The sequence below is a fragment of the Sphaerisporangium dianthi genome (assembly GCF_042654065.1).
In the GTDB taxonomy this organism is placed as follows: Bacteria; Actinomycetota; Actinomycetes; order Streptosporangiales; family Streptosporangiaceae; genus Sphaerisporangium; species Sphaerisporangium dianthi.
The window spans coordinates 115,225-172,182 of record NZ_JBHSFP010000012.1; the positions used below are offsets into that span (position 1 = coordinate 115,225).

50 protein-coding genes (2 of these 50 cut by a window edge) are annotated in these 56,958 nt (G+C 71.3%); 26 read left to right on the top strand and 24 right to left on the bottom strand.

Annotated elements, in window-relative coordinates:
- Together ACFO60_RS19305 and aroH are read left to right on the top strand one after the other, a co-directional pair.
- Positions 1-115: the end of a pseudouridine synthase gene (locus tag ACFO60_RS19305; RefSeq protein ID WP_380841864.1), read on the top strand. 1,832 nt of this gene lie to the left of the window's left edge; 115 of the gene's 1,947 nt are visible here — the last part of the coding sequence; its start codon lies off the left edge, out of view; it ends in the stop codon at positions 113-115.
- A 50-nt stretch (positions 116-165) separates the two neighbouring features.
- Complete coding sequence (aroH, locus tag ACFO60_RS19310; protein WP_380841865.1) at positions 166-525, top strand: chorismate mutase; 360 nt, start codon at positions 166-168, stop codon at positions 523-525.
- Positions 526-552: 27 nt separating this feature from the next.
- Here aroH and ACFO60_RS19315 read toward each other — a convergent pair whose 3' ends face one another.
- Complete coding sequence (locus ACFO60_RS19315; RefSeq protein ID WP_380841866.1) at positions 553-1,659, bottom strand: prephenate dehydrogenase; 1,107 nt, start codon at positions 1,657-1,659, stop codon at positions 553-555.
- A gap of 268 nt (positions 1,660-1,927) precedes the next feature.
- On the opposite strand from ACFO60_RS19315, the gene ACFO60_RS19320 reads away from it, so the two are divergent.
- From ACFO60_RS19320 to ACFO60_RS19330, 3 genes are all read left to right on the top strand, one after another.
- Positions 1,928-2,878 (top strand): DMT family transporter, encoded by a 951-nt coding sequence (locus tag ACFO60_RS19320; protein ID WP_380841868.1) that lies wholly within the window; start codon positions 1,928-1,930, stop codon positions 2,876-2,878.
- A 67-nt stretch (positions 2,879-2,945) separates the two neighbouring features.
- On the top strand, positions 2,946-3,968 hold the full coding sequence (locus ACFO60_RS19325; RefSeq protein ID WP_380841869.1) for a glycoside hydrolase family 10 protein: 1,023 nt from the start codon (positions 2,946-2,948) through the stop codon (positions 3,966-3,968).
- Between the two features lie 245 nt (positions 3,969-4,213).
- The gene (locus ACFO60_RS19330; protein ID WP_380841870.1) at positions 4,214-4,822 is read left to right on the top strand and encodes a flavin reductase family protein; all 609 of its coding nucleotides are present in this window, start codon (positions 4,214-4,216) and stop codon (positions 4,820-4,822) included.
- 18 nt (positions 4,823-4,840) lie between these two features.
- Here ACFO60_RS19330 and ACFO60_RS19335 read toward each other — a convergent pair whose 3' ends face one another.
- Positions 4,841-5,680, bottom strand: a complete 840-nt coding sequence (locus tag ACFO60_RS19335) for a class I SAM-dependent methyltransferase (protein ID WP_380841872.1) — start codon at positions 5,678-5,680, stop codon at positions 4,841-4,843.
- Between the two features lie 147 nt (positions 5,681-5,827).
- Between ACFO60_RS19335 and ACFO60_RS19340 the strand changes: the two genes are divergently transcribed.
- The 3 genes from ACFO60_RS19340 to der all read left to right on the top strand — a co-directional run bounded on the left by ACFO60_RS19340 (position 5,828) and on the right by der (position 8,789).
- Positions 5,828-6,505, top strand: a complete 678-nt coding sequence (locus ACFO60_RS19340) for a winged helix-turn-helix transcriptional regulator (RefSeq protein WP_380841873.1) — start codon at positions 5,828-5,830, stop codon at positions 6,503-6,505.
- Between the two features lie 135 nt (positions 6,506-6,640).
- A complete protein-coding gene (cmk, locus tag ACFO60_RS19345; RefSeq protein WP_380841996.1) occupies positions 6,641-7,276 on the top strand; it encodes a (d)CMP kinase in 636 nt (211 codons plus the stop codon).
- Positions 7,277-7,337: 61 nt separating this feature from the next.
- Positions 7,338-8,789: a ribosome biogenesis GTPase Der gene (gene der, locus ACFO60_RS19350; RefSeq protein ID WP_380841874.1), complete on the top strand. Its 1,452-nt coding sequence runs from the start codon at positions 7,338-7,340 to the stop codon at positions 8,787-8,789.
- 20 nt (positions 8,790-8,809) lie between these two features.
- Here der and ACFO60_RS19355 read toward each other — a convergent pair whose 3' ends face one another.
- From ACFO60_RS19355 to ACFO60_RS19375, 5 genes are all read right to left on the bottom strand, one after another.
- A complete protein-coding gene (locus ACFO60_RS19355; protein WP_380841876.1) occupies positions 8,810-10,555 on the bottom strand; it encodes an MFS transporter in 1,746 nt (581 codons plus the stop codon).
- 278 nt (positions 10,556-10,833) lie between these two features.
- On the bottom strand, positions 10,834-13,578 hold the full coding sequence (locus ACFO60_RS19360) for a helix-turn-helix transcriptional regulator (protein ID WP_380841877.1): 2,745 nt from the start codon (positions 13,576-13,578) through the stop codon (positions 10,834-10,836).
- Positions 13,579-13,742: 164 nt separating this feature from the next.
- The gene (locus ACFO60_RS19365) at positions 13,743-17,021 is read right to left on the bottom strand and encodes a carboxypeptidase-like regulatory domain-containing protein (RefSeq protein WP_380841878.1); all 3,279 of its coding nucleotides are present in this window, start codon (positions 17,019-17,021) and stop codon (positions 13,743-13,745) included.
- 297 nt (positions 17,022-17,318) lie between these two features.
- Positions 17,319-18,125: an LppX_LprAFG lipoprotein gene (locus ACFO60_RS19370; RefSeq protein WP_380841880.1), complete on the bottom strand. Its 807-nt coding sequence runs from the start codon at positions 18,123-18,125 to the stop codon at positions 17,319-17,321.
- A 70-nt stretch (positions 18,126-18,195) separates the two neighbouring features.
- A complete protein-coding gene (locus ACFO60_RS19375; protein WP_380841881.1) occupies positions 18,196-18,690 on the bottom strand; it encodes a MarR family winged helix-turn-helix transcriptional regulator in 495 nt (164 codons plus the stop codon).
- A gap of 135 nt (positions 18,691-18,825) precedes the next feature.
- On the opposite strand from ACFO60_RS19375, the gene ACFO60_RS19380 reads away from it, so the two are divergent.
- Positions 18,826-19,878, top strand: a complete 1,053-nt coding sequence (locus tag ACFO60_RS19380) for a cation diffusion facilitator family transporter (protein ID WP_380841883.1) — start codon at positions 18,826-18,828, stop codon at positions 19,876-19,878.
- Here ACFO60_RS19380 and ACFO60_RS19385 read toward each other — a convergent pair.
- Together ACFO60_RS19385 and ACFO60_RS19390 are read right to left on the bottom strand one after the other, a co-directional pair.
- Entirely contained in the window at positions 19,798-20,445 is a 648-nt protein-coding gene (locus ACFO60_RS19385; protein ID WP_380841884.1) for a 4'-phosphopantetheinyl transferase family protein, read from the bottom strand. The two genes, ACFO60_RS19380 and ACFO60_RS19385, sit on opposite strands and share 81 nt — an antisense overlap.
- A 34-nt stretch (positions 20,446-20,479) precedes the next feature.
- The gene (locus ACFO60_RS19390; protein ID WP_380841885.1) at positions 20,480-21,877 is read right to left on the bottom strand and encodes an aminopeptidase P family protein; all 1,398 of its coding nucleotides are present in this window, start codon (positions 21,875-21,877) and stop codon (positions 20,480-20,482) included.
- Positions 21,878-22,034: 157 nt separating this feature from the next.
- On the opposite strand from ACFO60_RS19390, the gene ACFO60_RS19395 reads away from it, so the two are divergent.
- Positions 22,035-22,463, top strand: coding sequence for a CBS domain-containing protein (locus ACFO60_RS19395; RefSeq protein ID WP_380841998.1), 429 nt, complete (start codon positions 22,035-22,037; stop codon positions 22,461-22,463).
- Between the two features lie 132 nt (positions 22,464-22,595).
- Here the strand turns inward: ACFO60_RS19395 and ACFO60_RS19400 are convergent, their stop codons facing one another.
- The gene (locus ACFO60_RS19400; RefSeq protein WP_380841886.1) at positions 22,596-23,333 is read right to left on the bottom strand and encodes a MerR family transcriptional regulator; all 738 of its coding nucleotides are present in this window, start codon (positions 23,331-23,333) and stop codon (positions 22,596-22,598) included.
- 240 nt (positions 23,334-23,573) lie between these two features.
- Here ACFO60_RS19400 and ACFO60_RS19405 point away from each other — a divergent pair, with 240 nt between their 5' ends.
- Complete coding sequence (locus ACFO60_RS19405; RefSeq protein ID WP_380841888.1) at positions 23,574-24,626, top strand: Vgb family protein; 1,053 nt, start codon at positions 23,574-23,576, stop codon at positions 24,624-24,626.
- Here the strand turns inward: ACFO60_RS19405 and ACFO60_RS19410 are convergent.
- The 3 genes from ACFO60_RS19410 to ACFO60_RS19420 all read right to left on the bottom strand — a co-directional run bounded on the left by ACFO60_RS19410 (position 24,598) and on the right by ACFO60_RS19420 (position 28,148).
- Positions 24,598-25,752, bottom strand: coding sequence for an SGNH/GDSL hydrolase family protein (locus ACFO60_RS19410; RefSeq protein ID WP_380841889.1), 1,155 nt, complete (start codon positions 25,750-25,752; stop codon positions 24,598-24,600). The two genes, ACFO60_RS19405 and ACFO60_RS19410, sit on opposite strands and share 29 nt — an antisense overlap.
- Positions 25,753-26,081: 329 nt before the next feature.
- Positions 26,082-26,432 (bottom strand): hypothetical protein, encoded by a 351-nt coding sequence (locus tag ACFO60_RS19415; protein WP_380841890.1) that lies wholly within the window; start codon positions 26,430-26,432, stop codon positions 26,082-26,084.
- 210 nt (positions 26,433-26,642) lie between these two features.
- Entirely contained in the window at positions 26,643-28,148 is a 1,506-nt protein-coding gene (locus ACFO60_RS19420) for an MFS transporter (RefSeq protein ID WP_380841891.1), read from the bottom strand.
- A gap of 124 nt (positions 28,149-28,272) precedes the next feature.
- Between ACFO60_RS19420 and ACFO60_RS19425 the strand changes: the two genes are divergently transcribed.
- From ACFO60_RS19425 to ACFO60_RS19440, 4 genes are all read left to right on the top strand, one after another.
- Positions 28,273-28,926: a TetR/AcrR family transcriptional regulator gene (locus ACFO60_RS19425; protein ID WP_380841892.1), complete on the top strand. Its 654-nt coding sequence runs from the start codon at positions 28,273-28,275 to the stop codon at positions 28,924-28,926.
- Positions 28,927-29,157: 231 nt separating this feature from the next.
- Positions 29,158-29,913: a DinB family protein gene (locus ACFO60_RS19430; protein WP_380841894.1), complete on the top strand. Its 756-nt coding sequence runs from the start codon at positions 29,158-29,160 to the stop codon at positions 29,911-29,913.
- A gap of 260 nt (positions 29,914-30,173) precedes the next feature.
- Positions 30,174-31,160 carry a zinc-binding dehydrogenase gene (locus tag ACFO60_RS19435; RefSeq protein WP_380841895.1) on the top strand — a complete coding sequence of 329 codons (987 nt, stop codon included), beginning with the start codon at positions 30,174-30,176 and terminating at the stop codon, positions 31,158-31,160.
- Positions 31,161-31,263: 103 nt separating this feature from the next.
- Positions 31,264-32,259: an RNA polymerase subunit sigma-70 gene (locus ACFO60_RS19440; protein ID WP_380841897.1), complete on the top strand. Its 996-nt coding sequence runs from the start codon at positions 31,264-31,266 to the stop codon at positions 32,257-32,259.
- A gap of 169 nt (positions 32,260-32,428) precedes the next feature.
- On the opposite strand, the gene ACFO60_RS19445 is transcribed toward ACFO60_RS19440, so the two are convergent.
- Together ACFO60_RS19445 and ACFO60_RS19450 are read right to left on the bottom strand one after the other, a co-directional pair.
- On the bottom strand, positions 32,429-32,635 hold the full coding sequence (locus ACFO60_RS19445) for a DUF397 domain-containing protein (RefSeq protein ID WP_380841898.1): 207 nt from the start codon (positions 32,633-32,635) through the stop codon (positions 32,429-32,431).
- Positions 32,626-33,480 carry a helix-turn-helix domain-containing protein gene (locus ACFO60_RS19450; protein WP_380842000.1) on the bottom strand — a complete coding sequence of 285 codons (855 nt, stop codon included), beginning with the start codon at positions 33,478-33,480 and terminating at the stop codon, positions 32,626-32,628. Before ACFO60_RS19450 ends, ACFO60_RS19445 begins: the two co-directional genes overlap by 10 nt.
- Positions 33,481-33,796: 316 nt before the next feature.
- Between ACFO60_RS19450 and ACFO60_RS19455 the strand changes: the two genes are divergently transcribed.
- Both ACFO60_RS19455 and ACFO60_RS19460 read left to right on the top strand, forming a co-directional pair.
- Positions 33,797-34,240, top strand: coding sequence for an ATP-binding protein (locus ACFO60_RS19455; RefSeq protein ID WP_380841899.1), 444 nt, complete (start codon positions 33,797-33,799; stop codon positions 34,238-34,240).
- Between the two features lie 551 nt (positions 34,241-34,791).
- The gene (locus tag ACFO60_RS19460; RefSeq protein WP_380841900.1) at positions 34,792-37,683 is read left to right on the top strand and encodes a glycosyl hydrolase family 95 catalytic domain-containing protein; all 2,892 of its coding nucleotides are present in this window, start codon (positions 34,792-34,794) and stop codon (positions 37,681-37,683) included.
- A gap of 92 nt (positions 37,684-37,775) precedes the next feature.
- Here ACFO60_RS19460 and ACFO60_RS19465 read toward each other — a convergent pair whose 3' ends face one another.
- Entirely contained in the window at positions 37,776-38,942 is a 1,167-nt protein-coding gene (locus tag ACFO60_RS19465; RefSeq protein ID WP_380841901.1) for an MFS transporter, read from the bottom strand.
- 47 nt (positions 38,943-38,989) lie between these two features.
- Between ACFO60_RS19465 and pdxR the strand changes: the two genes are divergently transcribed.
- The 3 genes from pdxR to ACFO60_RS19480 are packed head-to-tail and all read left to right on the top strand — an operon-like array spanning position 38,990 to position 42,358.
- Positions 38,990-40,423: a MocR-like pyridoxine biosynthesis transcription factor PdxR gene (gene pdxR / locus ACFO60_RS19470; RefSeq protein ID WP_380841902.1), complete on the top strand. Its 1,434-nt coding sequence runs from the start codon at positions 38,990-38,992 to the stop codon at positions 40,421-40,423.
- 36 nt (positions 40,424-40,459) lie between these two features.
- A complete protein-coding gene (locus tag ACFO60_RS19475; RefSeq protein WP_380841903.1) occupies positions 40,460-41,164 on the top strand; it encodes a GDSL-type esterase/lipase family protein in 705 nt (234 codons plus the stop codon).
- Positions 41,165-41,200: 36 nt separating this feature from the next.
- Positions 41,201-42,358 carry an AI-2E family transporter gene (locus tag ACFO60_RS19480; RefSeq protein ID WP_380841904.1) on the top strand — a complete coding sequence of 386 codons (1,158 nt, stop codon included), beginning with the start codon at positions 41,201-41,203 and terminating at the stop codon, positions 42,356-42,358.
- A 16-nt stretch (positions 42,359-42,374) separates the two neighbouring features.
- Here the strand turns inward: ACFO60_RS19480 and ACFO60_RS19485 are convergent, their stop codons facing one another.
- A complete protein-coding gene (locus ACFO60_RS19485; RefSeq protein ID WP_380841905.1) occupies positions 42,375-43,559 on the bottom strand; it encodes a serine/threonine-protein kinase in 1,185 nt (394 codons plus the stop codon).
- Between the two features lie 271 nt (positions 43,560-43,830).
- On the opposite strand from ACFO60_RS19485, the gene ACFO60_RS19490 reads away from it, so the two are divergent.
- On the top strand, positions 43,831-44,508 hold the full coding sequence (locus tag ACFO60_RS19490; protein ID WP_380841906.1) for a TetR/AcrR family transcriptional regulator: 678 nt from the start codon (positions 43,831-43,833) through the stop codon (positions 44,506-44,508).
- 46 nt (positions 44,509-44,554) lie between these two features.
- Here ACFO60_RS19490 and ACFO60_RS19495 read toward each other — a convergent pair whose 3' ends face one another.
- Both ACFO60_RS19495 and ACFO60_RS19500 read right to left on the bottom strand, forming a co-directional pair.
- Positions 44,555-45,631 carry a hypothetical protein gene (locus tag ACFO60_RS19495; protein WP_380841907.1) on the bottom strand — a complete coding sequence of 359 codons (1,077 nt, stop codon included), beginning with the start codon at positions 45,629-45,631 and terminating at the stop codon, positions 44,555-44,557.
- Positions 45,628-46,755 carry a transporter substrate-binding domain-containing protein gene (locus tag ACFO60_RS19500; protein WP_380841908.1) on the bottom strand — a complete coding sequence of 376 codons (1,128 nt, stop codon included), beginning with the start codon at positions 46,753-46,755 and terminating at the stop codon, positions 45,628-45,630. The genes ACFO60_RS19495 and ACFO60_RS19500 overlap by 4 nt, the downstream gene beginning before the upstream one ends.
- A gap of 343 nt (positions 46,756-47,098) precedes the next feature.
- On the opposite strand from ACFO60_RS19500, the gene ACFO60_RS19505 reads away from it, so the two are divergent.
- Positions 47,099-47,767 carry a hypothetical protein gene (locus ACFO60_RS19505; protein ID WP_380841909.1) on the top strand — a complete coding sequence of 223 codons (669 nt, stop codon included), beginning with the start codon at positions 47,099-47,101 and terminating at the stop codon, positions 47,765-47,767.
- 747 nt (positions 47,768-48,514) lie between these two features.
- On the opposite strand, the gene ACFO60_RS19510 is transcribed toward ACFO60_RS19505, so the two are convergent.
- The 3 genes from ACFO60_RS19510 to ACFO60_RS19520 form a co-directional block, all read right to left on the bottom strand.
- On the bottom strand, positions 48,515-49,042 hold the full coding sequence (locus ACFO60_RS19510; RefSeq protein ID WP_380841910.1) for a hypothetical protein: 528 nt from the start codon (positions 49,040-49,042) through the stop codon (positions 48,515-48,517).
- 519 nt (positions 49,043-49,561) lie between these two features.
- Complete coding sequence (locus ACFO60_RS19515) at positions 49,562-49,687, bottom strand: hypothetical protein (RefSeq protein ID WP_380841911.1); 126 nt, start codon at positions 49,685-49,687, stop codon at positions 49,562-49,564.
- A 289-nt stretch (positions 49,688-49,976) separates the two neighbouring features.
- The gene (locus ACFO60_RS19520; protein WP_380841913.1) at positions 49,977-52,346 is read right to left on the bottom strand and encodes an extracellular catalytic domain type 1 short-chain-length polyhydroxyalkanoate depolymerase; all 2,370 of its coding nucleotides are present in this window, start codon (positions 52,344-52,346) and stop codon (positions 49,977-49,979) included.
- Between the two features lie 452 nt (positions 52,347-52,798).
- On the opposite strand from ACFO60_RS19520, the gene ACFO60_RS19525 reads away from it, so the two are divergent.
- Positions 52,799-53,281: a GNAT family N-acetyltransferase gene (locus ACFO60_RS19525; RefSeq protein WP_380841914.1), complete on the top strand. Its 483-nt coding sequence runs from the start codon at positions 52,799-52,801 to the stop codon at positions 53,279-53,281.
- 72 nt (positions 53,282-53,353) lie between these two features.
- Here the strand turns inward: ACFO60_RS19525 and ACFO60_RS19530 are convergent, their stop codons facing one another.
- The gene (locus ACFO60_RS19530) at positions 53,354-54,016 is read right to left on the bottom strand and encodes a response regulator (protein WP_380841915.1); all 663 of its coding nucleotides are present in this window, start codon (positions 54,014-54,016) and stop codon (positions 53,354-53,356) included.
- A complete protein-coding gene (locus tag ACFO60_RS19535; RefSeq protein WP_380841916.1) occupies positions 54,013-55,305 on the bottom strand; it encodes a sensor histidine kinase in 1,293 nt (430 codons plus the stop codon). The genes ACFO60_RS19530 and ACFO60_RS19535 overlap by 4 nt, the downstream gene beginning before the upstream one ends.
- Before the next feature lie 256 nt (positions 55,306-55,561).
- Between ACFO60_RS19535 and ACFO60_RS19540 the strand changes: the two genes are divergently transcribed.
- The 3 genes from ACFO60_RS19540 to ACFO60_RS19550 all read left to right on the top strand — a co-directional run.
- Entirely contained in the window at positions 55,562-56,062 is a 501-nt protein-coding gene (locus ACFO60_RS19540; RefSeq protein ID WP_380841917.1) for an anthrone oxygenase family protein, read from the top strand.
- A 142-nt stretch (positions 56,063-56,204) separates the two neighbouring features.
- A complete protein-coding gene (locus ACFO60_RS19545) occupies positions 56,205-56,717 on the top strand; it encodes an RNA polymerase sigma factor (RefSeq protein ID WP_380841918.1) in 513 nt (170 codons plus the stop codon).
- A protein-coding gene (locus ACFO60_RS19550) for a hypothetical protein (RefSeq protein WP_380841919.1) crosses the window boundary here: on the top strand, positions 56,714-56,958 show its beginning. Its footprint extends 715 nt past the window's final position; 245 of the gene's 960 nt are visible here — the first part of the coding sequence; it begins with the start codon at positions 56,714-56,716; its stop codon lies beyond the right edge, outside the window. Before ACFO60_RS19545 ends, ACFO60_RS19550 begins: the two co-directional genes overlap by 4 nt.

Consider the following 56,958-nt stretch of genomic DNA (forward strand, 5'->3'; position numbering starts at 1 on the left):
CGACCTGGCCCGCATCGAGTTCGGGCCGGTCAAGCTCGGCCGGCTCAAGCCGGGCACGATGCGCGCGCTCTCCCTCGTGGAGGTCGGCGAGCTTTACGCCACGGTGGGAATGTAACCTGGCGGGAAGTGAAGCACGACCGGGCGGCTGTGCGAGAAGGGGATGTCATGGTGCGGGCCATCCGGGGCGCCGTTCAGATCGATTCCAACGATCGGGAGGCGATCCTCGCCGGCGTGACCGAGCTGGTCAGCGAGGTCATGGAGCGCAACAGGCTGACCACCGACGAGGTGATCAGCGTGATCTTCACGGCGACCCCCGACCTCACCGCCGAGTTCCCCGCGCTCGCCGCCCGCAAGCTCGGCTTCCATGACGTGCCGCTCATCTGTGCCAGCGAGATCGACGTACCCGGGGCGCTGCCCCGGGTCGTCCGGCTGATGGCCCATGTGGCCACCGACCGGCCCCGCCAGGAGATCCAGCACGTCTACCTGCGCGGCGCGGCCGCGCTGAGGGTCGACATCGCCCAATAGGGGCCGGCGGCGGGCCGGCCCCGGGTCTCAGCGGTCGGACGGCGGCGTGTGGACCATCCAGCCGCGTTTGGCGAGCCCTTCCGAGAGCGACGCCAGCGAGTCGGGGTGGACCGACAGGTGCGCGACGGCCACGGGAAGCCCAGGCGAGTGGTCGAGTGAGACGTCCTCGATGTTGACGTTGCTCTCTTGCGCGGCGGAGAACAGCCGGGCGAGCGCGCCGGGCTCGTCGGGGATCACCACGGGGAGGACGACGTAGTCGGTGGCCGGGCCGCCGTGCTTGCCGGGGATGAGCTCGCGGCCCGCGCGCCCGCGTTCGAGCAGGTCGCGGACGACGTCCGCGGAGGGGTCGTCCCCGGCGCTGACCTTGCGAAGCGCCTGGGCGAGGGTGTGGAGGTCGTCGATGACGGCGTCGAACACGCTCGCGAGCGGCTCGGCGTTCTGGACGAGGATCTCGGTCCACATCGCCGGGCTGCCGCCCGCCAGGCGGCTGACGTCGCGGACGCCTTGGCCGGAGAGATCGAGCGAGTGGGACCCCGCGCCCAGCAGGCGCGCCGACATGGCCGCCGAGATGGCGTGCGGAAGATGGGAGACCAGGGCCACCGCCTGGTCGTGATCGTGCGCGTCCATGACGATCGGGCGACCGCCGCAGCGGCGTGCCAGTTCATCGACCACCGCGAGGCTGTGCGGCGTGGAGTCGGGCGTCGGGCACAACGCCCACGGGCGTCCGAGGAACAGGTCGGCCTGGGCCGCGGCCGGCCCGGTGCGTTCTCTGCCGCCCATCGGGTGGCCGGGCACGAAGGTCGTCATGTCACAGCCGAGGGCGGCGGCCCGCCTGACCAGGTGCGTCTTGACGCTCGCGGTGTCGGTGTAGACCTCGGCGACCCCTTCGTCCTGCGCCGACTTCAGGGTCGCGGGCGCCACCGCCGGAGGAACCGCGATGATCGCGACGTCGGCGGGACCCGTGTGCTCACTGCTCGCCAGGGGGATTCCCGCTCCCAGGGCGACGGCGAGACGTAGTGAGGCGTCGTCGCGATCGTGGAGGCACACCTCGACGCCCTCGTGTCGCAACGCCAGCGCGATCGAGGTGCCGATGAGTCCGGTGCCGATCACGACGACCCGGTCCAGCCTGGTCACCGCGCCCCTCCCCAAGATAGGAAATGCTTACTTCAGCGTAGTGCCGCACGGCCTCACGATGGGATGGACCCACGCTTTTGTGCGCCCGCCGCGCGTTCTCTTCTTGAGCGGCCCGGGGAGGAGATCAGGGGGAGGCGTACGCCGGGAGGCGCCGTGCCGGCCGATCGGCGGGTCACCTGCGAGTTCCGCCCGATCGGCGGGTCATTTGCGAGTTCCGCTCGCGACGATTCGACGAGCGCGGAAGCGTCCCGGTCATAGGGTCGCCCTCATGTCAACCGATACGACCGTCAGCGGCGGTGAAGGCACCGGTCGCGGAGCGCTTGTGGCCGCGGCCGTCACCGTGCTGCTGTGGGCCTCGGCCTTCGTGGCCATCCGCAGCGCCGTGCACGACTACTCTCCCGGCGCGCTCGCCCTCGGCCGCCTGCTGGCCGGGTCGCTGACGCTCGGCGTCATCATGCTGGCACGCCGCGAGGGCCTGCCGCCGCGCGCGGCGTGGCCCGGCATCGTGATCTCCGGCGTGCTGTGGTTCGGCGTCTACATGGTCGCCCTCAACTGGGGGGAGCAGGAGGTCGACGCGGGCACGGCGGCGATGGTCATCAACCTCGGCCCGCTGCTGATCGCCCTGCTCGCCGGCTGGATACTCAAAGAGGGCTTCCCGGGGCGCCTGCTCCTCGGCATGGCCGTGTCGTTCACCGGGGCGGCCATCGTGGGCGTCTCCACCTCGGAGAGCGCCGGGTCCTCGGTCCTCGGCGTCGTGCTGTGCGTCGTCGCGGCCGCGTCGTGGGCCGCCGCGACGCTCGCGCAGAAACCCGCCCTGCGGCACGCCTCGGCGTTGCAGGTGACGACGTTCGGCTGCGCGATCGGCGCGGTGGCGTGCCTGCCGTTCGCGGGTCAGCTGGTGTCGCAGGCCGCCGTGGCACCCCTGCCCGCCACCCTGAACCTGCTGTACCTCGGCGTCTTCCCCACCGCGCTGGCCTTCACCACCTGGGCGTACGCGCTGGCCCGCACCACCGCGGGGGCGATGGGCGCCACCACCTACATCGTGCCCGCCCTGGTGGTGCTGATGGCCTGGGCCGCGCTCGGCGAGGTCCCCGGCCCGCTCACCTTCGCCGGCGGGGCGCTGTGCCTCCTCGGCGTCGCCGTCTCCCGCCTGCGGGGCGGCGCCCGCCGGAAACTTTCAGAGACGACTTCGCCACTTTCTGATCGTCAGGCGTCGTGATTGACGGAGACGGAGGCGAAAACCTAGCGTCACGGCACCGGGGACAATCGGCGACCGAGGAGCACCCATGCGAGGGAGAACGGTTGCGCTGATCACTGCGGCGGCCATGACGGCGGGGCTCTTCGCCGCCGGGCCGGCCGGGGCGGGCACATCGCTCGCCGCCCTCGCCGCGCAGGGGGGAAGGCACTTCGGGGCGGGCGTCGACGTGGGGCAGCTGAACGACGTGCCCTACACCACGATCCTGAACCGCGAGTTCAACGCCGTCACGCCGACCGACGCGATGAAGTGGGACGCGACCGAGCCGAACCGCAACCAGTTCTACTTCGTCCGCGGCGACCGGATCGTGGCGCACGCGCGACAGCAGAACATGATCGTCCGAGGGCACGCCCTTGTCTGGCACAGCCAGGCTCCCGCCTGGGTCCAGAGCCTCAACCCGGCGATGTTGCGAGACGCCCTGAACAACCATGTCACCGGCGTCGCCGCCCACTACCGGGGCGCGGTCTACGCCTGGAACGTGGTCAACGAGCCGCTCGACGCCGGCGGCGGGTACCGCAACTCGTTCTTCTACCAGCGGCTCGGCGCCTCCTACATCTCCGACTCCTTCCGGGCGGCGCGCGCCGCCGACCCGGGCGCGAAGCTGTACCTCAGTGAATACGGCGCCGAGGGCGTCAACGCCAAGAGCGACGGCCTGTACGGCCTGGTGCGCGGCCTGCTGGCGGACGGCGTGCCGATCGACGGCGTGGCGTTCCAGGGGCACATGGTCATCGGCCAGGTGCCGCCCGACGTCCGGCAGAACCTCCAGCGCTTCGCCGACCTCGGCCTCGACGTCGCGATCACCGAGTTGGACGTCCGGATGCCGCTGCCGAGGACGGCGGCTCAGGACGCCCAGCAGGCGGCCGATTACGCGACCATGACCCGCGCCTGCCTTGCCGTGGTCCGCTGCGAGAGCCTGACCCTGTGGACCTTCTCCGACAAGTACTCGATCATCCCCTGGACCTTCCCCGGGCAGGGGGCAGCGACCCCCTGGGACGCCACCATGCGCCCCAAACCGGCCTACACCGCCCTCTACACCACGTTGGCCTCCGGCTAAGGGAAGCCACCGGGCCGGCTGACCGGGCAGGCTCGGTGTCTGACGCGCCGCGGACGGGGCCCTGGTGCGTGACCCGGGGTGACCCGGTCCGCGAGCCGGGTGCCGGGAATCGTCGGTCGCGTGCGCAACGGCCCGCCGGAGCCCGCGGCCCCGGCTGCGGGCTCCGCTCACCGGCCGCGGAGCAGAACTCGCTCGCCCCGTGCGGCGGTTGGTGCGCAGCGTGCATGTTATGAATACTGAGCGTCATGCGCGTCGACTTCGATCCCGAGGCCATGGGCGGGCCCGCCTTCTACAGGTTCCTGACCTCCGTCGTGGTCCCTCGCCCGATCGCGTGGATCTCCACGGTCACGCCGGACGGATCCATCGAGAACCTCGCCCCGCACTCCTTCTTCAGCATCGCCAGCACCGATCCGCCGATCGTGCAGTTCACCTCGATCGGCCGCAAGGACACCCTGCGCAACGTCGAGGACACCGGGGAGTTCGTCGTCAACTTCTCCGCGGAACCACTGCTGGACCTGATCAACGCGACCGCCACCGACTTCCCCCGGACCGTCAGCGAATTCGACTTCGCGGGAATCGAGCGCGAGGCCAGCCTGCGCGTGAGGCCGCCCAGAGTGGCCGCCTCGCCCGTCGTCCTGGAGTGCCGCTCGCACACCACTCTGCGCATGGGCAATTCCACCCTCGTCTTCGGGCGGGTGTTCCTCGCCGCGGTGGAGGAGGTCTACCTCGTCGACGACCGGCCCAGCCCCGAGCGCCTGCGCCCGCTCACCAAACTCGGCGGCGACCAGTGGGGCACCCTGGGCGAGATCCTGCACCTCAGCCGCATCCCCTACGAGGAGCCGCAGCCCGCATAGCCCGGAACGATCTTGCCGTCAGTCGCGCTTGCGTGCCGTGAGCAGGAGGTACTCCCACTCCATCACCGCCTTCTCCTCACCTTGGAGATGGCCGCGGGCCAGTTCGGTGAGAGCGTGGTCGAGCTCGGCGACCCGGCCGGGGTCCCCGGCCAGCGCCCGGTAGACGGCGACGGTCGGGCCGTAGTTGGCCTTGAAGTAGTCGACGAACGCGCCCGGGTGGGCGAACCGGTCGATCGTGACCGTCCGCCGGCGCGCGACGACATCGGTGACCGCGTCCCCGAGCAGCGCGCGGACGTGACCCTCGCTGCCCCACAGGGGAGGAGGTTGCGCGCCGGGCGGAGGCGGGGGCGCGAACGGCTTCATCGTCGCGAACATCTGACCGATGAACCCCTCCGGCGTCCAGTTGAGCAGGCCGATCGTGCCGCCCGGGCGGCAGACCCGGACGATCTCGCCGGCGCCGGCCTGATGGTGGGGGGCGAACATGACCCCGACGCACGACATGACCGTGTCGAACTCGCCGTCGGCGTACGGCAGCGCCTCGGCGTCGGCCTCCCGCCACTCGATCACCGCGCCGCGCCGCGCCGCCGCCGCCCGTCCGACCTCCAGCAGCTCCGGGGTCAGGTCGCCGGCCACCACGCTCGCCCCGGCCAGCGCCGCGGGGATGGCGGCGTTCCCCGACCCGGCGGCCACGTCCAGCACCCGGTCCCCGCGTCCCACCCCGCAGGCCTCGACCAGGATGGCGCCCAGATCGGGGATGATCTCGGCGGCGACCGCGGGATAGTCGCCCAGCGCCCACATGGCGCGATGCCTGGCCTTCAAGGCGCGATCGGCCTCTAGCGGGTCGCTCTGTGCGGTCATGGACTGCCCCCTCCTCGTGATCTGCGAACTGGGATCGACGCTAAGGAAGGACGGATTCGCTATCTAGTACACGATCTGTACCGGCGTCCGGCCGAGATCGGGTCGGCCGTCACCGGCGTTCCTGGCGGCTGAATCTAGACTGCGGGCATGGGCTCCTCGTATCACCAGTTCTGCCCGGTCGCCAAGGCCGTCGAACTGCTCGACGAACGCTGGACGCTGCTCGTCATCCGGGAACTGGTGTGCGGCACCGAGCGCTTCAACGAGCTGCGCCGCGGTCTGCCGCGCATGTCCCCCACGCTGCTGTCCCGGCGGCTGCACCGGCTCACGCAGGCCGGCATCGTCGAGAGGCACGTCAACGACAACGACGTGCGATACGTCCTGACCCAGGCCGGCCACGAGCTGCGACCGGTGGTGGAGGCGCTCGCCGCGTGGGGCGTCCGCTGGATCGGAGAGTTGGGCGACGAAGACCTGGACCCGAAGCTGCTGATGTGGGACATGCACCGCAACGTCGACCAGAGCGCCGTTCCGGACGGGCGGACGGTCATCGAGTTCCGGTTCCCGGATGTGCCGCCCGGCAGCCGCCGCTGGTGGCTCGTGGTCACGCGTGAGGAGGTCGACGTCTGCGACACAGACCCCGGCCACGCCGTGACCGTGACGGTGACCGCCGGTGTGCGCAGCATGGTCGAGGTCTGGCGCGGCAACCTGAGCTGGGCGGAGGCGCTGCGCGCCCACGCGGTCGAGGTGCAGGGTCCCGAAGCGCTGCGCCGTTCGGTGCCCCGGTGGTTCACCCTCCCCGAATGGGCCTCGGTGCCCCGGCCCGCCTAGCACGCGGGTCTGCCCTGTCGCGGGGCGGGTGATATGTCTCCGTCGGGTCCATGGAGACCGCGGGACCCGGTAGTCTCGTCAAGTTGGGTGGGGTGAAATGTGAAAGGCGTGGGCGTGAGCGGTCTGGTCGTCGCCATGGACGGCCCTTCGGGGTCGGGCAAGTCGAGTGCGTCGCGCGGAGTGGCGCGCGCGCTCGGGCTGCGCTATCTCGACACCGGGGCGATGTACCGCGCGATCACCTGGTGGATGCTCGAGCACGGCGTCGACGTGGCCGACCCGGCCGCGGTCGCCGGGCGTGCCGCCGAGCCACGGCTCGCCATCGCCTCCGACCCCGACGCCCCCGGCATCACGGTCGACGGCCGTGACGTCTCCGCCGAGATCCGCACCCACGAGGTCACCTCGGCGGTCTCCGCGGTCAGCGCCGTCCCCGGCGTGCGCGCCCGGCTGGTCGACGAGCAGCGAGCCGTCATCGGCGAGGGCGACATCGTGGTCGAGGGCCGCGACATCGGCACGGTGGTGGCCCCGGGAGCACCGGTCAAGATCTACCTCACCGCGAGCCCGGAGGCCCGCGCCCGGCGCCGCAACGCCGAGCTGACCGGCACCACGGTGGAGGCCCAGCGGGCCGAGATGGCCCGGCGTGACACCCTTGACTCGACGCGTAAGGCCGACCCGCTGGTGATGGCGGCCGACGCGGTCGAGGTGGACACCACGGAGCTCAACCTCGACGAGGTCATCTCCGAGGTCCTCAGACTTGTGAAAGAGCGCACCTGACCCGGTGACGCCATGGGACGGGGCGCTGACGCGCCGGTCCCGCAGGGCCGCCGAGGGAAAGATGGGCCACGATGGAAACGGACGTGACGTGACGGGGGAGTACGACGACGAGGGCGGCTGGATCGATGCCCACCTCGCGGAATTCGAGGAGGACGGCGCAGCCGCCGAGGCCGAGCCGGACACCGGCCCGCTGCCGGTGGTCGCCGTCGTCGGTCGCCCGAACGTGGGCAAGTCCACGCTGGTCAACCGCATCATCGGCCGCCGCGAGGCGGTCGTGGAGGACGTGCCCGGCGTGACCCGCGACCGGGTGACCTACGAGGGCACCTGGCGTGGCCGCCGCTTCACCCTGGTCGACACCGGCGGGTGGGATCCCGACGCCACCGGCATGGCGCTGCGCATCGCCGAGCAGGCGCAGGTCGCGGTCGAGCTGGCCGACGTGATCCTGTTCGTGGTGGACGCCACGGTCGGGGTGACCGACGCCGACGAGGCCGTCGCCTCGGTGCTGCGGCGCTCGGGCAAGCCGATCGTGCTGGCCGCCAACAAGGCGGACGACCAGCGCATGGAGCTGGAGGCCACCACGCTGTGGTCGCTCGGCCTCGGCGAGCCGCAACCGGTGTCGGCCCTGCACGGCCGTTCCAGCGGCGACCTGCTCGACATCCTGCTGGAGGTCATGCCCGAGGCCCCGCCGCAGCGGTTCGGCATCGAGCGCGGCCCTCGCAGGGTGGCGCTGGTCGGCAAGCCCAACGTCGGCAAGTCCTCGCTGCTCAACAAGCTGGCCGGGGAAGAGCGGGTGCTCGTCGACCCGATGGCCGGCACCACCCGCGACCCGGTCGACGAGCTGGTCGAGCTGGGCGGCAAGACGTGGCGTTTCGTCGACACCGCCGGCATCCGGCGTCGCGAGCGTGAGCTGCAGGGCGCCGACTTCTACGCCGGCATGCGCACGAAAGCCGCGCTCGAGCGGTCCGAGATCGCCGTGGTGCTCATCGACGCCTCCGAAATCCTCACCGAGCAGGATCTGCGCATCATCAGCATGGTGACCGAGTCGGGCCGCTGCATGGTGGTCGCGTTCAACAAGTGGGACCTGGTCGACGAAGATCGCCGCTACTACCTCGAAAGAGAGATCGACCGCCAGCTCGTCCGCGTTCCGTGGGCGCTGAGGGTCAACATCTCCGCCAAGACCGGGCGGCACGTCGAGCGGCTCGTCCCGGCGATCGAGCGGGCCCTTGAGTCCTGGAGCACCCGCGTGCCGACGGCCCGGCTCAACACCTTCCTGTCGGAGCTGGTGGCGGCGACCCCGCCGCCGGTGCGCAGCGGCAAGCAGCCCAAGATCCTGTTCGCCACGCAGGCGTCGATCGAACCGCCGAAGTTCGTGCTGTTCACCTCGGGCTTCCTGGAGGAGACCTACCGCCGCTTCATCGAGCGCCGCCTCCGCGAGGAGTTCGGCTTCGCGGGCTCGCCGGTGGAGGTCAACATGCGCATCCGCGAGAAGCGCGGCGCCGCCAAGAAGAAGTGACCACCTTCCCCCGGCAGGGCTCACGCGCCCCCGCCGGGGGGCGGCTCCCCTGGGGCGGGGGACGGCTCTTCCGGCGTGAGTGAGGCCCGGCCGGGGAGGGCCAGGGCCACCAGGGCCGCGGTGGCGCACAGGACGGCGGTCAGCAGGAAGATCTCGGTGTACTCGGTGTGCAGCGCCTGGCCGACCTTGGCGGTGTACTCGGCCAGCCGCCGGGCGTACTCCGTGCGCTCGACGCCGAACGGCAGCGGCGTGTCCAGGTCGGCGGTCAGCGACTGGAAGCGGTGGAACCCCCAGGCCGACAGGGCGGCGACGCCGAGCAGCATGCCCATCATGCGGGTCACCACGACCGCCGCCGAGGCGACCCCGTGGCGGCCCGCCGGGGTGGCGCGCAGCACGGCGGAGGAGACCGGCGCGATCACCGCCCCGAGTCCCAGGCCCGCCACGGCGAGGTCGACGTCCACGCGCGGCAGGCCGAACGGGTAGTGCGCGGACGCAAGCGCGAGCGGCCAGCGGGAGATCAGGAAGTAACCGGCGGCGGCGACCACGAGCCCGGCCACGGCGACCGGCCGGTCGCCGAATCGCCGGGCCAGCACGCCTCCGGCGAGCGCGGCGAGCGCGAGCGCGCCGAGGAACCGCGACAGCACCAGAGCGCCGCCGACGGCGTCCTCGCCGAGCAGCGTCTGGGCGGCCAGCTGCACGTCCACCAGGGTGACCAGCAGCGCGGCGCCGGTGAGGAAGCTCACCGCGAGCGTGGCCCAGAACGGGGCCCGGCGCACGCCGGTCATGTCGAGCATGCGCACCGGCGAGCGCAGTTCCCAGACGACGAAGGCGACGACGGCGACCGCCCCGGCCCCGATGAGCGGCGGGCCCCACGGCGGCAGCACCGCCCTGTCGGGCTCGGGGTTGTACAACCCGGTCACGAGCAGGCCCAGAGCCAGGGCCAGCAGCAGCCCGCCCACCACGTCGACGCGCGGCCGGGGGCCGTCCCCGGGCGCGAGGGGCCGTCCGGCCGTCCGCCGCGGGGCGCCGGCCCGGTGCGCGGGGGGCGGCACGGTGCGGTGGACGGCCACGGCCGCGATCAGGGCGAGCGGGATGTTCACCCAGAAGATGCCGCGCCACCCCACCAGCGCGGCCATCCCGGCGCCGTACAGCGGGCCGAGGACGCTGCCCAGCTCTTGGGCGGCCCCCACGGCGCCGAGGGCGAGCGGGCGCGAGTGCTCGTCCCACAGGTCGCCGATGAGCGCCATCGTGATCGGCAGCAGCGCGCCGCCCGCGATGCCCTGGAGCGTGCGGCCGGCCGTGAGCAGAGGGACCGACGCGGCGAGCGCCGTGACCGCGGAGCCCGCCGCGAACCCGGCCAGGCAGGTGTGGATCAGCGGGCGGCGCCCGTACCGGTCGGACAGCTGCCCGAGCAGCGGCATGGCGGCGACGTAGCCGAGCAGGAAGCCGGTGACGATCGGCGTGGCCCGTTCGAGGTGGTTGACGGGCACGGCGACGTCGCGGGCGATGTCGATCAGGACGGTCACCACGACGTAGGCGTCGAGCGCGGCCAGCAGGACGACCGTCCCGCCGACCCCCAACGCCACCCGCCGGGCGGCCCGGCCCGAAGCGGGGGCATGGTCGCGGGGCGGGTCGCCCCCCGGAGGAGGAGGCATCGTCGTGGTCGTCGAGCCTTCAGCGGGTTTCGGACGTGAGCGGGTGTGGTCGCGCATTCCGCGGATGCCCCGGGAGCGCCTCATCGCCCGCGGCGGATCGTCATCAGCCATGTCCGGACCGTATGTCCCCTCCTGGCGTCACGGATGTGGAGCGGCGGAGCCGCATCGCCGTCCCGCGGACGCAGGCAAGCCGACGCCGACGCCGAAGACGCGAGCGCCCCCGCGCCGAAGATCATCGGCGTGCCGGCGACATGTTCCGGTGCGCGGGGCGGCAGGCCCGATCACCCTACACGACATGGTCCGTGCCAAGTGGATCATGTGGATCTCGGCCGTGGACGGCTTCCCGGACGACGGCCGGGCGAGCGCGGCCCTCGCTCGCCGGGGTGCCGTCATTCGGCCAGACTGGGAAAGCGCCCGGCCAGTTCGGTACGGCTGTGCACCCCGAGCTTGCGGAAGACGTTGCCGAGGTGGAACTCCACGGTCTTGGTGGAGATGAACAGCGACGACGCCACCTGCTGGTTGGTCACGCCGGTGCTCACCGCACGCGCCACCTGATACTCCTGGGGAGTGAGGACCTCCAGGCGAGACAGGGGTGTCTCCTCCCTGAGAGATTCCCCGGTGGCCGCGAGCTCGGCACGCGCTCGCCGTGACCACGGCCTGCACCCGTACTCGTCGAATATCCGCAGGGCGGCGTGCAAGCAGTGCCGGGCACGTTTGCGTTGTCCTGTGCGACGGAGCCGCTCGCCGAAATACAGGTTCGTCCTCGCTGTCTCGAACGCGCACCTCACCTGGTCGTGCAGGCGCAGTGCCGTCTCGAAGCATGTCTCCATCTCGGCGTCCCCGGCCATGAGACCCCGCAGCCGCCAGGCGATGGCCGCGGTGAGCGGTAGCCCGGTGAGCGCGCACCGCTCGTCGTTCTCCGCCAGCGTGTCGGGGGGCAGCACGCGTCCGGCCCTGACCAGCGCCTCCAACTGGTCGGGATGACTTTCGGCGATCCGGCCCGTGTCCCCCCGAGGCTGGGCGTACGGCGAGGCGAAGGCGTTGACTGCCGCGTCCAGGTGACCAAGGCCGAGCTCCAGCAGGCCGAGCGCCTCGACGGCGTCCCGCGGGAAGTCCGCGTCGGCGGGTATCAGCGCCAGCGCCTCGGCGACGTGACGGCGGCAGGACGCCTCCTCACCCAGAACGGCCTCGGTGTACGCCAGCGCGCTGAGCGCCAGGTACAGCGAGAAGTCCGCCATCGTGAGACGTGCCAGCTCGACGGCCTCGGTGGCCATCGCGTGCGCGTCGCGTAACCGGCCGCACCGGGCCTCGATGTAGGTCATCACGTAGAGCGCGAAGGGAAGCCAGCTCACCGTGCCCTCCCGCCGCATGCGCTCGATGAGGGCTCCGATGATCGGGCGGGCCTGCTCGTGCTCTCCGATCCACATCATGCCGAGGCCGGTCAGGACGACGTACTCGTCGGCGGGCCGCTCGGATGTGCGACCGAGGGCGATGGCCGAGGCTTCTGCGAGTTTCAGCGCTCCCTCGGACAGCTGCCCGATGTGCAGCATGCCCAGTCCGGTGATCACCTTGGTGACCAGGCCGACCGAGCCGCCGGAGTCCCCCAGCACCTCGGCTTCGTGGGCGGTCTCGAAAGCGGTCACGACGTCTCCGGCGAGCAGGGCGCTCATGGCGGCGTCCACGTACAGCGCCGCGGCCCTGGACCGGTCGATCTCCCGTACCTGCCCCGCGGTCCTCTGCAGCAGCAGATACGCCCTGGTCGCGTGGCCGCTGAAGAACTCGATGCGGCTGCGCACCGCGACGATGTCGGCGTCGAGGATCGGGTCGGTGCTCAACGCCGCCGACCTGTCGAGCAGTTCTCGCGCTTTGGCGTACTGCCCGGCGAAGTGCGCCGCCGCTCCCGCCGAGTGCAGCCTGCGGGCTCGGTCGCGGTCGATCCGGCTCAGCCGCGCGGCGCGTTCGAAGGCCGTGGCCGCTATGGCGTGCCCCCCTCGGGCCACCGCCCGGCCACCGAGTTGGTCAAGCGCCTCGGCGACCCGCTCGTCGGTGCCGACCGTCGCTTCCGCCAGATGCCAGGTGCGGCGGTCGGCGTACTGAGGATCGGTGAGAGCGGCGGCCAGCAGTCGGTGGACGGCGCGGTGCCTGCCGGGCGCGAAGGAGGCCATGGTCGCCGAGCGGACCAGCGGATGGCTGAGTACGAACCGGTCACCGTCGATCCGTACCAGACCGCTCGCCTCCAGCCCGTCGAGTGCCTCCGTCGGCACGCCGAGGATCTCGGCCGCGTTGAGCACCGGGTCGATGTCGCCGCCCGTGGCCAGGGACATCAGCAGCAGCAAGGTCCGTTCCTGCTCGTCGAGGTTGGCGACCCGCGTCGCGAACAGCGCGGTGGCGGTGTTCCTGGCCGGAGTGAAGTCCGGAGAGGTCTGGTGACCGCGGAGCTGGCCGGCCGTCATGCCGTCCAGGACCTCGCGGATCGCCATGGGGTTTCCTCCGGTGCTCGCCACCAGTCGCTCGACCAGGCGGGGGTCGGGCGCGATCCGCGTCAGGCCCGTGATGAGCTGGGCCGCGGCCCGCTCGTCGAATGGAGCGAGACTCATGACCGGCAGCCGGGCGGTGCCCAGCATGCCTCCGTTGCTCTCGCGCGTGGCCGCCAGAAGCGCGATGCCTTCGGACACCAGCCGCCGCGCGGCGAAGACGATCGCTTCGGCCGAGGAGTCGTCCAGCCAGTGGAGATCGTCGATCGTCACCAGGAGCGGCCCCTCCTCGGCCATGACGCTGAACAGGTTCAGCATGGCCACGCAGATGGCGAAGCGGTCGGGGGAGACGGCCGGGCCGAGTGCCAGGGCCGCCCGCATGGCGGTCGCCTGGCTCGTGGGCAGGCGGTCCAGCAGATCCGTCGCGGGCAGGACAAGCTGGGAGATACCTGCGAAGGGAATGTGACGTTCCGTCTCGACTCCCGCGATGGAGACCACGCGCAGGCCGTCGGCGTGCGCACGAGCGAAGTCCAGCAGGACCGTCTTGCCCATGCCCGCTTCACCGCACAACACCAGGACGCCGCTCCGGCCGCCTTTCGCCGTGTCGAGCAGGCGGCCGAGCGCGTCGATCTCCGAAGTCCGGCCGCAGATCGTGCTCATCACGGTGGCCTCCATCACCCGGCTCGCGGCCCGCCGGGATCGGGTCGCGTGACCAGAGTAGGAACTCGCGCTGTCCGGGGAAATCCCTTGCACAGAGAGCGCGATGGGTGAGGGACGCCACCTGACGGGGTGGCCCTTCCCCCGCGGTAAGGGCCACCCCGTCATCAGTTCGTCGCCCGGTCGTTGGCCACGGTGAGGGCGAGTTCGGCCCAGTCGCCGCCCTCGTCGGTGTTGTGCACGCGCAGGGACGTCCCGTGGGAGGCGCCCGGCGCCACCAGCAGTGACGTGGTGGCCGTCCCGTCCAGGTCGGTGGTGTTCCCGGCCTGACCCCAGCCGCCCTCGTACAACAGGCACCTGACCTCGACGTCGACGGCGTTGGTCACGAGCAGTCGGCAGGTGATGTCGTACTCGATCCGCACCTCGTCCGCGACCAGGTAGACGGGGGGCGGCGCCAGCCGCCGGACGGGCTGGTCCGGGGTCAGCACGAGGATCTCCGACCGCGGGCCGGGGTCGGAGATCTGCGCCGGGAACGGCCAGGGCTCGTCGTCGACGCCGTAGAAGTCGAAGAAGAGCGTGACGCGGCGGAAGCGCTCTGGAGGCTCTTCCAGGTCCAGATCCACCACGCGGGTCTCGGCGGGCTCATCGGGGGTGATCCGCCGGGCGGCGGTCATCAGCACCCCGCCGATGGACTTGGCCGCCGTGAGCTGGTAGGCGCCGAAGGGGACGTCGGGCAGGGTGTAGCGGCCGTCGGGACCAGTGATGGCCGACTTGCCGTCGAAGATCTGGACGACCGCGCCCGCCACCGGAGCGTTACGGAAGCGGACCTGACCGCTGACCGTTCCCGACACCATGACGCGTCGCCAGCGGGAGATGGTGACGCGCTCGGTCCGAGGCTCACGGAACTGCAGCGGTTCGGCGTAGCCGTACAGCCCGCCCTGGGCGGGGCCGTCCCAGAACAGCAGGTTGTCAGGGGATATGGCCGACGCGTCGGTGACGCCGCGCCAGGCGTCGGAGTTGCCGCCCTGGTCGTCGTCGGCGGCGAAGGCGTTCACCAGCTGCCCGGCGATGTTGTCGGCGTAGTCGGTGAGGAGATCGGCCAGCCCGCCCAGCCAGCCCATCTGGTCCAGAGCCTGCCGGCGGGTGTAGTCGTACAGCCAGGTCGCCGCCGCCAGGCGTTCGGCGGCGGTGTACCGGTAGAGACCATCGGGCGAGTTGGGGGAGACCTCGGCGCCCGAGGCGACGTCCTCAGCCTCCAGGTCCTCGGGCAGGACCGCGGCCCGGCGCGCCTCCAGGACGTGCCCGAGCCGACGGTGGACGTCCCAGATGAACGAGGAGCAGACCGTGCCGACCGTGCCCTGCGCCCACCCGGCCTCCGGGCCGGCCGGCGTCAGCGTCGAACGCGGATCGGTGTAGGCGTACAGGCGGTAGTGGCTCTTGGAGGTGACGCCGGGACGCCCGGCCCCCGCACGGGCGCTGTCGGCGGCGGCGTGCAACATCGCCCGGACGGTGGCGGTCTCCTGCGACGGGTCGGGCTTGAGCACCAAGGGCTGGACGACCTCGAACCGGTCGTCGTAGGTGCTCCCGATGCCGTACGGCGTGAACGCGGAGATCACGTACGAGTCGCCGTCCGGGTCGATGAACTCCTCTCCGTGGACCGCGCCGTCCACGCTCTGCGCCACCACGCCGGGCCACATGTACTTCAGTGCGCCGGGGTCGATGAGGTTGGCCGAGTTCACCGCGCCGCCGAGGCTGGCGTCGATGCGGTCGAACAACCGCTCGGATGACGCCGTGGAGTGGGTGATCTCGTCGTGGTTGCGGGTCATGATCCCGGAGTGGCTGTAGGGCATCGGTGGGTCGACCCGGCGGAGCAGTTGCCCGATGACGTCGGGCCCGCCCGGTGACAGCACCACGTCCCCCTTGCGGGCGTTCAAGAACCGGGCCGGCAGGGTGACCTCGATCTCCTCGGTCGTGAGCTGGCAGGCCAGGTTGCCGTCGCGGGCCTGCTGCCTCTCCTGCTCGCCGAGGTTGGCGGGGTCGCACACCGCGCCTTCCACCACGGGGCCGGGTGCGGGCAACGCCATCAGTGCCATGGACCCGGGCAGCAGCGCCGCCGTCCCCGCGCTTCCGGGGACCCCCACCAGGCCGGCGATGGCGGCCGGCGCGCTGAGCACCGTAGCGATCGCGTCGCGTGCCTGCGCGCCGATCTTCGGGCCCGAGCGGACGTCGATGGCCACCGTTCCCGACACCTGGTCGATGACGAGGTCCTGCGGCGACAGCACATCGTGGCTCACGTCCTGGAGGATCTCGTCGAGCCCCAGGACGACCTCGTCCCATGGCCAGGTCTGCTGCTGTTGCGTGTCGACCTTGGCCTCGGCCATGCGGATCGGCGCCGGAATCTCGAACGTCGCCGACAAGCGCACCGGCGTACCGCCCGCGGAGCCGGCGTAGTACACGGTGAATCCGTCGGCGTCGGGTGCGAGCGAGTCCCCGTAGGGGGCGCAGACGGCGATCGCCTTGACGGACTCCGGCGCGATCGTCACCGGCGTTCCCAGAGCCGTGAAGGCGGGCGGCAGATCTCCGGACAGCGGCACGACGGCCATGCGATCGAGGATGAGGGGAACCTCCTCGACATTGCGCACCTGCAACTGCCCGACGAAGCCGGCGTGCGACTTGGCGGCGAACAGCTCCGATGTCGTCGGGGGCACGATGGTGCCGAGATCCCGGCAGGTGGCGTAGGCCGAGTACACGGTGAGATTCCTGGACACCTCCACCTCGTCCTCCACCGAGCGGCAGCGGATCACGAATCCGGTGCTGCGGCGCCGGTGGTCGATGGAGCCGCTGTAGTCGTGCTCGGCGAACGGCGCCATGGTGACGGCGGTGGTCCCGTCGCCGAAGTCCCACTCGTACCGGGCCTTGGTCCTGTCGATCCCCGTCTGGACGATCTGCCGCGCCCGGGTGGGGTCCAGCGGGCCGGAGGTCACCTCCATTCGCCACGGGCCGCGCGTGCCCCGCCGCCCGATCATCGGCTGGTCGGTGACCCGCACCGGTTCCCGCGCGAGAGTACGCAGCGCCTTCGCGAATCCCCCGGGGATGGTGGGGGCGGACAAGGAGGATCGGGGTCCTGCTTGTGGCGCGCGCACCCGGCTGCGCTGGGACGGCGCCGAGAGGTCGCCCAGGGTGAACGCGACCCGGTACCCGGCGGCCGAGGGACGGGCCACCCGCAGCATGGCGGGCACCGGAGCCGCCGAGGCGGGACTTCGCACCGTGACAGGCTCGCCCTCCACCGGGATGACGACGTCGTGTGACTCCTCCCCATGGCGGATCGTCAGACTCCGCGGCCCTGGGGCCGCGAACTGAAGGTGGTGGACGGCGCCGTTGCGGCCGTCCACCACCACGGCGTCCTCCGCCAGCGGCACGCCGTTGTCGTCCAGAACCTCGACCAAGACCGTTTCGGCTGGTCGGGGGCGCGCCGGTGTGACGCGTACGGATCCGATCGATGGCATCTCGCCCTCCTTGAGCGACGCGGCTTTCGCTGACGAACGTAGGATCGCCGGCTGTAGTCCCGCTTCAGGGGAGAGCACCGGGAAATCCCTAGGTGTACTGCACCTGGGTGGTCAGGAGGGCAGGCCAGGGGCCTTACTCAGGAGCGCGGGAGGCCGCGGGCCAGGGCACCGGAATGGGAACGGCGGCACGCGCGGGCACGGCGTCCGGGGTGGCCTGGCCGCGAACAGGGCCGCGTGTCAGCCCGACGGGGTGGCGATCGTGACGGGGGCGTCGTAGTCGTCGAGGGTGACCAGCACCGTGCCGCTGTTGGCGCCCGTGCCGATGGGCAGGCTGGCCTTCAGCAGGCGGCCGGTGTCCTTGGCGATCCACACCTTCCCGTTGACGCCCTGGTTCACCGCGGGCACCAGCGTGACGATGACCTGTTGTGACAGGGTCACGGCCACGCGGTAGGCGTCCACGCCGTCGATCTTCTCGGCGGCCTCGGTCTTGGGATCGGAGGCGGTGGACAGCAGGCGTGCCACCCCGGTCTCGGGGTTCAGGATGGCCGAGGGGTCGTAGATGCTCGCCAGCTCTTTGCGGGTCATCGTCTGGTAGCCCCCGGTGGGGCCCTTGAAGTACACGGTGTCGCCCGTCAGGACGAAGTTCAGCTCTTGCAGGTTGCCCAGGACGTCGATCTGCAGGGTGCCCTTGGCGTCGCCCTCACGCGTCAGGGAGCCGTCGGCGTTCTTGACGGGAACCGGCGGCTTGCCCTCGCTCGTGATCGCGAACGCGACGCTCTTGACGTCGCGCATCGCCGCCGCGGCCTTGTCGAGCAGCTCGCGGCCCGCGGGCAGATCGGCGCCGCCCGGCGAGGACGTGCAGGCGACGGCCAGCCCCAGCGCGAGGACGAGCCACACCATCAGCAGCGACGCGCGCCCGGGCGGCGAGCCCGCCCTGGAGGCGGCGTCCGGTGAGGGACCCGTCCGGGCCGGGGCGAGCCTGGAGGAGGCGGCGCCGATGGGGACGGCACGGTGAGACCGGGAAGCGAGCGACCTTTTCGACACAGCCGGGATGCTAGCCACCACGGCGCGCTCATCCGCGCGTTTCCGAGTATCGGTTTGAGGTCGGACGGCGCTAGGAGCGTTCCTCCGCCCGCAGGCGCAGGAGGTGCTTGACGACCGGGCTGTAGGCGACCTCGAGCGCCTCGATGAGCTCGGGCGTCAGGCGGTCGATGAAGTGGTAGCGGACGTTGGCGACGTGCATGGGCGCGACGCGCTGCATCGTCTCCCAGCCCTGCTCGGTGAGCACGGCGAACGTCCCCCGCCGGTCGTCGGGGCAGCTCTCTCTGCTGACGAGGGAGGCGGCCTCCATGCGGGCGATCTGGTGGGACAGGCGGCTGCGAGACTGGATCGTCGCCTCGGCCAGGTCGCTCATGCGCATACGATGGCCCGGGCTCTCGGAGAGGTTCACCAGGATCTCGTAGTCGTTCAGCGACAGTCCGAACCCCTGAAGCTCACGGTCGAGCCGATGCTCGAGAAGCTTGTGCGCCGCGAGGTGGGCGCGCCACGCTCGCTGCTCGCCGCCGCTCAGCCAATTGGTGTCGAGGTCGTCCGATTCCGCCGTGCTCATGGTTGTGAATCTATCTCCCCCGGGGCCCTCATGAGGCGGTTGACCTCGGTCGAATGCAAGGATCGTTCCTGATTTGCACGACTTTGCGGCCGGAACGATGTATCTGCGCCCGGACAAAGGAGAAGGAGCGGCGAGATGAGCGACGACGGGACGCGGCCCGCTTCCGGTCAGGAGAGCCTCCTCACGGTCGCGGTGGCCGCGGGGATCAACCTCGCGATCGCGGTGGCCAAGGTCGCGGCGGGCCTGATCAGTGGTTCGGCGGCCATGCTGTCGGAGGCCGCGCACTCGGCCGCCGACACGGTGACCGAGGTGCTGCTGCTGGTGGCGGTCAGGCGCAGCGGGCATCCGGCCGACCCGCGGCATCCGTTCGGGTACGGCAAGGCCGGGTTCTTCTGGGCGCTCATGGCGGCCGGCGCGACGCTGCTGATCGGCGCCGGTTTCTCGATCACCCACGGCGTGCAGACGATCATGGACGGGGAGGACCTGGGCGACCTCAGGGTCTCCTACATCGTGCTGGTGATCGCCTTCATACTGGAGGGCGTCTCGTTCCTGCGGGCCTTCCACCAGGTGCGCACGGAGGCCCGCCGGCTGAACGTGAGCCCCGGGCGGTACGTCGTGAAGACCACGGACACGGCGCTCAAGGCGGTCGTCTTCGAGGACGCGGCCGCCCTGCTGGGCATCGGCGTGGCGTCGCTCGGCCTGCTGGGCTTCCAGCTCACCGGGTCGGCGCTGTGGGACGGCCTGGCGTCGATCGTGATCGGCCTGCTGCTGCTCGGCGTCGCGCTGTACCTGATCAGGGCGAACGCCTCGCTGCTGATCGGGCAGGCGGCGCCGCCCCGCGTCCAGCGGGCGATCCTCGCGGAGATCGACGACCGTCCGGAGGTGCAGGAGGTCGTCGAGCTGCTGACCATGATGCTGGGGCCGGACGACGTGCTCGTCGCCGCGAAGATCGACTTCGTGGACGAGTGCACGGGGCACCGGCTGGAACAGGTGTCCGACGAGATCGAGCGGCGCCTGAAGGAGCGCTTCCCCGGCATCGGGCACGTCTTCCTCGACCCGACTCCGGGAGCGGACGTGCGCCTCCGGGCGACGCCCGCGCCGGTGCGGTCAGGCGTCGATCCGGCGCAGCTCGGCCGGGTGGTCGGTGACGGCGGCTCCGACGACGGGGCCGGAGGTCCACTCGAGTAGGCGGCGCCCCTTCCATCCCGGCGTCCCTTCGGGCGCGCCGTGACCGTCCATGTCAGACAGGTCGGTCAGCGGGAAGTCGTCGATCTTCAGCTCGCCTCGCTTGACCAGGGCCTCCTTGCGCACCCACTGGCGGATCACCCGCCGCTTGTCGTAGCCGAACAGGGCCAGCTCGCGGGGCGTCAGGGTGAACTCGACCAGGCCGCGATCGACCTCGCCGTCCGGCACGTGCTCGGCGTCGACCCCCACCCGGCCCGTCCCCGCCACGGCGCACACGTACCCGGACGTGTGGGACAGGCTCACGCCGAGATCGGGCGCCTCGGCGATGGACGGGCGGCCGTGGCCGGGGCCGTGCTCGTCGCAGTACTGGATCAAGGTCAGCTCGTCGGCGGGCAGCCCCAGGCAGGCGGCGGCGCACTGCCGGACGAGCAGGTGGGCGGCCACGAAGTCGTCCCGGTCGCGATCGCGGACGAAGCGCGCCGCCCGCTCGCGCTCGGTGTCGGTCAGCGTGCCACCCACCGCGGCCAGCACGGCGTCCGTGCGGCCGGCCATCACGATCGAATCGCGCACGCGCCCACCCTAGCGGCACCGCGACCGGCCGGGATCAAGGGACGAGATCTCCCATCCAGGCCTCGATCTCGTCGGGGTGGCGGGGGAGGGCCGCGGACATGAGACGGGCGCCGTCCTCGGTGATCAGCAGGTCGTCCTCGATGCGCACGCCGATGCCGCGGAACTCCGGCGGCAGGGTCAGGTCGTCCGGCTGGAGGTACAGGCCGGGCTCGACGGTGAGCACCTGACCGGCCTCGAGCACGCCGTCGAGGTAGACGGACGCGCGGGCCTTGGCGCAGTCGTGGACGTCCAGGCCGAGCATGTGCCCGCTGCTGCACAGGGTGTACCGGCGGTGCAGGTCTCCCTCGGCGGAGTCGAGCACCCCCCACTCGCGCAGCCCCTCGGCGATCACCCGCATCGCGGCGGCGTGGAAGTCGCGGAAGCGCGCGCCCGGCCGCAGAACGGCGATCGCCGCGCTCTGCGCCTCGTACACCAGCTCGTAGACCTGCCGCTGGACGGGGCTGAACCGGCCCGACAGCGGCAGGGTGCGGGTGATGTCGGCGGTGTACAGCTCGTCGGTCTCGACGCCGGCGTCCAGCAGCAGCAACTCGTCGCGGTTCAGCGCTCCGTCGTTGCGGATCCAGTGCAGCACGCACGCGTGCGCGCCGGAGGCCACGATGCTGTCGTACCCGGCCGCGTTGCCCTCCAGCCGGGCCCGCAGCCCGAACACCCCCTCGACGTACCGCTCGCCGCGCGGGTGGGCGAGGGCCTGCGGCAGCGCGCGCACGACGTCCTCGAAACCGCGCCCCGTGGCGTCGACGGCGTGCTGGAGCTGGGCGACCTCCCAGTCGTCCTTGATCAGCCGCATCTCGGCCAGGAACGAGGTCAGCTCGTCGTCCCCGTCGTGCGGCGCCACCCGGGCGTCCACGGAGGCGTCGACGCCGCGCAGCACCCTGGCGGGCCCGCCCAGGGCGTCGGGCAGGCGGCCGATCGGCGCGCACTCGATCTGGTACAGCGCCTCCGCTTCGGCCAGGGTCGGCCGCGCGCCGACCCAGAACTCGCCGTACCGGCGGTCGCGGTAGAACTCCTGGCCCGCCGTGCCCTCGGCGGAACGCGGGGAGCGGGGGCGGGTGAACAGCGTGGCGGCCCCGGAGGGCGCGATGACCAGCACGTCGTCCGGCTGCTGCCCGCCGGTCAGGTAGGCGAACGCGCTGTGCGTCCTGAACCGGTGGTCGGAGTCGTTGCTGCGGACCTTGAGCGTCCCTGAGGGGATGACCAGCCGCTCACCGGGGAACCGCTGAACGAGCGCGGCCCGGCGCTTGGCGGTGTAGGCCGCGAGCGGCAGCGGCGCCAGATCATGCCGGCTCGTGTCGTCCCAGCCGCCGGTCATGAAGGCGGCCAAGGCGTCGGATATCGGCAGGTCGTGACTTCCGGTGTTCAGCTTGTCGTTCATCTGCGGCCCCGTGGAGAGAAGTGGTGGCTGGCATGGTACTCAGGCCGTCCGGGGTCCGCGGAACGCCTTTAGGCGAAAGCGCGCTTAAGGATAGTGTCAAGTGGGGAAGCCACAGATACCCTTCCTGGCCTCCCCTTACCGTGACGAGGTGGTGTCGATGCTCATCAGCGCGATCCTGCGGAGCAAAGGAAGCACGGTGACGACCGTGCGCCCGCAGGCCACGGTCAACGAGTTGCTGGCGACTCTCGCCGATCTCAACATCGGCGCGGTCGTGGTGTCGGAGGACGGCGAGACGATCGTCGGCATCGTCTCCGAGCGCGACGTGGTGCGCCGGCTGCACCAGCGCGGCCCCGGCGTCCTGGACGAGCCGGTGGCGTCGATCATGACCACTCCGGTCCGCACCTGCGAGCCGGACGCGGACGTCGAGGACATCCGCAAGACCATGACCGACCACCGTTTCCGCCACCTTCCCGTCGTCAGCGGGGGCCGTCTGGCGGGCATCGTCAGCATCGGGGACGTGGTCAAGAGCGCCATCGAGGAACTGGAGACCGAGAAGGCCCACCTGGTCGACTACCTCCACGGCTGACCCGCCGGCCCGCCCCGGCGACGCCCGGCCCTGGCACCGCCGGGCGCCGGACGACTCCGCCGCCCCGCGTGCGTCACTCTTTCGGCCGCCTCGCCCGGGGGCGAGGTTCCGCGTCCCTCGTCGAGACGGCGTTCAGGCTCCGAAACCGATCGCGAACGCCCGCTGGAGGTAGTCCCAGACCTGTGCGGTCAGCACGCCGCGCGTCGCGGCCTCGGGCCCTTTCCTGTCGATCCGGGCATAGATCGACGACATCATGGCCGGGTCTCCGCCCGCCATGTCCCGCATCAGCGCGGTCCAGCGCCGCGCCGACTCCTGTGCGGCGGGGTCGGCCGGGTCCGTTCCGTCGTCGATGTGCCGCTGGAGCTCGGCGACGACCTCGGCACCCTGCCGCAGCCATTCGGTGAACCTGTCGGCGAAGCCGGGATCCAGATGCCGCCGCTTGGCCTGAGCCAGTTGCTCGGGCGTGAAGTCGTTCGCCTGCACGAGTGCCTCCATGGCTTCGATGAGCTGGTCGATGGACGGCTCGGTGGCCCGCAGGATGGCCTGGAGGAGGGCCGTGAGCCGGACGCGCAGGTGGCGATGCGCCTCGATGGTGCGCTCGACGTGGGCGAGCTGGGCGCGTACCGCCGAGCCGAGGTCCTCGGGGCCGCCGTCGAGCGACTCGGCGATCTGGGCCAGCGGCATCCCGAGCTGGCGTAGCGCGAGGATCCGGTACAGCCGGCGGACGTCGCCGCCGGTGTACACCCGGTGCCCGGCCGGCGTGCGCACCGTCGGCGCCAGCAGCCCGATCCGGTGGAAATGATGCAGGGCGCGGACGGTGAGGCCCGTCGCCGCGGCCAGGTCACCGATCTTCCAGAGTCGTTCGTCCACGTGATCACCCGGATCGACGCTATTGCCTGACGCGACGTCAGGCACAAGCCCCGGACACCACCGATTCCCCCTGGACCGTTGCTCGGGCATGACCCCGCCGCCGGTTCCTCCTGGTTGCACCTGGTTGCACCTGACCCGACGTCAGGCGGCACCATCCCCGTGGGTCCGTCACGCGGGCCGGCGGACGGCCGTCGCGCCCGTGGATCTCCCCCCAGCCGCATCCGACAAGGAGAGCCGTTCATGCGTTCCAGAACATCCGGTGGGCGAGCCGTGACGACGATCGCCGGAGTCGCCGTCGCGCTGTCCGCCGTCCTCGCCGATCCGGCGCACGCCAGGACGCTCCACGCCCCGGTCGTGACCGAATTTCCCGTCACGCCCGGCTCGGGCCCGACGTTCCTCGCCGCCGGTGCGGGCGGCACCGTGTGGTTCACCGAGCTGACCGGCGACCGGATCGGGCGCATCGGCGACGGCGGCGCGCTCACCGAGTTCCCGATCCCGACGCCGGAGGGCGCCCCGCTCGACGTCACCGCCGGCCCGGACGGCGCCATGTGGTTCACCGAGTTCCTCGGCAACAAGATCGGCCGGATCACCGGCGCCGGCGACATCACCGAAGTGCCGATACCCACCCCTGGCAGCCGTCCGGAGGGCATCGCCACCGGCCCGGACGGGAACCTGTGGTTCACCGAGGGGGCGGCCGGCAAGATCGGGCGCCTCAGACCCGCGGGTGGGATCACGGAGTTCCCCGTGCCCACCTCCGGCAGCGCGCCGCACGCCATCACGGCAGGTCCGGACGGCGCGATGTGGTTCACCGAGCCGGGCGGCAACCGCATCGGGCGCATCACCCTCACCGGGCGGATCACCGAGTTCGCGCTTCCCACCCCGCGGAGCGACCCGCACCGCATCGTCACCGGCCCGGACCATGCCCTGTGGTTCACCGAGCGGGGCGTCGACCGGATCGGCCGCATCACGCCGAGCGGCCGGATCACCGAGTTCCAGCTCGCCGAGGGCGGTCAGCCTCTCGACATCGCCCCGGGCGCGAACGGGGACCTGTGGTTCACCGAACGCGCCGCCGGCCGCGTCGGACGGATCACCCGGACCGGGAAGATCACGCACTTCGCGGTGCCCACCTCCGCCGCCGAACCCCTCGGCATCACCGCGGGCGCCGGCGGGACGATCTGGTTCGCCGAGGGCGCGAGCGACAGGATCGGCCGCCTGCGCGCCACGCGCCGGACGGCCCCGCCGCCCGGCGCGTGGCGTGGTGCGTCTACCAGCGCAGGCGAAGCGTGGCGATGAAGTCGTTCAGCCGCTGGGAGATGATCCGGTGGTCGTGCGCGGACGGGTGCCAGTCGCAGCCGCCGTAGTCGAGTTCGGCGTTGTCGTAGTACCAATAGCGCACCCGGTCGTCGCCCTGCTCGTTGCGGTCCTGGACGATCTGCCGCGCCGCGTCGGCGAACGTCGTCGCGTCGGACGCGCGGGTCGCGCTGACCACGATGATCGCGCGCTTGCCGTACCGGTCGCGGAGCTTGTCGATGAAGCCCTGGTAGGCGGTCTTGTAGGCGGCGACCAGGGATTCGGGGGTCCACGGCTCGCCCGGGTTGACGGCGGTGGAGAAGTCGTTGATGCCGAGGCCGACCACGATCAGCTGCGGGCGCCAGGTGCCCGGGTTCCTCCAGACGTCGCCGGGCACGCCGATCAGGGCCCGGTCGTAGTAGGTGCGGAAGTCGGTGCCCGGCTCGATGCCGTTGTAGTTGCGCACCATCCCGCGGCCGGAGAAGGCGTTGAGCTGGTAGTCGGCGTCCAGGCCGCGCGCGGTGAGGGCGCCGAAGGCGAGGTCGGCGTTGGTGTTCCGGTCGAGCTGCCCCGGGGCGGGGCACTCGCGGGTGGGGGAGAGGTTGCCGTAGCCGGCGGTGTAGGAGTCGCCGATGAACTCGATCTGCCGGCGGCGATCGGCCGGCCGGGGAAGGACGGCGCCGCCCGGGGCGGCGACGAATCCGCCGAACTCGCCCACGGCCGATGGGCTCTCGGTGCGCTTGACGAGCCGCACACTGTGCAGGCCGTGGCGCAGGTTCCTGACCCAGTATGTGGTGCGGCCCGGGGTCACCAGCGTGGCGACGGTGGCGCCGTCGACCTGGACGTCGTAGTCGTTGACGGCGTCGTTCAGGGCGATCCCGACTCCGGTGCCGGCGAAGCGGCCCTCGAAGTAGACGCCCGGCCAGCTGTACCGCACGGACCTCCCGGCGATCTGGACCCGGCCGGCGGTGTGCGCCTTGGCCGGCACGGCCGTCGCCGTGGCTCCCGCGGATGTCGTGTTCCCCGCGGGTGTCGTACCGGAAGGGGCGGTCGCGTGGGCGGCCGCCGGCGGCAGTGTGGCGGCCACCGCCAGCGCGGCCAGTGCCGCCTTCACCTGTATGCGTCGCACGGTCTCTCCTTGTCCTGCCGGCGAGCGCCGTGGGTCACGCTCCGCCGGGCGATGAGGGGCCAGCGTTGAAAGCTTCATGGGCGCGGGTACGGCGACGGCCGCCGGTGGAGGCCGCGGCGCGGCGGCATGACGGCTCACCGGGGCGCGGACGTCCGGCGGAGGTGCGGATGACGTGGGGGGCAACGCCCATCCTTCGCGTCGGGGCGGACGAGGTCGGCGGCAGGCCCGGAGAACACGTGAGGCCCGGCGCCGCGCAGAGTGTCCGCGCCACCACCCCGGCCGTCAAGACCACCGAACCGCCCGGCGTGACGCGGAAAGCCCCCGACCCCTCAGTAGCTGTCACTCCAGCGATACCAGGGGCCCTGGATGTGCTCGAAGGACGAAGCGACCGACGGGTCGGAGTCGTCGTCCGGAACCCGCTCAGGGCTCCAGACGTAGCCGTAGGGGTCCACGCCGGGCCCGTTCTCGCCCACCTTGAAATAGACGCGGTCGCCCTCGCGGTAGACGGCCTGGAACTCGATGTCCCCGATCTCCCGCGGCCGGGTTCTCGTGCCGTCGTCCGGCCCGGCCGTCCGAGCGACCTGCTCCATCTCGGCGAAGGAGCGCACGACGCGTTGCTCGTCGCCGTGTCCGCAGGATGCCAGCGATGCCAGTGCCACGCAGACGACCAGTTTCCTCACGCCTTGATCGTCCCCTATCGAGAGCCGCTCGCAGCGCCGCGGCCAGGCCGACCTTGTGCGTCCGAGAAATCAGGACAGGGTGGCGAAGACGCCTGTCTCTCCTGCTCCGCCCGGCGAGGGCGCCGTGGGTCACGCTCCGCCGGATCCGGTGCTCTCGCCTCGGGTCGTTGTCGCCGTCCTGTCCCTCGCGGCGCCTCGGGGCTGAGCCGGTCAGATGCGGGCCGTGCTCGGCCGGCCGGCCGGCGTGGTCGGCACGTCGAGCCCGGCCGCTCCCAGCACGTCCTCCAGTTCGACCTCGCCCGTGGTGAGCGCGGTGCGCCGGCCTCGGGGGAGTCCCCACGCGATGAGGGCGGCGGCGATGAGCGTGCCGGCCGCCGCGCCCGCGAAGACGAGCACGAACTGGGACTCGCGGGGCACGGGCACCGGCGCGCCCGGGATGAGGTCGCGGGTCAGCATGGTGATGACGAAGGCGGTGCCGAGCGACATGCCCACCGAGCGGGCGATGGAGTTCACGCTGTTGGCGATGCCGGTCTCGGCCGGAGCCACGTGCTCGATGAGCAGCGGAGGCAGGGCCGCGTAGCCGAACGTCACGGCGGTGTTGACCACGAACGCTCCGGCGATGACCTCCCACGTCGCCGTGTGCAGGGCGGCGAGCAAGGTGAATCCGGCGAAGGCCAGCAGCATCGACAGGACCAGGGTCGCCTTCGCGCCGTAGCGGGCGACGAGGCGCCCGCCCAGCGGAGCTGTGACGACGCCGGCGGCGGTGCCGGGCAGCAGGTAGATGAGGCTCGTGGCGAGCACCGTCGCCCCGAAGCCGTACCCGGCGACCGCGGCCGGCGTCTGCACGAAGACCGAGACCGCGAGGAAGGCGACGAACATCGAGACGCCGAGGAACAGGCCCGCCACGTTCGCCAGGACGATCGGGCGGTGGGTGAGCATCCGCATGCTGACCAGCGGCTGGCCGATGCGCCGCTCGACGAGCACGAAAGCCGTGAAGGCGACGACGGCGCCGGCGAGCGAGACGAGCACCGCGGGCGACGCCCACCCCCACGTGTTGCCCTCCTCCAGGGGCAGCAGGAGCAGCACGAGGCCGGCGCCGAGCAGGATCGCGCCCGTCCAGTCGATGCCTCCGGAGGCCACCGCCTTGCGGCGCGGCAGCGTCCATGCCCCGGCGAGCCCGACGGCGCTCATCAGCGTCGCGAGCCAGAACAACCGGTGGTAGTCGCCGCCGGACCTCATGAGCAGCCCTGTGACCACCAGCCCGAGCCCGGCGCCGACCGCCAGCATGCCGCTCACGAGCGCCATGGCGCCGGTGAGGCGGAGTGGCGGCAGCTCTTCGCGGAGCACGCCGATGGCCAGCGGGAACAGCCCGAAGCTTGCGGCCTGCATGACGCGGCCGAGCAGCAGCAGGGGGAGGTCGGCGGTCGTCGCCGCGATCAGCGAGCCGGCCAGGACGACGACGAGCACGCCGAGCATGACCGGGCGCCGCCCGCGCAGGTCGCCGAGCCGGCCGACCAAGGGGGTCAGGACGGCCGCCGCCAGCAGGTTGGCCGTCACAACCCAGCTGGCCGCGGTGGCGGAGACGCGCAGGTCGACCTGGATGTTCGCGACGACCGGTACGACCAGGGTCTGCAGCGCGGAGACCAGAAGGACGCTGTAGGCCGCGATCGGCAGGACGAGGCGGGAAGGCCGGGACGCGTGCGCGGCCTGCGACATGACGAACTCCTCTTCGAGCGGGTACTCCGGCAGAGCCTAGACGGGAAGTTGATGATTCTCAACATCGTGTCGAAAAAAGCCGATGCTGTGTCGATAGCAGGTGGCGCGGCTGTAGACTCGTGCCATGCCTGGAATCGGAAGCCGCAGAGGCCCCACGAAGGGCGACCAGCGAGAGCGCGCCCTGCTCGACGCCGCCCGCGTGATATTCCGCGATAAGCCGTTCGGCCAGGTGACCATCGACGAGTTGGCGAGCGCGGCCGGCATCGCCCGATCGGGCTTCTACTTCTACTTCGAGTCCAAGCAGGCGGTGCTCGCCGCGCTGTGCGACCAGGTCATCGGCGAGAACGACAAGGAGATGGCCGAGTGGCTGGCCTCCGACGGCCTCGACCGCGAGGCGCTGCGCCGGGGCATGGCCGGCGCGCTGGCCCGGTGGCGCGTCGAAGGCCGGTGGATGCGCGAGGCCTTCCACAATCCCGACCCGGGGCCGGAGGTCCTCCAGATTCGTGAGCGCCTCACCGCCGACGGCTGTTCGGCGGTCAGCCGGCGCATCGAGCGGGACGCGCGGGCCGGCCTGACCGTGGACGGGCCGCCCGCGCTGCTCGCGTCGATGGTCCTCAACCTGCGCATCTCGACGCTCGCCGACGCGTTCGCCAACCCCGGCGAGCACACCGACGACGAACTGCTCGACACGCTCACCGACGCGACGCTGCGGCTGTTGTACGGAGTCGTGCCCGAGAGCGGCGTCCGCGCCGTCCCCGAAGAGATCACGGCCGGCTAGTTCGAGCTGTCCGACGTCAGCGATGGCAGGCCGGCGGGCACGTCGGGGACGTGGTCAAGAGCGCCATCGAGGAGATGGAGCCCGAATGGCCGGTGGCTTCGGCGCCATTCGGCCGGGTGGGATGCGAGTGCCGCTGCCCGCCTGGCTTGGGGGCCTGGCGCGGAGGGTCGTTCCACGTGATCGACATTGCCGAAGGTGGCGCGGGCGGGACGGGTGCGGAAGACTGCCCCGATGACTGCTGAGTACGCCCAGAGTGACCAGTTCCGTGGTGCCCGCATCCACCAGTGCGACCTTGCCGGTCTCGAGATCCGCGACTGCGAGGTCAGCGGTCTGAAGATCGTCGACTGCTATGGGAGCGACGTCTACCTCGGTGGCGACTTCGAACGTCTCGTCGTCAACGACGTCGACGTGACCGCCTACGTCGAGGCCGAGCTCGACCGGCGGCACCCCGCGCGGGTGCTGGCGCGTGACGCCGCGTCCCCCGACGACTATCGGGCTGCTTGGGATGCCATCGAGACGCTGTGGGCGGCGACACTCGACCGCGCCAGGCTGTTGCCCGAGGCCAAGCTGCACGAGCAGGTCAACGGCGAGTGGTCGTTGGTCGAGACCCAACGGCACCTGCTGTTCGCCGGCGATGCCTGGCTCGGCAATGCCGTGCTGGAGGAGGAAGCGTCGTACCACCCGTTGGGCTTCCCTGCCGGCGGGATGCCGCCCGACGCGACGGCGAAGCTCGGTCTCACCCTCGAAGCCACCCCGACGCTCGACGAGGTGCTCGCGCCGCGGCTCGCCCGCATGGCCACGATGCGCCGTGTCGTCGACGGGCTCACCGAGGCCGAGCTCGATCGGGTATGCGGTCGCAAGCCTGCGGACCCGTATCCCGACCAGGAGTACGTCGTGCGCCGCTGCCTCAAGGTGGTGCTGAAGGAAGAGGCCGAGCATCACCGGTATGCGGTGCGCGACCTCGCCGTGCTCGAGGCAGGCGCCTGAACCGGCGCCTGAACCGGCGCCGACCCGGCCGGACATGACCTCCAGCCGCATTGCGTGCTGCTAGGACGGTCATCCAACGGTCACGTCGACCACAAGACCACGCTGAAGCGCTGACTCCGTGCGGTTCGGGAGCGGCCGATTCCTTTTTGTAGTGGCCGGGGTCTACATGGGGGGAGGCGCGGCCCGCGCAACGGGCCGGTCGGTCTCTCTCATGTACGCCGAGAAAGAGAGGCTGATCCGCAATGAGGATTCCCGCGACCATGCGCGCGCTGCAGCAGACGTCCCTCAACGGCCCGCAGGACATGCGCCTGATCACCGACGCGCCGGTGCCGAGCCCCGGCCAGGGCGAGGTCCTGATCCGCGTCACCACCGCCGGGATCAACTTCGCCGACATCTCGAAGGCCCGCGGCACGTTCCTGGACGGCCCGCGGCCACCGTACCTGGCGGGTTTCGAGGCCGCTGGTGAGGTCGTCGCGGTGGGCGAGGCGGTGACCGGCCCGCGACCGGGGGCCCATGTCGTCGGTGTCGGAGACGGCGCTTTCGCCGAGTACATGGTCCTGCCGGCGGCTGCGGCGGTGCCGGTGCCTTCGGGCTGGACGGAGCAGCAGGCGCTGGGTCTGGTCGTGAACTGGCCCACCGCGCTGGCCGCGCTCAAGCCGCTGGGCGGCATCGCTGCCGGGCACGTTGTGCTGATCCACGCCGCGGCGGGCGGGACCGGCCAGGCTGCGGTGAAAATAGCCAAGCACTACGGTGCGACGGTCATCGCCACCGCCTCGCCGGGCAAGCACGAGACAGTGCTGGCACTGGGAGCCGACCACGTCCTGGACTCCCTCGGCGGCGACCTCGCCGCCGAGGTGACGGAGCTGACCGGCGGTTCCGGCGTCGATGTGGTTCTGGAGTCGGCCGGCGGCGCCACCTTCGCCGCCAGCCTGGCAGCGGCCAAGCGGGTCACCGGCCGGGTCGTCGTCTACGGCGTGGCAGGCGGCGAGGCCCCGATCACCAACTGGGAGCTGGTGTACAAGCATCAGGTCCACGTCATCGGCCTCAATATCGGCGTGCTGATCCAGGCCGCGCCGCAGATCTTCGGCGAGCTCATGGGTGAGTTGTCCGTGCTCATCGCGGCCGGCGTGCTCGCCCCCAGCCTGCCCACCGTGTACGAACTGGCCGACGGCCCGAAAGCGCTGACGGAACTGGAAGCCAGGGCCACCGTCGGCAAACTGGCCCTGCTCGTGAACGGGCAGCCGTGATCGGCGGAGAGGGTGCCCGCGTCGTCGATGGCGGCCGCGGCGGGGCCTGGCGTCGTCGGCACGTGGACCACGCCCGGACGTGTCGCAGCACTAGGCTCGCGGCGTGACATCGCATCTGCGGGCGGCACCGAATCGAGATCGGTTCACCACCGAGACCGAGCGGTTCCGCCGGGAGTTGCTGGCGCACTGCTACCGCATGGTCGGCTCGGCGCACGACGCCGAGGATCTGGTGCAGGAGAGCTATCTGCGGGCGTGGCGGTCCTACTCCGGATACGAGGGCCGGGCGTCGATTCGGTCCTGGCTCTACAAGATCGCTACCAACGTCTGCCTGACGGCGTTGAAGCCGCGCCCGATCCGGGTGCTGCCCTCGGGGCTGACAGGCTCCTACGACGGACCCGATCGCCCGCCGAGTCCCGTCGCTCCAGGCGAGGTCTCATGGCTGGAACCGCTGCCGGACGCATGGATCGCCCCGCCCGCCGACGATCCGGCTGCGGTGGTGGTCGAACGCGAGTCGCTGCGGCTGGCGCTCATCGCCAGCCTGCAGCACCTGCCCGCCCGCCAACGTGCGATCCTCATCCTGCGCGAGGTGCTGGCGTTCTCGGCGGCCGAGACCGCGGAGATCCTCGACACCACCACGGCGGCGGTCAAGAGCGGTCTGCAGCGCGCCCGTGCCCGGCTGGACGAATTGAAGCCGGAGCCCGAGAAACTGCTCGAACCGACCGACCAGCGGGCACGCGCGCTGCTCGACGGCTACATCGCGGCCTTCGAGCGCTCCGATGCCGGCCTCCTGGAACAGGTACTGCGCACGGACGCCACATTGGAGGCGACCCCGTTCCGCGAATGGCAGGCGGGCCGGGCGATGTGCGTCCACATGCTCGACGCGTACGTGCTGGGCACACCGGGCGACTGGCGGATGATCGCGACCACCGCCAACGGCCAACCCGCCGCCGTCGTGTACCACCGGGATGCGGACGGCGCGCTCCGAGCCGACGGCGCCGTGGTGCTGACCCCCACCCCCACCGGCGTCTCCCGCGTGATCAAGTTCCACGATCCCGCGCTGGTCGCGACGTTCGGCTTCCCGGACGTGCTCGCGCACTGACCCGCCAACGGGTACAGCCGGAGTCGGCCTGCTCGAACTCTAGGCGTTTCGCATCGGCGTCGGCACGTTCCCGCAACCGCCTGGTCGGCTACTCGCAAGGCTGAGCCGCGAGCCGACCCGGGCGGGGTGATCCTCGACGATGCCCGTGAGAGGGTCGGCGCCTGACGGATCAGGACGGGATGGTGAAGGCGCCTGTTTTGACGCCGGCGACGAAGGATCGCCACCCGGAAGGGTCGAAAAGCAGCTTGGGTCCATCCGGAATCTTGCTGTCGCGTACCGCGACTACAGAAGGAAGGTTGTCGGCGACCTCGACGCACTGACCGCCGTTACCGCCGGAGAAGGACGACTTCCGCCACACGGCGGCGCTTAGATCCATTCCTGCCTCGCTTCCTCGATCATCTTGATGGATACGCGCTCAGGATAGGCCCAGAGTCGTATCGCTTCATATCGGTTTCGAGTCGAGGTCACCATGTCGTGGTCGGTGGTCACCTGTCCTTCGGCCGACGAGTCCGCGTGAATAGCGTGCGGCCGCCCGTCTTTGAGTTCGGCGATCATGAAGGCTCCCAGCAAGCCGATGAGACAGTGCGGGTCAACAACCTGGAAAGAGATGTTGGGCCGCTCGATGACCTCAAGCAAGTAGTCGAACTGCTCTCGCATCACCTCAGGCCCGCCGACCTGACGACGCAGCACTCCCTCATCGATGAGCGCCACGAATAGGGGAGGATCATCCCGGTCGAGGATGCCCTGCCGTTGTGCCCGGGCCTCGATGCGTGCTTCTACCTCCTCTGGGGCGATCTGGGGCTCCTGGCCGAAGATGTGCCGGGCGTAGGAGGGGGTCTGGAGGAGGCCGGGGACCAGCAGAGGGTCCCAGGACCAGATGATGCGTGCAGCCGGTTCGATTTCGTCTGCCCAGTCGACGAACCATGCCGGCCCGCTGGGACGGGCGGCGATGTGCTTACGCAAGTCCGTGAAGAAGGCGCCGTCGCCCGAGCCGAAGAGCCGGTCCAGCTTCTCGGCGTCGGACAGCGAGGGAGTGCGGCTGGCGGCCTCCAGTCGGCTCACCTGGGTCTGGGTGCAGCCCAGCCGTGCGGCCACCGCCGCCTGGGACAGTTGGGCGGCCTCCCGAAGGCGGCGCATCTCGGCACCGAAACGCGCGCGGGGGATTCCGGGCCGGGGAATGGCTCGACGCTCATCGCGTTCCTCCAGAAAAGAGGGAAAAATGGACTTTCTGGCTGGGCGGCTATACCAGGCGACGGTTTATGTAAACCGGATCCTGTCATCGCAGGTCATCTTCTGGGGTACCGATTCGGTCCTGGATTCGCTGGTCACGACGGCAATCTAAGCACACGCCTTCTTTGTTCGACAGGACAAAGGAAAGCAATTCATCGCCCGTGAATCAGCGAGGGGGACGAGTCATGTCTGATCGGAACGGCGCTCTTTCCTGCCACGGCGGCCCACGCCGAAGATGTACCGACAGTGGTCCGGCGGCGACGGGCGCGGAGCATGCGGCGTGCGTGGTCACGTCGGCGGTGAGGGAATGAGGTCGGACGAGCAGGTGCTCCGGCACGGTGGCGCGGTGCCGGGGACGGAGGCGTGGTGCGGGGAGTTTCCCGGTGACATCGCCTCCGTCCCGGCCGCGCGGGCGTGGGTGCGTGGACTGCTGGCGACGAGGGTCGCCGCTCCGGCCCTGGACGACGTCCTGCTCCTTCTCAGTGAGGTGGTGACCAACGCGGTTGCCCACTCCGACTCCGGGAGCGCGGTGGGCGGCCGGGTGACGGTGCGCGTCGCCGTGGCCCCCAGGACGGTCCATGTGGAGGTGACCGATGCCGGGTCGGCCACGAGCGCGCCCGTCGCCCGGATGGTCGAGGCGGACAGCGACGGGGGCCGGGGACTGTGGCTGGTCAACACGATCGCCACCGCCTGGGGCTCCCACCACGACGACGCGGACAGAACGGTGTGGTTCCAAGTCGCCGAGATGTAAGGCGTGCCTTCCTTGAAGGACACGGGCAACCCGGCCTGACAGGGACCGTCCGGTCAACGGTGCGGCGGCGATGGCAACCCTGCGCCCGGCTTGTGCGTCATCCGCCGGCGCCATGTCGGCTCGTCGTCCATCTAAGGTGGGATGACTTCCGGTGACGAAAGAGCGAGAGAGGTGATGGACGGTAGGCGCATCTCGCGGTCGCCGGCCTGGATCGCGGCCTTCCGGCTGATGAAAGTTGCACGGAACTCCTGGGAGGTCCGGCGGCCGTCCTGGAAATCCGAGCCAGAGGTGACGCGGCGTTCGCTAGCGTCCTTGACGGCAGACATGATACGTCGTACGTTGCGGACGCTTCATTCATGGGATGTCTCCTCGACATACCGCATGGTGTTCTTGCCGCCGGAGGCACCTTTGACCGAGTGCTCCGCATCTGACCGAGTGCTCCGCATCAGGGCGCTCCGTCCATCGGCGGCCGCCACCAAGGCGGCGAGCCGTGGCGGCACAGGCGGCACGTGGCCGCGACCATCGCCCCCCATTCGTCACCAGGAGCTTCGATGAACATGCCGCTGAACCGCCGACGTTTCATCGCGACCACAGCGGCGGCCGTCGGTGCCGCCGCGCTGCCTTCGACGATCTTCGCTGACCGGGCGGCCGCCGCCGTGCCGCCGCAGGTGTCCCTGCCGCAGCGCGGCATCTACGACACGGCCGCCGCGGCGGGCTGGACCGATGCCTTCCTGACCGGCAACGGTGAGTACGGGGCCATGCTCTACGGTGCGCCCGCCCTGGAGAAGGTCGTCTTCACCCATCATCGGTTCGTGATGCCCAACGGCAGCCGTAATGTGACTCCGCCGGTGCTGTCGGGCCGGTTGGCGGGAGTCAGGGACAAGGCGCTCGCCGGTGACTTCAACGGCGCCACCGGCGACTTCACCTCCGGCTGGTCGCTGCGCTGGACCCAGACCTTCCATCCAGGTTATGAGCTGCGGATCAGCACCCCGGGGATGACGACGGTCGGCGACTACGCCCGGATCACCGACTTCAGGACCGGTGAGGTGACCTCGACGTGGACCGACGGCAATGGTGTGTGGACACGCCGGGCCTTCGTCTCCCGGGCCGACCGGGTGATCGTCCACGAACTCACTCCCGCCCCGGGCCGGACGATCGACACCACGCTCAGCGTCTACACGGGCCTGAGCGGCGTGCCGGGGTCCGTCGCCTTCACCACCCTGGCCACGGTCGACAACGGTGACGGCTACCTGAACCTCAGGGGCAGATACCCCTCCGGCCAGGGGGCGTTCGGCTATGAGGGCGTCACCCGGGTGGTCGCGTCCGGCGGTTCGGTAGGGGTGAGCGGGTCGGCCATCGTGGTGGCCGCGGCGACCAAGCTCGTGCTGCTGACCAAGCTCGATCGCTACGAGTCGTCCACCGCGTGGGACGCGAAACCGCTGCACACGGCACTGGCCGCGCTGAGCGCCGACTACGCGGCGTCGCTCACGCGGCACACCGCCCTGCACACCCCGCTGTACGACCGCTCACGCCTCGACCTGAACGTCAGCGCCGCCGACCGGCGACTGTCGACCGGTGAGCTGGTCGCGCGGCAGAACTCCAACCGCAACGTCATCGACCTCGCGTTGCTGGAGCGGATGTACGACTCCGGCCGTTACCTGTTCCTCTCCTCCAGCGGCGTCCTGCCGCCGCGGCTGACCGGCCTGTGGACGGGCGCGTGGGACGCGGCGTGGGCCGGCGACTTCACCACCGACGCCAACGTCAACTTCCAGGTCGCCGGCGGCAACATCCTGTCCCTCACCGAAGTCATGGACGGCTACTTCAACCTGATCCTCGGCCAGATCAACGACTGGCGCACCAACGCCAGGAACCTCTACGGCACCCGCGGCCTGCTCGCCCCCTCCCGGACCGACGGCGAGTACGGCAAGATGCTGCACTTCGACGGCGGGTTCCCCGGCCACACCTGGGTCGGCGGCGCCGACTGGCTGCTCTATCCGCTGCTGGAGTACTACCAGGTCAGCGGTGACGCCACCTTCTACCGCACCAAGCTCGCCCCGGTCCTGATCGAGCTCGCGTTGTTCTACGAGGACTTCCTCACCCGCACCGACGCGGGCGGCAAGGTCATTTTCGTGCCGTGCTTCTCCATGGAGAACAGCCCCGGCAACACGGGCAGGCAGTTGTCGATCAACGCGACCGGTGAGATCGCCGCGGGCAAGCACGCGCTGCGGGCCGCCATCGAGGCCGCCGACTTCCTCGGCACCGAGCAGGGCGCGGGCCAAGGCGTGCAACGCTGGACCGCTTTGCTGGCCAAGATGCCCGACTATCGGATCAACGGCGACGGGGCGCTCGCGGAATGGTCGTGGCCCAGCCTGACCGACCGGTACAACCACCGTCACGTCCAGCACATGTACCCGGTCTGGCCGCTGCACGAGATCAACCCCGAGGACAAGCCCGACCTGATCCGCTACGCGAGCCGCGCCCTGGACCTGCGAGGGGACGAGTCAGGAGAGGCCCACGGCGCCATCCACCGCAGCCTCGCCCGGGCCCGGCTGAAGGACGGCGCCGGCGTGTACGGCAACCTGCGGAAGATCCTGGGCAACAACATGGTCTTCCGGTCGCTGATGACCTCGCACAACCCGAACCTGGCGATCTACAACGCCGACGCCGCCAACTCCCTGCCCGCGATCCTCGCCGAGGCATTGATCTACACCAGGCCCGGCATCCTGGAGTTGCTGCCCGCGCTGCCCGACCAGTTCGCCAAGGGCACGATCACCGGCGTGCGCGGCCGCAACCGCATCCGGATCGACTCGCTCACCTGGGACATCGGCGCCCGGACCGTCACCGCCACCGTCATCTCCGACATCACCCAGACCGTGACGCTCATCTGCCGGCGCGGGATCACCTCCGTCACCACCAGCGCGGGCGTCGCCGCCTCACCTTTGGGCGGCCACGCCCGGCAGGTGTCACTCACCGCCGGCACCGCGACCCAGATCACCGTCGGACTGGGCGCCGGCGGCCCGTCCACCGGCGTCGTCCGCCTGGTCAACCGCAAAAGCGGGAAGGTGCTGGACGTCTACGGCGGCTCCACCGCCGACGGCGCCGCCATCGTCCAGTGGCCCTGGACCGGCGGGACCAACCAGCGGTGGCAGATGTCGCAGAACTCCGACGGCTCGGTCCGGCTGGCCGGTGCCGGCAGCGGCAAGTTTCTCACCAGCCCGAACGCCACTCAGGGCGCCGCCCTCGTCCAGACGACCGGCGACAACGGCGCCAACCAGCGGTGGAAACTCGTCCCCGCGGCCACAAGCGGCTACTACCAGCTCGTCAACGTCGGCAACGGACTGTGCGCGGACGTCGAAGGGGGCTCCACAGCCGACGGCGCCCGAGTCATCCAATGGGCCGGCAACAGCGGCGCCAACCAGGAATGGCAGATCGTCACCGTATGACACCGGTCTCAGCCGTGCTCCATCAGAGGAAGCGGTTCATGCCCAGCCGACGAACTCGTGAGGCCGGTCGCGTTCACGCCGGCGCTCGACGTTCATGGGCGGCGGTCGCGGTGGGCGAGTTTCAGGGCAGGGAGGATCGCGGCGGCGGTGAGGACGAAGGTCAGGGGGTATCCGATCGAGGCGATGACGAGCCCGGCGCCGAGCGCGCCGGCGGCCATGCCCAGGTCGTAGGCGGCGTTCCAGATCGCGCTCACCGCGCTTTCGCCACCGGACGGCACGCGGGCGTACATCAGTGTCAGCGTGGCGTTCTGCAGCGCGCCGAACCCGAGGCCGAACACCAGCGCCCCGCCGATCACCGCCGCCGGTGTGCCGGTGGCGGCGATCGCCGCCATGCCCGCGGCGGACAGCACCAGCCCGGGCACCAGCAGGAACGCCGAGCCGTGCCGGTCGCCGAGCCGTCCGGCGACCCAGCGGGCGAGGGTGGAGGCCGCGGGCTGGGCGAGCAGCGCGCTCGCGGCGACCCAGGCCGGCCGGCCGGAGGTGGCGAGCGGGAGGAAGGTGACCAGCACCCCGACCGCCGCGGTCGACGCCGCGAAGATCGTCGCGGGCCGGGTCAGGGTTGGGTCGCGCAGGCCGGCGACGACACCGTGATGATCGCCCGCCGATGCCGCGGCGGCGCGGCGCGGCAGGCAGGGCACGGGCAGCAGGGCCAGCAGCGTGGCCACCGTAGTCATGACGAACACGGGAGCGAAGCCCCAGTGGGCCGCCACCCACACGCCGGCGGGCAACGCGAGCAGGCTGGGCACCCCGCTGACGATGCCGACGAGCGCGAGGCCCTCACCACGCCGATCCGCCGGGATGAGCAGAGCGGTGACGGCGCCGCCGGCCACGGCGGCGATCGCGAAACCGGCTCCGCGCACGACGCTGACCACGACGATCACCCGGATGTCGTCGCTCATGGTGAGGATGATGGTCGGCGCGCCGAGCAGGGTCAGCCCCAGGGCCAGCGCCCACCGGTAACCGAGCCGGGCGATCAGCCTGGGGGTCACCAGCTCGCAGGCCACGGTGGACAGCAGCAGCGCGACCGTCGCCAGCCCCGCGCCGCTTTCGGAGCCGGCCTGCTCGGCGTACAGCGGCACGACCGAGAGCGGCAGGTAGAAGCCGATCGACGAGCCGACGATGGAGACGAAGCGCAGCAGGAGTGCCCGGGACACGAGCCCCGTCCGCGCGGCCGGCCGGGTACGGAGGTCAGTGGTCATGCCGAGAACGTTATGGGGCAACCGGGTCAGTGGTAAGGTCCGGTTTCATGCCTGTGGAGTGGGCCGGTTCGGGTCCTGAACTGCTCGTCACGATCGACAGGCACTGCGGTGCCGGGCTCCGCTCGCAGCTCGAGGACCAGATGCGCGACGCCATCCGGTGCGGCCGGCTGGCCGGCGGCGAGCGGCTGCCGTCCTCGCGCGAGCTCGCCCGCGCCCTCGGGCTGTCCCGCGGCCTGGTCCAGGACTGCTACGCGCAACTGCAGGCCGAGGGCTACCTGACCAGCCGCCCCGGTTCTGCCACCCGCGTGGCGACGGCCGCGGCGGCCCGCCCGGACGCGCCGCCACCGGCGGCCCCGCCCGCCCCGGCCCGTCACGCGGTCGCCGACTTCCGGCACGGCGTCCCCGATCTCCGTCTCGCGCCGCGCGAGGACTGGGCGTGGGCGATCCGCGAGGTCTGCCGCACGGCCCCGAACTCCGCCTTCGACTACGGAGACCCGATCGGCGAGCCGCGGCTGCGCGAGGTGCTCGCCGCCTACCTGCGGCGGGTGCGCGCCGTCGCGGCCGGCGCCGACCAGGTCGTCGTCTGCACCGGCATGGCGCAGGCGCTCGGGCTCGTGCTGCGGGTGCTCGCCGCCGACGGCATCGACGCTCTGGCCTTCGAGGATCCCGGGGCCGGCGTCTCGACGACCGGGCAGGCGGTCGCCGCCGGGATGGCCGCGGTGCCGGTCCCGGTCGACGCGGACGGGCTCGACGTCGCCGCGCTGGAACGCACCCCGGCCCGGGCCGTGCTCGTGACCCCGGCCCACCAGTGGCCGACCGGTGTGGTGCTCGCCGGGCACCGCCGGCAGGAGCTGATCGCCTGGGCGCGGCGCCGCGGCGGCGTGATCATCGAGGACGACTACGACGCCGAGTTCCGGTACGACCGCGATCCGGTCGGCTCGCTGCAGGGGCTCGCGCCCGACTGTGTCGTCTCGCTCGGGACCGTCAGCAAGGCACTCGCGCCCGCGCTGCGCCTCGGCTGGCTGATCGCCCCGGAACGGCTGCTCGGCCCGCTGGCCCGCGGCAAGCTCATCGCCGACCGCGGCAGCCCGGGCCTGGACCAGCTGGCGCTCGCCACGCTCATCGAGTCCGGCCGCTACGATCGGCACCTCCGGCGCGCCCGCACCGAATACGCCGCCCGCAGGGAAACCCTGCTGGCCGCCCTCGCCGTTCACGCTCCCGCCCTGCGCGTCACCGGTCTCGCCGCCGGTTTCCACGCCATCCTGCACCTGCCCGCAGGCACGGACGAAGACGAGCTGATCGAGCAGGCCCGGCGACGCGGCGTCGGCCTGTACGGCATGGCGCGGATGCACCGGGTGGCCCGGCCGGCCGGGCCACAACTCGTCCTCGGCTTCGGCGACACCCCGAAACGCGCGATCGAGGCCGGCGTCGCCGCGATCGCCGGCCTGCTGCGAGAAGCCTCGCCCCTGCATGACACATAGGCGATCTAGGATTCCGGCGGCACCTCCTCGCGCAGCATGATCGAGATTCCCGTCCCTCGCCCCCCGTTGAAAGCAGGACACGACCATGCCCCCTCTCTTAGTCTCCCCGCCCGCGCGGCGGACAACGACAACGAAGGCCATCCCGGGTGGCTGATCGGCGACATCGACCGGATCACCGACAACGCCCTTGCCACCTACCAGCCGAACGTGGTGCTGCTGCACATCGGCACCAACGACATGAACCGGAACGTCGACCCGGCGGGCGCTCCGGCCAGACTGGGCAACCTGATCGACCGCATCTTCCGCGACTCACCCAATGTGACCGTCACCACCGGGGATCTGGTCGACGTCCTGCACCCCAACGACACCGGCTACCGGAAGATGGGCCTGTCTTCTACGACGGCATCCGTGCGGTCGAGGGAGCCGGCTGGGTGGAACCGCCCACCGGCGACGGCGGTGGTCTCGGCGCCCCCGACTGGTTCGCGCAGGGCAACATCGCCGGCGGCTTCGGCGCCCAGTTCGACCCCGCTCCCCAGCCCGGCGGCCGGCCCATTGGCGACACGAGCAACAAGCACCTCGCCGACCTCAACGGCGACGGCCGCGAAGACTACCTCGACATCGACCCGCGAACGGTTCGGTCCGGGCCTGGACCAACACCGAGGCCTTCTGACCGAAGGCCGCCATTCCTTGATGATCAATGCTCGCGGCCTCTCCCATCAGATTCGTATCTTTCGCCGCTGATGCGAGAGGCCGCCGGACTATGTCTAGGGTGTCCTTGTGCCTGCCACGCTCAATGCCACGAAGACCCGCAACGCGCTGCGCACGTCGGCGCGCATCTCCCTGGAGATGCTGATCGTCGTGCTGATCACCGCGGTCAGCCTGTGGATCCTGGGCCGGATGTGGTCCGTCATCTGGCCACTCGTCATCGCCCTGCTGCTCACCACGCTGACCTGGCCCCTGACCCGCTTCCTGCGCCGGCACGGCTGGCATCCCGCCCTGGCCGCCTCGGCCGTGACGCTCCTCTTCCTCCTGGTCGCCGTCGGCACTGTGGTGCTGATCGCGGTCCCGGTGGCGTCCCAGTCCGGCGAGCTGTCCGCCGGTGTGGGCAACGGCATCCAGCAGCTGCGCGACTGGGCCGCCGGGCCGCCGCTGAACATCGGCGCCGACCAGGTCAGCAGCGCACTCGACAGCGGGGTCAAGCGCATCCAGGCCAGCGTCGGCAGCATCGTCACCGCCACCCTCACCGGGGTGGGCACGGTGGTCAACGGCCTGGTCACCACCGTCCTGGCGCTCTTCCTGATGTTCTTCTTCCTCAAGGACGGCCCGCGGTTCCTGCCCTGGCTGAGCCGCCAGCTGCCCGGCCGCTTCGCCACGGACGTGCAGATCGTGGCCGTGCGCAGCTGGGACACCCTCGGCTCGTTCGTGCGCTCGCAGGCCTTCGTGGGCCTGCTCGACGCCGTCTTCATCGGTCTCGGCCTGTGGATCGTGGGCGTACCGCTGGTTCTTCCCCTGGCCGTCCTGACCTTCGTCTCGGCGTTCATCCCCATCATCGGGGCTCTGTTCGCCGGTTTCGTCGCGGTCCTCATCGCGCTGGTGTCCAACGGGTGGCCGGACGCGCTGGTCGTGCTCGCCATCATCGTCGCCGTGCAGCAGCTCGAGGGGAACGTGTTCCAGCCCATGGTGCAGAGCCGCGGTCTCGGCCTGCACGCGGCGGTGATCCTGCTGGCGGTGACGCTGGGCGGCAACCTGGCGGGCATCGTGGGCAGCCTGCTCGCCGTCCCGGTCGCCGCCCTGATCGCCGTGGTGTGGAACTACCTCCGCGAACAACTCAGCGACCCGCCCGACGAGCAGGAGACCGGCATCCCGGTTTCCGGCATGCCGGACACCGACAGGCCGGACACCGGTGCGGCCGTCCCCGCGCGGGAGCCCACCTGACGCTGTTCGCGGCTCATCAGCGCGACGGTCGGCCGCCATCGGTCGGGAGGTCCGTGCTGTTCCGCCGGTGCGCCGGTGACGGTTCCGGGGTCGGGCTGGACGGGGGCGCGTCGCGAGCCGAGCACTCCGACACCGTGGCGGAGACGTCCACCTGGCGGCACTGGGCGTCGGCCGGGCCGTCGAACACCGACGTGAGGAAGAGCGTGCCGGCCGCCACTGCCAGAGCCGCGCCGACGGCCAGGGCCGAGACTCTGCCACGCCGGTGAGACGAGGGGATGGCCGGCGTCTCGGTCAGCAGGGCCGGCGACGCGGCGTGCCTGCCCTCCGCGGCCCGCCGATGACGGCGGGCGGGCGATTCGGCCCGGTGCCGGTGCCGGTGCCGGTGCGGTGGCCGGCCGGCGGGCTGGACGCCTCGGCCGGCCGGGGCGGCCGTGACGGCGTGGAGCGGCTCGGGGGCGCCTCCGACGAGGTCGCACAGGACTTCCATGGCCGTCGGACGAGCCGCCGGGTCCTTGGCCAGGCAGGCCGCGACCAGCCGTCGAAGCGTCTCTGGTACGCCGGAGAGGTCGGGCTCGGCGTGGAAGATGGCGTTCATCGTCGCCGGCACGGTGCTCCGGTGGAAGGCAGGTCGCCCGGTCGCCGCGAAGACCATCGTGCCCGCCCACGAGAACATGTCCGAGGTGGGAGTGAGCGGCTGGTCGGCGAACTGCTCCGGCGACATGTACGCAGGCGTCCCCGCCGGCGCCGCGACGTTCGTGCCCGCGTTCAGCTCGAGCGCGATCCCGAAATCGATCACCACGGGACCCTCCGGACCCATGATCACGTTGCCCGGCTTGAAGTCCCGATGCACGACGCCGGCTCCGTGGATCGAGGCCAGCGCGGTCAGCGTGGTGACCGCCAGCCGCTCCAGCCCGCCGCCGGACCGCGGTCCGTCCTCCTTGACCAGCCGCTCCAGCGACGGCCCTGGGACGTACTCGCTGATGATGTACGGACGTTCCTCGGTGAATTCGGTCTCCAGAACCCGGGCCGTGGAGAAGGCGGCCACGCTCGCGGCGATCTCCGCCTCGCGCCGGAGCCGGTTCCTGACCTCGCAGTCGGCGGCGACGGAGGGGTGCAGCATCTTGATCGCCACCGGCGCCCGTCCGGGCGACTCGCCGAGGAAGACCGCCCCTTGGCTGCCTTCGCCCAGCTGTTTCACCACGCGGTACCCACCGACCCGTATCGGATCTCCGGGGTCCGGCGTGTGAGGATCCGTCACGGTGACCCCGACCCGCCGCTCGTGATCGCGCGTCGTCACGCTGTCCCCACCGTCGGGGACGGCGTGACGGGCACGTGGCACGGACATCGTGATCGGGGTCAACGGAACTCCTCCAGCGGGGGGAACCCCGCTTTGACATGCATGTTCGTTACTATGTTGACGAGTATCAACCTATATGTTGATGAGTGTCAATTTCCCTGGATAGGGTGTGACGATGAGCACCCCCAAGGCACGCGCCGGCCGCCCGCCGGCGGAGCTGTGCCCGGCCACTCACGAGCAGATCCTCACCGGCGCCCTGCGCATGTTCGCCTGCAACGGATACGAGGGAGCGTCGGTGGCCGCGCTCAACCGCGAGCTGGGCGTCAGCCACAACCTCGTCCACCAGCGCTTCGGCTCCAAGGAAAAGCTGTGGTACGCCACGGTCGACTGGGCCTTCGGCGAGGTCGCCGCCCAGCTGCTGCCCGAGCTGGACGACACCGCCGGCGGCCCGCTTGAGCAGACGCGCCGGATCATCCGGCGTTTCGTCCTCGTGCACGCCGCGCGTCCGGAGATCCTGCGCCTGGTCACCGTCGAAGGCATCGCCGACAGCCCGCGGCTGGACTACCTGTACGACCATCACGTGGCGCCGCTGCTCGCCGCCCTGACCCGGCCCTTGGGCCGGCTGGCCGATGAGGGGGTCATCGCTCCGGTCTCGGCGCGAACACTGCACTTCCTCATCGCGCACGGCGGGGCCGCGCCCTTCAGCCTGCCCGCGCTGGCCCGCCGCATCGGCCCCGGCGACCCGATGGCGGCCGAGGCGGTCGCCGAGCACGCCGACATTGTCGCCGACCTCATCCTCGCAGGTCTCCAGTCCCTCGCCCGCCGAGATCACATCGCGACGGCCGGCGGCTGACGGCCGATGACAGGTGCGGGCGGTCGGTCGCCGGGGCGGAGGCCGATCACCGCTCGGGGCGGGGGTGGCCCTGGCAGCGGGGGTCGTCGAACGGCTCCGCGCTCTCGGGGGCCAGCCACGAGACCATGTTCTGCTCGACGTGCCAGCCGCGCAGATCCACCCAGCTGCGCGGGACCTCCCCGGGGTCGGGGCAGAGGATCTTCGAGACCAGGGAGTCGTTGCGGATGAACCGTATCCCGCCCTGGAGGTCGAGCATCGTGGACATGCGGTCGTCCACGGCTATCTCGTACCCCACGACCACGGCCACCTCCTCGGCGTCGGGTGACGCCGTCCCGACCGGCTCCCCTCCCTTGGGTTCCACCGCGACTCCCTTGGGTTCCACCGCGACCTCCACAGCGACCAGCGGGAGGATCGGCAGCCTCAGGAACACCGCCCCCACCATGATCGGCAACAGGACCGCCACCGCCATCGCGATCCCGTGGGTGAGGAACCAGGCGGGGGCACGGGGGATCGGCCCGGTCAGCAGCATGGCCAGTGCGGGCGGCAGGCCGAGCAGCACCAGCGTGACCGGCTCGCCCTCGTAGACCGCGTCCACGAGGGCCGGCGCGAGCGCGATGTAGACGAGGACGGCGACCACCGCGGGGACCACCACGCACGCGAGACGCACCGCCGTGACGCGGCCGGGGAACCGCTCCCGGACCGACAGCCCGGCGACCGCGAGCACCATCATCAGCAGGGCCGGGAGGAACCGGAGCTGCCAGCCGAGCAGGGCCGCGAAGGCGGCCAGGACCACCACCCAGTCGGGCACCCGGTCGGCCACCCGCACCAGCCACGACGGGGTGCCGCTGCTGACCAGATAGAGAGTGCCGAGGGCCCGGACGGTCAGCACGACCGCGGGAATGATCCAGACCGCGATGATGAGGACGGAGCTGAGCATGCCGAGCGGGCTGACGTACTGCACGAGCAGCAGCAGCGTCTGGGTGTCCTGCCTGCCCGCGTACCACAGCCGCAGCACCAGGAGCACCAGCGGGAACGCCGGCAGCATCGCGAACAGCCACTGCTGGTTCTGCGGCGCCGCCCTGCCGCGGCGCGGACGTGCGGTGTCGGGTCGGCCGGCCGTCATCGGCGGGGGACGGTCCGTTCCCACGGCCACCTGCGCACCTGCGGTTCGGCCACCCGCGGCTGCTCGCCGACGGCGACCTGCTGCGGCCGGTTGGTCTTCTGCGCCGCGCCCAGGTACCTGTCGAAGGCGTCCTCCCAGCGCCGGTCCTTCGGGTCGGCGTACGACCGGTACAGGGCGAGGTCGACCAAGGTGCGCAGAGCCTTGTTCGTGCCGGTGTTGACGCCCCACTTCTCGCTGGTCGTCAGGCCGATGTCGTGGTGGCGCAACACGGACGGCTCGGCGGACACGAAACCGGCGAGGATCGCGGCGTCGGTGGTGACCGCGTCGAAGTCACCCTTCTTCAGGCCCGCTATGCACTCGCTGATCCGGTTCTTGCCGGTGACCACGGCCCCCGCCTCGGCGGCCTGGGTCTCGGAGGTGGACGTGCCGAGGGTGCACACCTTCTCACCGCGCAGGTCGCCCAGCGCGGTGACCCTGCCGTGCTTCCGGCCGGTCACCACCGACTGCTCGTTCTCCAGGTAGGGGGCGGAGAAACTGACTCCGGGATTGCCCAGGCGGGCCGGGGTGATGCTGAACGTGGCCACCACCAGGTCGACGGTGACGAACCGCCCGTCCGCCTCGCGGGCCTGCATGCGCTCTCTGTCCTCGGTCTCGATCGCGAGGAAGCGCACCTGCCCGGGAGTGAACCCCAGTTCCGCGGCGATGAGGTAGGCGACCTCGATGTCGAAACCCGCGAAGCGGCCGGTCGCGGAGTTGCGCAGGCTGATGCCGGGAGTGTCGTCCTTGACTCCGATGAGCAGTTCGCGTCTGCCCAGCAGGCCGGCCTCCGCGCGCAGGTCCGCCTCGGTGGGCGGGCCGGTGACCCACACCGCCCACGCGGCGACGACGACCGCCAGCACCACGGCGGTGACCCAGCCCAGCAGCCTGAGCCCTCGAACGCGGTCGGCCGCGGTGACGGCGGGGACCGCCGCGAGCGGCTCCGGCTCCGGTACGGGAACCGGCTCGGGCTCGGGCTCGCGCGAAACCCTTCCCGCGCCCCGGGTCTTCCCCGGCGCCTTGCCCGCGCCCAACACGGCGGACGTCCAGCGACGGCGCCTCCGCTCCGCCTCCGGCCGGTCGCTCACGCCTGCCCCTCGCCCGGCGCCCGGCCGGCCGGTCGGCGCGGAGGTGGGAGAAGAAGACGCCACGTCACCGTCGTGCGCCTGCCGACCCGTCCGCTCATCCCTGCGCCACCCGCGCCTTCGTCTCCCCATCGGCGGAAGATCTGCGAAAGAAGGCTAGTCGCGCCGACACGCCCGGCAACACCCCTAGCGCCACATATCCCCACAAGTCAGAAAGCAAGACGCACGTCCCACCGCGGGGCGCCAGTCCGCGTTCGCCACCGTATGCCGTCTGCCAGCTGCCGTCTGGGCGACAATGATCGCGGGAACCGGCGGTGCGGTGGATTCGGGAAAGGCGGGGCGATCGATGAGCGCGGAGAACTGGGTCGAGCGGGCGCGGTCGATGTACGACCGGGCCATCTTCGGTGGCGACACGAGCGTGCTGGAGGACGCCGACCGTGAGCTGGACGCGGTCGAGGCCGATCTCGCGCTGGCCCGCGGCCGGGTGATCCACGCCCGCCTCATGGACCGCCACGGCGCGGCGACGCAGGACGCGAAGGATCTGGCCGGCACGGAGGAACTGGCACTGTTCGAGCGGGCCGCCGACCTGTACCGAAAGCTGGGGGACGTGCGCGGCGAGGCCGAGTCGCTGTTCTGGATCGGTGTGTGCCACCAGGTCGTCCGGGAGGACGGCGACGCCGCGCTGCCCGCGCTCGAACGGTCCCACACGCTCGCGGCCGAGGCCGGTGACAAGCTGACGTCGTCCTACGCGCTTCGGCACCTCGGCTATGCCGAGCACATGGCCGGCCGCCTGGACACCGCGCGCGAGCGGCTGGAGGAGTCCACCCGGCTGCGCAGGGAGCTCGGCTTCCTGCCGGGCGTGGCCGCCAACCTGGTCGGGCTGGCCTACGTCGCCGCAGGTCAGGACCGGCGGCAGGACGCGCTCGCGCTGATCGAGGAGGCCGGCACGATCGCCGAGGCCAGCGGCGCGCGAGGCATCATGCGCCAGGTCGAGGAGGCCCGCACCAACGTGTGACCCGCCTCGCGCCACCTCAGGGCCACACCCGGCCGCGACTGCGCATGCGCAACATCGAGACCGCACCCATCACCAGCCGGGCGCGCGACCTCGCGGAGGACGCATTCCTGTGTCGAGGGTCTGGTCTCGGGCGGAGGCCCCGTGTCTCACCGATTTTCGCGCGACAGCGAGATGGACCACACATCGCCGAAGCCTGGGCGGTCTCCTGTACGTTCGGAGTCTTTGTCCATGACAGTGATGATCTCGGCTCCCGTCTGGACGATGTGGAGGACCCGAAGGCCCGCATGCGGATCCTCCACATCGATGTGAGTGGTGTAGCCGATGCGGGCAAGTGCGGGGGCAGGCTTTCGTAGGGCATATAAGCGGCGAATGTGCCGTATTTCTCGCGCAGAGCGACGGGCACCGTGTCGTCCTCCCGGGAAGCGAGCCGGTGGACCTGAATACTGATCAGCCGGCACGTCCACCCGTGATCCTGCTCGAATCCGAACTCCACCAGACCGTAGTCCCACCGCAGGGTGCCCCGGCCAGGGTCGTCCAGGAAATCCGGGCCGAGGACGCGTTCCACGTCCTCGGCCCGCGAACCGATTCCCAGGCCCAGCACGGTGCCAGTCGTCACCGCCGTCGCATAGAAGGCCTGCTCGTTCACTCGATCTCTCCCGGTGGGCGGCATCGCCTTCGGCCGGAGCCTGAGAGCCGGGCACGACCCCGGCTTCCCGCATGCGCTCGGTGGGCGTGGGTGAAGGCTGGTCAGGTCGTGCACATGGCGGTGACGGTGGCGTTGTAGATGTACCAGGAGCCGTCCGGGGCGGTCCAGACCGTGGAGTACGTCGTGGTCCAGCCGGTGCAGTCGACTCCGGCCGCGAGCACGGCGGCACGGGCCGCGGCGGCGGCGTTGTTCCGCGCCGTCAGCGAGTTGCCACCCGAGCCCTGCGCGGTGGCCGAGCGCGGGACGGTGTACGCGGGCGCCGGCGGGGCCGGCGCGCACAAGCCGGTCGCGGTGGCGCTGTAGACGTACGCGGCCCCGCCCGGGGCCGTGTAGATCAACGTGGAGGTCGCCGTCATGTTCGTACAGACCTCGCCGAGCCGGGCGGCCTGCGAGGCGAGCGTGGCGCGGGCGTTCGCCTCGGCGTTCTGCGCCCCCGCCCACGGTGTCGGCCCCGACCCGGTCGCGTCCGCCGACCGCCAGGTGCCGGCGTGGGCGGTGCCCGTCCGGGCCACCACGAGAGCGCACACGCTCGCCAACCGGTGCACGACCCCTCCGCGCTGACGCCTCATCCGCTCTCTCCGATCCGCCGTTCCGGGTGGGCTCACGCCGGGCTCCGCGGGCTCAGGCCCGGCTCGCCGCTATGAGCGAGGTGCGCCCGCCCGCGGACAGGGGCTTGCCGGCCGTGGCGGACCGGCTCACTGTAGGCGCGCCCGCGCGGCCGGACCATCGGAGGCGGCCCGGCCCGGGCGAACCCTCCGGTCGGCGCCATCGAGTGATGAAAGCTTCACAGAACGGCGCGGGCCGCGGGACGCGGCGCGGTGATCGGGAGATCGGCGCACCGGCGGCCGGGACCCAGGTCGCCCGGTGCGGCCGGTCGCACGATCTGAGTGCGTCCGGGCGGCAGGTGGAGGTGGGCGTTGTGTGGCCATGTCGACCGGCGACCAGATATGGCGGCGAGGCTCGGCAGAGGCTGGACGGGACTTGTGTGTTCGCGCACCTTCCTCCGGCCGTCGGCGGCTCGTGTGCCGCAATGATGGAATGTTTCTGGACGAGCTTCGTGACCTGCTGGAACGGCATGCGCGTCCCGGCTAGGCGGCGAGGTTGCTGTCGGCGAACCGTCCGAACGACGTCACCGGCGTCGGCCGGCGCGTCGGGTACGACAACCTGTCCCGGTTCAGCCGGGAGTACCGGCGCCAGTTCGGTGCTCCGCCCATCTGTCGATGCGGTACGCCTGCGAGGTGGAGCCGGTCCCGCTGCGGCGGCGCTGCCGTGACTCCCACCTGAGCGAAGAGGATTGTGCAACCACGCGAAAGGATCGTGAAGGCCCGGCGCTCGCCGCGTTGCTTGCATGGATGTACCGGAACCACGATTCCAAGGGGGATCATGAAGCACCGCACGCCGGGCCGGACCGGAGTCCTTGTCGCGGTCGCGGTCGCGGTCGCGGTGAGGCGGGTGAGGTGAGCCGTCCGTCCGGTGCGGACGGACGGCTCACCTGGTGACGGGTCAGGGGGCGGTGCAGGTGGCGGTGGGGGTGGCCGCGGTGCCGTTGGCGGTGAAGCCGAAGGTCGTGGACCCGCCGGCCGCGATGGAGCCGTTGTAGGCGGCGTTGCGGACGGTCACGCTGGAGCCGGAGACGGTCTGCGTGCCGTTCCACAGGCTGCTGATGGTCTGCCCGCCGGGCCAGGTCCACCGCACGGTCCACCCGGTGATCGGGGTGATGCCCGCGCGGACCGTCACCGTCGACTGGAAGCCGCCCGGCCAGCTGTTGACCGTGGTGATCGCCGCCGAACATGCCTCCGTACCGGCGGTCGGGGTGGGCGTAGGTGTCGGGGTCGGCGTGGGAGTCGGGGTCGGCGTGGGAGTGGGAGTGGGAGTCGGCGTGGGGGATGGGCCGGGGCCGGCGGCGTTCAGGGCGGCGAGGACCGCGTCGTAGGCGGGCTTCTTGTTGCTGCCGCTGAACAGCAGCGGGGTGTCGCCCGAGCGCCAGGAGTCCTGGTCGCGCACGCCCCACACGGTGATGCCGTTGCACTGCGGCACGGCGAGGCAGTCGTTGACGATGTTGGCGTAGGTGGTGGCCGAGGCGCCCTGGACGTCGAGTTCGGTGATCTGCACGTCGACGCCGAGCGCGGCGAAGCTGGAGATCGTGGTGCGGTAGTTGGCGTTGTAGGGGCTGCCGCTGTTGAAGTGGGACTGCAGGCCGACGCAGTCGATGGGCACGCCGCGCTGCTTGAAGTCGCGGACCATGTTGTAGACGCCCTGGGTCTTGGCCCAGGTCCAGTTGTCGATGTTGTAGTCGTTGTAGCAGAGCTTGGCGGCGGGGTCGGCGGCCCGCGCGGTGCGGAAGGCGACTTCGATCCAGTCGTTGCCGGTGCGCTGCAGGTTGGAGTCGCGCCGGCCGCCGTTGTTGTCGTCGAAGGCCTCGTTGACGACGTCCCAGGCGTAGATCTTGCCCTTGTAGTGGTTCATCACGCCGTTGATGTGGTTGATCATCGCCTGGCGCAGGTTGCTGCCTTCCATCGACTGCATCCAGCCGGGCTGCTGGCCGTGCCAGGCCAGGGTGTGGCCGCGCACCCGCTTGCCGTTCTGCACGGCCCAGTTGTAGACCTGGTCACCACTGCTGAAGTTGAACTGGTTCTGGTTGGGCTCGGTGGCGTCGATCTTCATCTCGTTCTCGGCCGTCACCATGGTGAACTCACGGTTCGCGATCGTGGTGTACGCCGAGTCGCCCAGCTTGCTCGCGCTGATCGCGGTGCCGAAATACCGGCCGCTGCGGGCCGCAGCGGCGCCGAGCGTGGTGCCGGGCTCGGTCGACGGCGTCGGCGAGGGAGTCGGAGTCGGAGTGGGCGTCGGAGTGGGCGTCGGAGTGGGCGTCGGAGTCGGTGTGGGGGTCGGTGTGGGGGTCGGCGTCGGTGTGGGGGTCGGCGTGGGGGTGGGGGTCGGCGTCGGGGTGTCGAGGCCGAGGAAGGCGATGGCGTACTGGACCATGCCGCTCTGCGGCAGCGAGTGGCCGACGCCCTGGACGCTGATGCCCTCGACCGGCGCCTGAGTGACGTTGGAGCCGTAGCGGGTCCGGGTCCAGTTCGACTGCGGGGAGCTAGTGGCGACGGGGGTCTGGCTGACGCCCTTGAGGTTGGTCCACTGCTTGATCTCCTCGGCGAAGTTCGGGTACCGCAGCGTGTCGTCCGTGGTGCCGTGCCACAGCTGCATACGCGGGTAGGAGCCGCTGTAGCCGGAGTTCATCGCGCGGGCCTGGTCGCCCCACTGCTGCGCCGTCTTGGTGATCTGGCCGTTGGCGCACTGGCTGTTCCAGGTGGAGCCGTCGGTGGTGCCGAAGCAGCCGGCGGGCACGCCCATGAAGGCCGAGCCGGCGGCGAACACGTCGGGGTACTCGGCGGCCATGACGTTGGTCATCATCGCGCCGGAGGAGAAGCCGGTGACGAAGACGCGTCCGGAGTCGACGTTGTACCGCTGCTTGGCGTAGTCGACCATCGAGATGATGCCGACGGGGTCGCTGCCGCCGCCGCGCCTGAGCGCCTGCGGTGAGTACACGTCGAAGCACTGCCCGCTGCGTGTGGCCTCGGGGAACACGATGATGTACCCGTACCGGTCGGCGGCGGTGACGTAGTCGCGGGCGTAGCCGTTGAAGACGGCCGACGCCGTGCCGGTGCAGTAGTGCATGGCGACCAGCAGCGCCGGCCGGGCCGCGACGTTGTCCGGCACGTAGATGTACATGTTCAAGTTGGTGGGGTTGTTGCCGAAGCTCGTCACCCGCGTGAGCGAAGCGGCTGAGGCCGGCCCGGTGAGCACCAGCGCGGTCGCCGCGATGATCGGGACGATCGCCGCGGCCAGCAGGGCCTTGAGGAGTCGTTTCACGTGCCTTGATCCCTTCCTAGATCAAGTCGGGGACGTGCTGGGCCTGGGCGAACAGATGGGGGATCGATCGGTCGCCTGTGGCCCGGTCGCCGGGATTCGAGACCTGCCTGGGCTGGACAGGACACGCGCCGGACGCCGCCGTCGCGGCGGCCGGCGCGCGGTCGTGCGAGACCACTCTGAGCTGCGCGTTCACTGTCGCTCACCCGGCGACGATGGACAGGGCCCGCGTGTGGACCATTGTGGGAATGCCCTTGAAATGTGTCAATCGATCAGTGGAACGTTTCGGTATGGTGAACCGATTAAGTCCCGCTTGCGCTGCAGAAACGCCGCTGAAACATCCGAAAGTTTCGGATTTCTGAGCCGGGCGGATTCCGGCCGCCCTGCCTGAGGGGCGGCGACGGCCGGGCGGTATCTTCACGGCGAGCCGTTTTGTCCCCCTGAAAGGCGCTCTAGTGGAGATTCGCCGTGTCTCGTTCGACCATCCGGACGCGGTCAGGCTGAACAAAGAGGTGCAGGCCGAGTACGGCCGGCGTTACCAGAGCGACGGCGACGCGACGCCTCTGGACCCGTCGATGTTCGAGCCGCCGAACGGCCTGTACGTCATCGCCTACGACGGCGACGGCCATGCCGCGGCCACCGGTGGCTGGCGCGCCCAGGAAGCGGGCGAAGAGGGCTATTCGGACGGCGACGCCGAGATCAAGAGGATGTTCGTGGTGGAGGCGCTGCGCGGCAGGGGGCTTGCCCGCCGCGTCCTGGCCCACCTGGAGGCCGACGCCCGCGCGACGGGACGCGTCCGCATGGTCCTGGAGACCGGCGACGCCCAGCCCGAGGCCATCGGCCTGTACGTCTCGAGCGGCTACGAGCTCTGCGCCAAGTTCGGCTACTACCGCTTCCACGAGAGCAGCCGCTGCTTCGCCAAACCTCTGCACCCCTGAGCGGCGCGGAACCCGGCCGGCGCTCGACGGGCGAGAACAGGCGCCGCGCCCTTCCCGGCGAGCGCCCGCACGTCACGCCGTGCCGTCCGGGGCGACGAGCCCGGACTGGTAGGCGAAGACGACGAGCTGGGCGCGGTCGCGGGCGTGCAGTTTGATCATGGCGCGGCTGACGTGGGTCTTGGCGGTGGACGGGCTGATCACCATGTGCGCGGCTATCTCGTCGTTGGTCATGCCCTGAGCCGCCAGCGCCACCACCTCGCGTTCGCGGTTGGTCAGGGAGCGCAGCCCGGGCGGGACGGTCCGCGGCCGGCGGGCGACGAACTCGCCGATCAGGCGGCGTGTGATCGCCGGCGCGAGCAGCGCGTCGCCGCGCGCCGCGACGCGGAGGCCGTGCAGCAGGTCCGCAGGGTCGGCGTCCTTGACCAGGAAGCCGGTCGCGCCCGCGCGCAGCGCGTCGAACACGTACTCGTCCAGGCCGAAGTTGGTGAGGATCACCACGTGGACCTGCGACAGGCGCGCGTCGGCCACGATGCGCCGCGTCGCCTCGATGCCGTCCATCACCGGCATCTGCACGTCGATGAGCACGATGTCGGGAACCAGCTCGCGGGTCAGGGCGACGCCCTTCTGGCCGTCCGGCGCCTCGCCGACCACCTCGATGTCGTCCTCCGGCTCCAGCAGCGCGCGGAAGCCGGCGCGGATCAGGGCCTGGTCGTCGACGAGGATCACGCGGATCACGGGACCTCCTTGACGTCGACGTTCGCCGGGGGGACCTCGGTCAGGACGTCATCGGGGTCTGTCAGAGGAAGCGTGGCCGGGACGTCTCCGGCGTCCGCCGCAGGGAGCTCCGCCGGGACGTCCCCGACGTCCGGCAGGGGGAGCTCGGCGCGGACGGTGAAGCCGCCCCGGAGGCCGGGGCCGGCGTGCAGGCGGCCGCCGAGGGCGGTGATCCGCTCACGCATGCCGGTCAGGCCGACGCCGGGCACCGGGCGCGCGCCGGCCGGCAGGCGGCCGTCGTCGTCGACCAGGACCGACAGCTCGGACGCGCCGTACCCCACGCGCACCGAGGCCCGGGTGTGCCCGGTGGCATGCCGGGCGACGTTGGTGAGCGCCTCCTGGACGATCCGGTAAGCCGCGCGATCGACGGCGGCGGGCAGGGGACGGGGCCGGCCTTCGACCCGCACGGTGACCGGCAGCCCGGCCGAGCGGGCGCGGGAGACCAGGTCGTCCAGGCGGTCCAGCCCGGTGCCCGGAGGCTCCCCGGCGTCGTCGCGCAACACCTCCAGGGTGGCGCGCAGCTCGCGCATCGCCTCGCCGCCGGCCTCCTGGATGGCAAGCAGCGCCTCCGGGACCTTCTCTCCGCGCTTGCGAGCCAGGTGCACTGCCACGCCGGCCTGCACCTTGATGATCGAGATGCTGTGGGTGAGCGAGTCGTGCAACTCCCTGGCGATGCGCAGCCGCTCCTCCCCGGCCCGCCGCAGCGCGGCCTCCTCGCGGGTGCGCTCGGCCTCGGCCGCCCTCTGCTGCGCCTGTTCGAGGTACGCGCTCCGGTGCCGGGCGACCGTCCCCCCGACGCCCGCCGCGAGGAACCAGCCGATCAGCAGGCTCGTCGGGTCGCCGATCTGCCGGACGGGCGCGTTCGTCAGCAGGTTGCCGGCCAGGGTGCCGGCGAGGAACACCGTGCCCGCGACGGCCGGGAGCAGCCGGTGGCCCGCCCTGACGGCGCCGAAGACCGTGATCAGCACCGGAAAGGCGGCGGGCGGCCCCGGATGCGTCCGCAGCCCGAACAGCAGCATGCAGGCGGACGCGACGACCACGGCGACGGCCGGGGCCCTGCGCCAGGCCGCGACGGCCGCCGTGCCGGTCAGCAGGAGGGCGTAGTCGAGCGGGCGCACGCCCGGCAGTGAGACGGCGCCGCCCACCTGCAACACCGCGACCACCACCGCCGCCAGGACGTCCACGGCGAGCGGGCGCCATCGGCGCCCGGGGTGCACCGCCGCCGGTCGCCCTTCGCGCAGAATCCCCATTCCAGCACGGTAGAGCCTGGCGGGCCGCGCTTCCTCCGCTCCGGGGCGGAACCCCGGCTACTCCCGGTGGAGTACTCGCCGCCCACCCCTGCGCTCCCCGGCGTAACCGAACCAGATCCCGTGGCACGACGCGGAGCGATCATCGCACGGCGATGATCGGAACTCCTCGCACCGTGCCCGGCGCTGCCGCGCGAGGCCGCTGGTGGCCCGTCATCGTCCGCCCGCTGAGCGCACCTCTTCCCAGGAGATTCGCATCGTGCTCTTTCGACTCGTCAAAACGCTGGCGGCCGTCTCCACCGGCCTGCTCGCGGGCGCCTTCGGCTACGGCGTCGTGAACGTGGTCTACGCCTTCCACGCCGTGCCCATCCCGGTGCGCCTGACCTTCCACGCGGCGCTGATGCAGGTCAACGGCGTCGTCATGCAGTCGATGATGGCGCTGGCGCTGCTCAGCACGCTGGCGCTGGCGGCCATGGCGGCCTCCGTCCCGCGGTTGCTCGCCGCCGGCTCGGCCACCTTGGTGCTGGCCACGTTCCTGATCACCCGGTTCGGCAACGTCCCCATCCACCCGCTGATCGAGAAGTGGGCCGTCACTTCGCCGCCGGCGGGCTATGCCGCGATCCTGGATCGGTGGGAGATGTTCAACCTCATGCGAACCGGAACCGGCTTCGCCGCCTTCGGCCTCATCGTCTGCATCCTGGTCGTCTTCGGTGAACGGACGCCGCCCCGGCGCTCGCGCGTCCAGGTGGAAAGGACGTAGGAGACCGGAACGGGGCGAGCCGGTCGGGGCGCCGCGGGCTGTACCGAGCCGCCGATCGGTCACCGTGGAGGGGGCCCGGCAACACATCCGAAGATGCCGGACATCTATCAATGTGTCCGGCACCCTTCGGCTAGGAGATCCTGTGACACAGCGAGATCGCTTCGAGGCGATCTATGACGCGTACTACCCGGCGATACACCAGTACGCCGCCCGCCGTGCCAGTTCCTCCGACGACACGGCCGACGTCATCGCGGAGACGTTCCTGACCGCCTGGCGGCGCATCGGCGACGTGCCCGAAGGCGACCGCGCACTGCTGTGGCTCTACGGAGTGGCCCGGCGTGTGCTGGCCAACCAGCGGCGCGGCGAGTCGCGCCGGGCGGTGCTCGCCGAGCGGTTGCGGGACGAACTGGCCGCCGATCGTCCGGTGACACCGGTCGACCTGGCGCACGTGCGGGCCGCCTTCGACGCGCTGCCCGAACGTGACCGCGAGGTCCTGGCCCTGGCCTGCTGGGAAGGGCTGACCGGCGCGCAGATCGCGAGGGTCGTCGGAGGAACGGCCGTCGCCGCCCGCGCCCGTCTGCACCGCGCCCGCAGGCGGCTGGCGGCCCTGCTGGAGAAGCAGGCCCCTTCGACCACGGTGATGGAGGACGCGTGAACGACATCGACAAGCTGGTCAGGGCCATCGACCCCGCCCCGCGCGCGCCGGAACGGGGACCCGGGGCGCGCGAGTTGCGCGCGGCCATCATGGCCGAGGAACAGGGAACGGCCGGCGCCGGTCCACGGCGCGCCCGCCGGCACGGCCGCCGCCTGGTCCTCGCGCTGGGAGCCGCCGCCCTGCTCGCGACGGGCGTCGCGGCCGGACCCGGCCGGCTGTGGGACGGCGCAGGGATGACGCC

Bases quoted from the DNA above. Each gene is read 5' to 3' on its own strand.
- ACFO60_RS19460 (WP_380841900.1), top strand. From the start codon at position 34,792: ATGAACATGCCGCTGAACCGCCGACGTTTCATCGCGACCACAGCGGCG.
- ACFO60_RS19465 (WP_380841901.1), bottom strand. From the start codon at position 38,942: ATGACCACTGACCTCCGTACCCGGCCGGCCGCGCGGACGGGGCTCGTG.
- ACFO60_RS19355 (WP_380841876.1), bottom strand. From the start codon at position 10,555: ATGGCTGATGACGATCCGCCGCGGGCGATGAGGCGCTCCCGGGGCATC.
- ACFO60_RS19515 (WP_380841911.1), bottom strand. From the start codon at position 49,687: ATGGGCGGAGCACCGAACTGGCGCCGGTACTCCCGGCTGAACCGGGAC.
- ACFO60_RS19325 (WP_380841869.1), top strand. From the start codon at position 2,946: ATGCGAGGGAGAACGGTTGCGCTGATCACTGCGGCGGCCATGACGGCG.
- ACFO60_RS19390 (WP_380841885.1), bottom strand. From the start codon at position 21,877: ATGAACGACAAGCTGAACACCGGAAGTCACGACCTGCCGATATCCGAC.
- ACFO60_RS19490 (WP_380841906.1), top strand. From the start codon at position 43,831: ATGAGCACCCCCAAGGCACGCGCCGGCCGCCCGCCGGCGGAGCTGTGC.
- ACFO60_RS19505 (WP_380841909.1), top strand. From the start codon at position 47,099: ATGAGCGCGGAGAACTGGGTCGAGCGGGCGCGGTCGATGTACGACCGG.
- ACFO60_RS19535 (WP_380841916.1), bottom strand. From the start codon at position 55,305: ATGGGGATTCTGCGCGAAGGGCGACCGGCGGCGGTGCACCCCGGGCGC.
- cmk (WP_380841996.1), top strand. From the start codon at position 6,641: ATGGACGGCCCTTCGGGGTCGGGCAAGTCGAGTGCGTCGCGCGGAGTG.
- ACFO60_RS19475 (WP_380841903.1), top strand. From the start codon at position 40,460: ATGATCGAGATTCCCGTCCCTCGCCCCCCGTTGAAAGCAGGACACGAC.
- ACFO60_RS19445 (WP_380841898.1), bottom strand. From the start codon at position 32,635: ATGGATCTAAGCGCCGCCGTGTGGCGGAAGTCGTCCTTCTCCGGCGGT.
- ACFO60_RS19425 (WP_380841892.1), top strand. From the start codon at position 28,273: ATGCCTGGAATCGGAAGCCGCAGAGGCCCCACGAAGGGCGACCAGCGA.
- ACFO60_RS19340 (WP_380841873.1), top strand. From the start codon at position 5,828: ATGGGCTCCTCGTATCACCAGTTCTGCCCGGTCGCCAAGGCCGTCGAA.
- aroH (WP_380841865.1), top strand. From the start codon at position 166: ATGGTGCGGGCCATCCGGGGCGCCGTTCAGATCGATTCCAACGATCGG.
- ACFO60_RS19430 (WP_380841894.1), top strand. From the start codon at position 29,158: ATGACTGCTGAGTACGCCCAGAGTGACCAGTTCCGTGGTGCCCGCATC.
- ACFO60_RS19455 (WP_380841899.1), top strand. From the start codon at position 33,797: ATGAGGTCGGACGAGCAGGTGCTCCGGCACGGTGGCGCGGTGCCGGGG.
- ACFO60_RS19330 (WP_380841870.1), top strand. From the start codon at position 4,214: ATGCGCGTCGACTTCGATCCCGAGGCCATGGGCGGGCCCGCCTTCTAC.
- ACFO60_RS19395 (WP_380841998.1), top strand. From the start codon at position 22,035: ATGCTCATCAGCGCGATCCTGCGGAGCAAAGGAAGCACGGTGACGACC.
- der (WP_380841874.1), top strand. From the start codon at position 7,338: ATGGGCCACGATGGAAACGGACGTGACGTGACGGGGGAGTACGACGAC.
- ACFO60_RS19420 (WP_380841891.1), bottom strand. From the start codon at position 28,148: ATGTCGCAGGCCGCGCACGCGTCCCGGCCTTCCCGCCTCGTCCTGCCG.
- ACFO60_RS19405 (WP_380841888.1), top strand. From the start codon at position 23,574: ATGCGTTCCAGAACATCCGGTGGGCGAGCCGTGACGACGATCGCCGGA.
- ACFO60_RS19510 (WP_380841910.1), bottom strand. From the start codon at position 49,042: ATGAGGCGTCAGCGCGGAGGGGTCGTGCACCGGTTGGCGAGCGTGTGC.
- ACFO60_RS19435 (WP_380841895.1), top strand. From the start codon at position 30,174: ATGCGCGCGCTGCAGCAGACGTCCCTCAACGGCCCGCAGGACATGCGC.
- ACFO60_RS19375 (WP_380841881.1), bottom strand. From the start codon at position 18,690: ATGAGCACGGCGGAATCGGACGACCTCGACACCAATTGGCTGAGCGGC.
- pdxR (WP_380841902.1), top strand. From the start codon at position 38,990: ATGCCTGTGGAGTGGGCCGGTTCGGGTCCTGAACTGCTCGTCACGATC.
- ACFO60_RS19360 (WP_380841877.1), bottom strand. From the start codon at position 13,578: ATGAGCACGATCTGCGGCCGGACTTCGGAGATCGACGCGCTCGGCCGC.
- ACFO60_RS19380 (WP_380841883.1), top strand. From the start codon at position 18,826: ATGAGCGACGACGGGACGCGGCCCGCTTCCGGTCAGGAGAGCCTCCTC.
- ACFO60_RS19320 (WP_380841868.1), top strand. From the start codon at position 1,928: ATGTCAACCGATACGACCGTCAGCGGCGGTGAAGGCACCGGTCGCGGA.
- ACFO60_RS19495 (WP_380841907.1), bottom strand. From the start codon at position 45,631: ATGACGGCCGGCCGACCCGACACCGCACGTCCGCGCCGCGGCAGGGCG.
- ACFO60_RS19335 (WP_380841872.1), bottom strand. From the start codon at position 5,680: ATGACCGCACAGAGCGACCCGCTAGAGGCCGATCGCGCCTTGAAGGCC.